Here is a 53,712-nt window from a genome sequence, read left to right on the forward strand (position 1 = left end):
GGTGTTGCTTGGCTTCGCGTAAATGGCTTTCGGATTCGTAAATCTCCTGCCCCAGAATGCGGGTGGCGTTGGCATCTACCGCCGTTTCTAGCACTTCGCGAGTGCCGCCCCGTACCGCAGTGGCGAGTTTTTCGATTAAGTAAAACATGCGGATTGCCTCCCTTATTCGGCGTATTCTTTGAGGATTTTGTTGGTTTTGGCTTCGCTAATGCGATTCAGCAAACGTTGCGCTTCGTGCTCATCTCGCAGGGTTTTTGACAACATAATAGTGGAGCTGACAAGAAACAGGGAGTTTAGGGCGAGGTAACCTTTGGTGAGCAGATTGCCTTCGAGGAAGAAGATAAAAGCTGCCATCCCCGCTAGGGCAATGCCGAAGGTGAGTTTGACGAAGAATAACCAGCTACTGGAGTTGGGCAGGGTGATATTGTCGTTCATGGGGTGTTCCTCTGGTTGCGATTAACAGTTGTTATGCTCTGAGAGGAAGATTAGGGGATGGTTGCGCTTGGCGCAACGTGAACAGGAAAAGTTGAATTAGGTACGGCTCAGGGTATTGCCGGACAATACTCATTAGGTGTATTGATGTTTAATTACCCGCAACACATTCCCATAATACAAAGCCTTACCCGTGCGTGTCTGCATCCACAACTCACGCACCTCGCAATGTTGCGGTTTGAAATATTGATGCGCCAAGCGGGTGATTTCCGATAAGCCAATCGTGGGCGAATAAGTGTTGAGAATCAGAAACCCGCGTGATGTTAACAACCCTTGCACGCCTTCCAATAACGCTTCCAGCTTATTGTCGAGTTTCCATTTTTCGCCCTTTTTACCCAGACCCCACGCAGGCGGGTCCATAATAATGCCCTCGTAATGCCGCCCGCGTTTGAGTTCGCGCTCCACGAATTTGAGTGCATCTTCGCGCACCCACTTAATATCAGCGAGTTTGCTGCGCTCCATATTGGTATGCGCCCAAGTCAGCAATTGCTTGATGGAATCCACATGCAAGGTTTCCGCACCGGTTTGCCGTGCGATGCACGATGCCGCGCCGGTATACGCAAACAGGTTGAGAAAGCGCCCTTCAGCAGGCAAATGTTCTGCAATAAAATCCCAATTGCAGCGCTGTTCTGGGAACAGACCAAGGTGTTTGAAGCGGGTTAATTCAAGCTGGAAACGCAGCCGCTGGTAGCCGATTTCCCACGTTGTCGGTGCTGCATCACGCAAGGGATGCCAAGTACCACTGTGCTTGTCGGTTTCCATAAATTCCCAATGCGCTAGTGTGCGCCATTCGCGGTGGGGCTTGCCGGGTTTGAAATAGGCTTGCACTTCCGGGCGAATGGTGAGGATCTTGCCCCAGCGTTCCAGCTTTTTGCCGTCGCCCGCGTCGATCAGTTCGTAGTCATCCCAGCCGTGGGTGTAGAGGCGTTGGTTCATGTTTGGCTTCCTTGGCGTACTTTACGCTGATCACCGAATAGGCGTTCGTAATCCCAGTCGCGTATCGCCAGCAGCACGGTCGACCCTTTGCGTTCGCCAATGGGCAGGCTGGCATCATCCTTGCTTAGGGTGTCGAAATCTTTGGCTAATTGCGCCATTTTGCGCTGGAACAGGGCGTTACTGGCATCGCTCAACATGCCATTGAGTACCACCAGTTTTTCGCCGTCTTTGATGAAGCGTGCGCGGAAAAATTCGGTTTCGATTTTGGCGAGAAACAATTTCATGATTGGGCCATCATCGCGCCATTTGAAATTGGAGGCAACCAACAGCTTAATGCGATTCCCCGGCTGCAATTCGATAATGTGCAAGCGATCGAGGTGTGTGAGGTAGCGGATCACTTGCGCTTCGCTAAAATTATAACGGTTGGTAATATCTTGCCATGACCAGCGATTCAGCACCAGCACGGTGACGAGCAACAGGTGCAAATCGTCGGCAATTTCCTTTTCCTGTGAATGGCTTAACTCGCTGATCGGCTTAGCGTGTTCGGAGCGCATTTCGTGGACAAGATCGGAGATTTCCATGTCCAGTAAAGTACAGACTTTATCCAAGCGTTGTAGTGATAAATCTTGTTCAGAAAATAGGCGTTTGACGCTGGCTTCAGAGAGTTGCAGGCAAGTGGCGACGTCGGCATAGGTTTTATTGTGGCGCTTGAGGAGCTTCTTCAGGGTGGTGATAAGTTCAGTGGTCTGCGGCATGGGTACGTTGGTCGTGCGAGTTAGCAGTAAGGTATCGAATTATAACAGGATTTATAAACTGGCGGAGAGTTGGACTTCATCGAAAATGATTGGGCGATTGGTTTCTTACAACAACAGGAGGTGCGGGCAAGATCGACAATGCTCATCGCACCGTGTTCGTTCGCTCATGTGTTTACCCATTCCATATCCCAGCGCATTACCAATCACCAAAGCCGTTCGCCCGCAAGTCGGCTATGCGCACGATCATCGAACGGTTGGGGTCAAACGGGGTGTCTTCAAAACCCCAATGCCGGTAAAAGTCGCGGATGCTGTCATCCAACGGGTGGGTGATCATGCAGGCGCAACCGATTTGTTCGCTGATTTGCACCGCTGTCTTGAAGGCGAAGAACAGCAGCGACTTTGCCAGCCCTTGCCCTTGATAGTTCAAATCCACTGCCAGTTGCCCCAGTAGTACGGCGGGTACGGCTTCCGGGCGGTTACGCTGTTGGGCTTTGGGCAGGAATTCGCGGCGAATTTCCGCAGCCGTTAGCGCCACAAATCCAGCCACTTTACCCGTCTCGGTATCGCAAATGACATTGGTGCGTGAAATGCCGAATTGCTGGTTTTTCCATGCGTGGCGTTGAAACCACGTATTCAGTGACGGCTTGCCACAGTCAAAATCGTTACGCTCGTCGTCTTCCGCCAAGGGGCGGGGTTTGCTTATTTTTCCCATACGGGTGTGCTGGCGGCAAGGCGTTGCAGGGCAGGGATTTTCTTGGTGGGTGCATCCAGCCAGGCTTCAAACTGCTCCCAGAGAGCGATGGGAATTTCGACGATGCGCCGTTCCATGACTTCGAGTTCGGCGGATTCGACGGCTTTGCGGCGAATGAATTCGCTTAAGGTGGTGTGTGCCTGTTTGGCGGCGGTTTCCAGCAGGCTGCGTTCATTGTCGTTGACGCGGACGCTGAGTATGGAAGTGGACATGGTGTGATCCTCTATCGGCTTTTGTCATACAATAGCATACAAAAGACCATTTTGGTGGTGTCAACAAAATGGTTTGATCACCAACAATGACAAGTGAGCGGTTATGCCGCAATCTGGTCGTACAACTGCTGTGCTCCTTCCGCCACAATCCGCTGCGCCCAACTTGGCTTCATTTTCATATCCGCTGCCCGTTCCAGATACAGGGCAGGTCGCGCCAGCATATCTGCCAGTGATTTGAGCAATGCCTTGCGGGGAACACTGCCGTATTGTCGCTCGGCTTCTTGCCACGCAGCTTGCGGGATTTCACCCCATGCCAGATACATCGCCACCAAATCGAAGACATCCTTGAACGGTGGGGCAAGCGCACGGTCAGCATTCGCCAACAGCTTGGTCATGAAACAGGATTCGCGTGACAAGTAGGGCAGCGGAAACAAGTTCAAATCAGCACCCGCAACCAGTCGGTATTCATCGCAACTGACGATTTCGAGCTTGACCAGTGAATCATCCAGTTTCAGAAACGTTCTTACTGCGTAACGGTCAGCGCGAATTTCGCGTACATAATCAAACTCTTGCTTGACCAATCCGCCGAGAGAAAGATTCGATACTTGCTCACGCACAGCACGGTAGGCATCTTTGTTTGGACACAACAAATCAATATCAACCGATTCGCGGTATTCATCCAACTCCAAGGCAATGCGCGTCCCGCCACCGAAACAAATGGCATGTTGGGTAAAGAAATCAGCATCGAACTGCGCCAAAGCGGTCATGATCAGGCGGTGATGGGGCAGTTGATAATCAGGCATGATGCACCACCCCAAACGCTGGAATGAAAATGCCTTGCCCCACTGTGCGAGTAAGCTCATTGATTAGACCTTGCTCGTTGTCGCTTAGATTCTGTGCTTGCACGAAGCCCCAACGTTCTTCATACACGCGGAAAGCAAAGTCAGGATCGACGGTTTCGCAATGGACATCCCATAGCAGCTTGTCCAGTTCCGGGTAGAGCTTACGGTTGATGGTGGTTGGCATGGCGGTTTTCCTGCTTTGCTGGTGTTTTCATGAGAATAGCATGAAACCTTGTGTAGCCAATCCTACGCACTGTCACCAAATCCGTTTGCCACGCAAGTGGGTTATCCGTACCGACGTAAACATCCAAGTTTGCGAGTGCGGTTGGCGCGTGCCACAATGATCATGTACCTCGTTAGCGGAGAAATCTCATGCAATTGACGCTCGATATTCCAGAAAAATTCTTTGCTTATCAAACACCCAAAGAGCTGATACGCCTACTCAAACTGAATACGGCGATTGACCTTTATCGACGCGGCAAATTGTCTGCGGGTGCTGCGGCTGAATTCGTTGGCGACCTTGATCGCTACGAATTTCTGTATGAATGCCGCCAACACGGGATTGAGCCACAAACCTACGATAATGTTGAGGAACTGCAAGCTGAAATCGACAACATTCACGCCGCCCGCTGCTGAGGCAGATGCACATCGACCACGATTTCCGAATAAGGCGTAAACACCTTGCCCTGTGCGTCGCGCTCAATTGCCAGCCACTCCATCAAACGTTCCACATCGTTATGCACATTCTTGTAATCGCGCTGCAAGGTGCGGGCAAGTTCAGCAATGCTCATCGCGCCCTGTTCATGCAATGTTGCCAGCAAATCCCACCGCTTAGGCGTAAACACACTCAACATCTGGCTGACATTCTTGAAACCCACACCGAAGTAAGGCGTAGGCTCTTCACCAACGTCCAAACGCTCCATCATCTGTTGTGCCAAAGCCAAGGATGATTGGATGCCAGTACCCACTTTGATGGTTAGAATACATTCGCTCATGTGTTTACCCCTTCAATATCCTGCAAAAAATCAGCCACTAAACGCGCCGGACTTTGAAACAAAAGTTCAACACTATTCAATATTTAGATGTGAATACAAATGTTATTACATATATTGTGCAATAGTGATACGCGTTGTTTTTGCTCAAAAAATATGCGATACTATTAATGTTTAATGGCGTAAAAAATTTATATTAGGGTATGACATGAGAAATAGTATTCCAACATGGGTGGCATTAAGAAAAATTGGTAAATCAAAAATTGTTGGAATGACAATATTCATCCCTTTCTTTGGATACATGATCTTATTCAATGATCAATTTGTTCATCTTTTTAGTCTGTCAAAAGAATTATTTCTTGACGATTATAGCTCTAATACATCAGTGGCTCTTGACTTTGCTAAAGAAGGAAAAAATCGACTATTCTATTTTTATTTTGGTTTTACATTCCTTGGAATTGCATCATTGATATATAAGTTATCTTGTCCTAGCTTGATTAATGATTATGGTTCTGATCGTGATTTCATAAAAGAAGAACTTCCTTTGATAACAATTAAGAGAGGTGAAGAAATAATTCAATATTTAAGTGAAAAAAAAGCATCTTCTAGTCAGGAAATAGAGAATATTAAATGGAAATTAAAGAACTCAAATGAAATTAACAATAATATTGACTTGATGTCAATATATTGGGGGTATGAGAATACTACAAAAATATCAGCTAGAATGGCATCAGCACTACTATATTTATTTGGATTTTCGATATTGATGATTCCGGCAATTGCAATGTTTATTGACGTAAGTACTGTTTTTTTTAATTAAGTATAGGGTTGGGATTTTAATATGGACTTTAACGAATATGAATTGCAGAAAATGTTTGGTCACGAAGCGGCTGAGGATGAAGATACAGAAAGATTAAAGTCATATTACTTTAAAAGTAAAATTTATAATCAAATTGTTAATGATTTGCCGTTAAGAATATTAGTTGGTCATAAAGGTATTGGTAAGTCAGCACTTTTTAAAGTTGCTATTGATGAAGAAATGGTAAATAACAGATTGGCTTTGTCTATAAAGCCAGATGATGTAATAGGTGTTGGTGATAATGTAACGGATTTTCTAAAACTAATTAGGGAGTGGAAAATTGGAATAAATAAAATATTAACCAAGAAGGTTTTGTCTTTCTTCAACAAGCTTGATAAAAATTGGCAAGATGAGTTAGAAAACTTTGGAGGAGATACTTTAAATTTTATTCATTCAAAAATTTCTCATTCAGATTTAAAAGATGCGATCAATAAACCATTGCTTGATAAGTTTTTATCTGATAAGAAAATATCTGTTTACATTGATGATCTTGATCGTGGATGGGAGGGGAGAAAACATGATATTCAGAAAATATCTGCATTATTAAATGCAGTTAGAGATATTTCAAGTGAAAATAGAGGTATTTATTTTAGAATAAGTCTACGGTCTGACGTTTATTATCTTGCTAGAACATCTGATGAATCAACAGACAAGGTTGAAGGCTCTGTCATCTGGTACTCTTGGCAGCAACACGAAATTTTAGTATTACTTGTAAAACGTATAGAGAGTTATTTTGGTCGGCAAGTGGATGAAAATTTACTCATGGGCAAACATCAATCGGAGTTGATGAGGTATTTAAAAGAAATAATAGAAGAGAAGTTTACAGGGAAAGGACATTGGAGAGATACTCCCATGTATCGTGTTCTTATGTCATTAATAAGAAAAAGACCAAGAGATCTAGTGAAGCTTTTAACATTAGCAGGTCGTCAAGCAAAATCTAAAAACTCAAATATTATTAAAACCGTGCATCTTGAGGATATATTTGAAGAATACTCTCAAGGAAGACTTCAAGATACGATTAATGAATATCGCTCGGAATTACCAAGTATTGAGCGGTTAATCCTTGGAATGAAACCATCGAAAAAGGAAAAAACTGCATCATTAGGCTACAAGTATAATACTTCTGATTTGCTTAAAAAAATAGAAATGATTGAAGAGCAAGGCAAGTTTTATTGGACAAAAACTAAAGAAGAACCTAGTGCAGCGTCTACTAAAGAGCTTGCTGCCTTTCTTTATAAAATCAATTTTATTACAGCAAGAAAACAAACTTCATTAGGGATAGATAGAAAATATTTTGAAGAAAACAGGTATCTCTCTAATAAGTTCACGGAGTTCGGTTATGATTGGGAAATACATCCTGCATATCGCTGGGCATTACAACCTGATGATCCCTTGAATATATTTAACGAATTAGAGTTAAATGAATCATAATCTAAGAAAAGGCGAGTTTCTTCGCCTTTTCTTTTGGTGATCTATCCAATATGGTATTTTTTCTTCGATTTATCTAAAATTTGCTTGACGATGTTAAACATATTATTGTAACTGTGTTGCTTGCATTTTCACAGGAGCAGCAGGGAAACCCATGCCTCTACCCCTCACCCACAACAACTACAATTCCTCTTATACTTCTCCATCTTCCCAATCCCCGGATTAAACGTATTGGTCGGATCAAGCTTTTTGTAAAACTCCCGCAAGCCGCTTTCCGCCTCATACAAATGCCCCACATTATGCTCCGCCGGATACTTCGCCCCCCGCGCATCCAGCAACGCCAACATCGCCTTTTTCACCGCCTTGGCATCCGCACCCTTTTTCAAAATATAATCCTGATGGAAAACATGGCACATGAAATGCCCGTAATACAAGGTATGTTCAATCTGGCTGCGAATGTGTTCCGGCAACACTTCCACCCAATCCGCATCATTGCGCCGCAACGCAATATCCAACGCCAGCATTTCCTCGCCGACCTGATCGCTAAACAATGTCTGGTAACGAATCGCCGCGCCCGCCGCCGCAAACCGCTGCAAGAATGCCTTACTCGCCTCCTGCGGCGTACACTCAAAATACGCCCCCGCATTATCCGCATCCGCAAAGAATTCCGGCAAAAACGCCTGCGCTTCCGCAATCCCGCCCTCACTCATTTTCAAAATTAAGTGATGTTCATAACGGTCACGGAATTCCAACAAACGATCCGGTAAATGCTGCGGAAACAAACGGCTTGCCCCCTGCATCACCCGATCACTCAAATATTTGGGCAACACCGGCAACTTGTTCAAAGTCGCATCGGTACGCCCCTTAATCGCAAACAACTTCGGCATCACATCTGTCCCCAACTTCTCAATCGTCAGGAAGGTATCTTTGCCGTACTTTTCCGCAATATTGAAAATATCGCGGTGCATGTATTCGCCCACTTCCGGCACATTTTCAAACTGGCTGAGGATGTGGCGACGCAAACGTGTCAACACCTGCGGGTCATTCGTGCCGATGTAAAACGCTTGTTCCTGTTGTGCTACCGGAAACGTATCCAGCCGCACGGCAAACACCGCCAATTTCCCCGCGCACCCACTGGCTTCAAACAAACGGCTTTCATCGGCATTGAAACGCGCCGGTGTTGCCGCATCCACATCGCGCAACCGCGCCACGTAGTCGCGAGCCGATGCCAGCTTGCCGCCATCATCCACCCCGTCTTTCGCAAAATTGCCAGACTCCAGCCGTGCAATCATCTCCTCCGGCGAATCGCCCAACGCAATGCCCAAATGGTTAACCATTTCGAGCTTGCCCTGTTCATTCACCTGCGCAAACAACGCCATTTCGGTGTAAGCCGGGCCACGCTTAACCAAAGCTCCGCCCGAATTGTTCGCCACCCCGCCGACAATCGACGCGCCCAAACAGGACGAGCCGATCACCGAATGCGGCGCACGCTTCAACGGCTTGAGCAACTTTTCCAACTTGTGCAAGGTCGCACCGGGAAAACTCAACACCTGTTCACCACCGTTCAACAGCACCAAATCGTCCATCGCCAGTGTATTGATCACCACCACCTCACGGTCGTAATCGTCCCCGCTGGGGGTCGAGCCTTCCGTCAAGCCGGTTTTCGCTGCCTGCATAATGATAATGGTGTTCGCATCCACACAGGCTTGCAGCACGCGCCATAGTTGCATGAGGGTTTGCGGAAACACCACCGCCAATGCCGTGCCACTGCCCGAACGGAAACCAGTACGGTAATACTCAGTACGGCGTTGCCCGGTCGTCAGTTTATCCGCGCCCACAATGCCTTGCAGGGTGGTGATCAGGGGATGGTTCATGGCACTTGCCTCACATTAACGGGTCAGTCACGCCTAAGAAATGGATGGCAACCATGGTAATAATGCCCGCCATCACCAAGTAATACAGCGTCGGAATAATCGTCAAGCGAATGGTTTGCCCTTCACGCCCCAGCAAGCCCACTGTTGCCGATGCTGCCACCACGTTGTGAATCGCAATCATATTGCCTGCCGCCGCGCCCACCGCTTGTACCGCCACCAACATTGCACCCGATACCCCAATCAACCCGGCGGTATCAAACTGGAATTGCGCCAACATCAGGTTGGAAACCGTATTCGAGCCAGCAATAAACGCGCCCAATGCCCCAACCGCAGGCGCAAAGAACGGGTAAACATCACCCACACTGCTGGCAACCAATTGCGCCATTGCCCGTGGCATCGACGGCAAATCCGCCAGATTCACCCCAGAATTGATCAGAATCCGCACCATCGGAATGGTAAAGATCAACACAAAGCCCGCACCCAGCAAGGTCCGTGAAGACTCACCCACCGCCGCTTTCAACTCGGAAAATTTCATGCGATGCAGGAAGAACGTCGCCAACACCACCAACACCATAATGCCACCCGGCAAGTACAGGAACTCGATTTTGCCGGAAATGCCCTTTTCACCCAGAATATCCACCCACGGCAACACCAGCGTATTGCTCAGGAAGGTTTTCACCTCGGTACTAACCCGTGACAACACCAATAACGCCGCCAGCAACACATACGGCAACCACGCCATGCCAATCGACACGGGTGCTTTTGCAGTCAGGCTATCCAGTTTGATTTCGATGCTGCCCATCCATTCCGCCGCCCATTCGCTCGGTGGTGCAAAATCCCACGATTTTTTCGGCACCAAAAAACCGACACGCGCCGCAGGCACGACCAATGACAAACCCACCAATGCACCAATAATGGAAGGGAATTCCGGCCCCAAAAACACGCCAGCCAGCGCGTAAGGCACGACAAACGCCAAACCGGCAAAAATCGCAAACGGCGCAACCGCCAAACCTTCACTCCACGACTTGTTGCGCCCGAAGAAGCGGGTCAACATCACGCACATGAACAGCGGCATTAACACGCCAATAATCGCGTGGGTAATCGCCACTTCGGAGGTAATCAGCGCGTACAACACATCCCAGCTTGAGCCTTCGCTGAGTAATTTTTCGCTGATGCCTGCCTTATCCAAACCGCCGGAAACCCCGACGATAATCGGCGTACCCACTGCACCGAATGATACCGGCGTGGATTGCACCATCATCCCGACCATGACCGCTGCCATTGCCGGAAAACCCAAGGCTACCATCAACGGCGCAACCACCGCTGCGGGTGTACCAAAACCGGATGCACCCTCAATAAAGCAGCCAAACAACCACGCCACGATAATGACTTGAATACGTCGATCGGTACTGACATTCGAGAACCCCGCCCGAATCGCGGTAATTGCCCCCGAATGTTTCAGCGTATTCAGCAGCAAAATTGCCCCGAAAATAATCCACAGAATCGCCCCTGTCAGAATCAGCCCTTGCAGGGTAGAAGCCAGCACCCGATTAGCGGTCATTTCCCACGCGGTCAGCGCAATTGCCACCGTCACCACAAATACCACAGGCATCGCTCGCCGTGCAGGCCAGTTAAATCCCACCAGCAGCACGGCTGCCAGCACCAAGGGCAAAAATGCCAGTAACGAAAGTAGCGTTTGACTCATTGAGAACTCCTCCTCCTGAATATAATTGGTCTTACCAATATTGCTGGAATGGCTTACTGGTAAGACCATGAATTCTGGAGCTTTTGATAAGTCCTTGTCAATACACAATCTAATCCACTTGCAATAAAACTTTCAGGCTTTTATGATAGCCAAAATTGGTAAGACCAAAAGAGCGGAAGTCATGAAGAAATTACGCATTGCCGAACAACTCACTCAACAACTGGAACAAATGATCACCAGCGGGCATTTCACGCTAGGCGAACGTTTGCCTGCCGAACGCGCACTGGCGGAACAATTTGGCGTATCGCGCCCTTCCTTGCGCGAATCCATCCAAACTCTGATTAGCCGTGGCTTGTTGATTTCCAAACCGGGCGGCGGCACGTTTGTGGAAAACGATACCCCGCAAGCCACTGCACCGTGCAGCAGCCCCTTGGTCGAATTGTTCCGTGAAAACCCCGAATACCGTTTCGACGTGCTGGAAATTCGCCACGCCTTGGAAGGCAATGCCGCTTGGTACGCCGCCTTGCGTGCCACCGATGAGGACAAAGCCAATATCCGCGATTGTTTCGAGCGCATGATTCAACGTCACGGCAGTGCTGACCCGATGGACGAAGCCTGCGCCGATGCCGATTTTCATCTGGCGATTGTCGAAGCCTCGCACAATCTGGTGCTGCTGCACGTCATGAAAAACCTGTTTGAACTGCTGCAAAACAGCATTTCGCACAATCTGGATAAGCTCTACACCATCCCGCGTGTGTTTGATCCGCTCAGCGAACAGCACCGTGAACTGATGGAAGCCGTGGTTGCCAGTGACCCCGAACGCGCCCGTAAAGCCGCGCAAGAACATCTGGCTTTTGTGGAAGATTCCCTCAAATCCATCGACGCAGACGAAGCCCGCAAGGTGCGGTCGTTGCGCCACCTCACCCTGCTTGGAAGGTAAACCCATGCCCCCCATACCTGACACCATTTATTTTTTCGGCACTTGCCTCGTCGATTTGATGTACCCACAAGCGGGTGTGTCGGCGATGCAATTGCTGCAACGTGCGGGGGTGAAAGTGATTTTTCCACCTGCGCAAACCTGCTGCGGACAACCCGCGTGGAACTCCGGCTACCGCGACGAAGCGCGTTCTGTGGCACGGGCGCAAATCGCGTTATTCCCCAAACCCATTCCCATCGTGATTCCATCCGGTTCGTGTGCGGGGATGATGAAAGTGCATTACCCCGAACTCTTCGCGGGGCAACCGGATGAAGCGCAAGCCGTCGATGTTGCCAGCCGCGTGTACGAACTCACCGAGTTCCTCGTTGATGTGTTGCACATTGAGCTGCGAGATTTGGGCGAACCTCTGACCGTGGCAGTGCACACCTCCTGTTCCGCCCGCCGTGAAATGGGCGTTGCCGACAAGATCGAATCGCTGCTGGGGCAACTCAGCAATGTGCAACGGGTAGAACACGCTCGCAAGCCGGAATGTTGCGGTTTCGGCGGCACGTTCGCGGTGAAAGAACCGGAAATTTCGGCGGCAATGGTGCTGGATAAAGTGACCCATATCCGCAATGCCCAACCCGACCGCCTGATCAGTCAGGATTGCGGTTGCCTGCTGAATATTAGTGGGACGATGGCAAAGCAAGGCGATGCGATTCCGCACCAGCATATTGCTGAATTTTTGTGGGAGCGGATAACCCCCCATCCTAACCTTCCCCCGCAAGGGGGGAAGGGACAAGAGGCGCACCCTGCACAAGCTTCCTCTTCGCCCCCTTCACCCCTTGCGGGGGAAGGGTTGGGGATGGGGGGTAAGTTTGGAGGACAATCATCATGATTACTCAGTTCCGCCAAACCGTCCGCGCCAACCTCGCCAAGCCCGAAGTCCGCGCCAATTTCTACCGTGCGATGGATGGCTTGATGACGCGCCGCCTCGACCAATTCCCCGACAAAGCCGAACTGGAACGCTTGCGTACCCAAAGCATGGCAATCCGCGCCAATGCCTTAAGCAAGCTGCCGGAATTGCTGGAAACGCTCGAAGCCAACCTGATTCGTAATGGCATTCAAGTGCATTGGGCAGAAACGGCCGAACAGGGCAACCAGATCGTGCAAGCGATTTTGGAACGCCACAATGCCAAGTCGATCATCAAAGGCAAGTCGATGGTGTCGGAAGAAATGGGCATGAACCATTTCCTCGAAACCTTGGGCATTGAGTGTTTGGAGTCCGACCTTGGTGAATTCATTATCCAACTGGATGGTGAAACCCCGTCGCACATTATCATGCCTGCGATTCACAAAAACCGCATACAGATTGCTAAGTTGTTCCACGAAAAATTCCCCGATATTCCCTACACCGAAGACGTGGATGAATTGACGCAAATGGCGCGGCGGATTTTGCGCGACAAGTTTTACGCGACAACAGTGGGGCTTTCCGGCGTGAACTTCATGGTGGCAGAAACCGGCACGCTGTGTCTGGTGGAAAACGAAGGCAACGGACGCATGTCCACCACCGCGCCATCGGTGCATATCGCGGTCACGGGCATTGAAAAAGTGGTGGAAAGTCTGAGCGATGTGCCGCCGCTGTTGAGCATTTTGACGCGCTCGGCAACGGGGCAACCGATTACCACCTACTTCAATATGATTTCTGGCCCGCGCAAAGCGGGGGAAAAGGATGGCCCCGAAGAGGTGCATTTGGTGTTGCTGGATAATGGGCGTTCCAATATTTACAGTGACCCGGAATTGCTGGCGACCTTGCGTTGTATTCGTTGCGGGGCGTGCATTAACCATTGTCCTGTGTACGTGCGCATTGGCGGGCACAGTTACGGCACGGTGTATCCGGGGCCGATTGGCTCGATTTTAGAGCCGCAAAAAGCGGGGCTGGATGTGCATGGCGAATTGGCGCAAGCCTCAACTTTGTGCGGTGCGTGTAGCGAGGTTTGCCCAGTACGCATTCCAATTCCCAGTATTCTCAACCGCTTGCGTTATGATGGGGTGCGTAAGGATACCAGCAATACTCACACGGTTGGTTCGGGCAAACGTCGTACCTTGAGTGAAGCAGCAACCTGGAAAACCTGGGCGTGGGCGGCGACGCATCCGACGATTTACCACGCAGGTTCGACGCTGGCGACGCGCTTTAAAGGGATGTTGCCGACGAATTTAGGGGCGTGGACGACGGTACGTAGTGCACCGAAACTGGCGGAATCCACCTTGCACCAACAGGTAAAAAATCTGGGAGTCGACCATGAGTAATACGGCACGCGCTAATATTCTCGCTCGTTTGCGCGAACCGCAACGCCCAGAGTGTGGCTTTAGCGAACGCGATTACCTAAGCCGTTACGATTGGGATACGGCGGAACGGGTAAAGCGTTTCACCGAACGCATGGTCGCAGTACGAGCGGAAGTGCATCACACCACGGCGGATACGTGGCTGGATGTCGTCAGTCAGGTGTGTGCCGCCAAGGGCTTGAACAACCTGTTGGTTTCGCCAGCAACGGTGTTGGGCAAACAGATCCACGCGCAAGCCGACCGTTTCCCTGCCCTCAAAACCTACGACCAGCCGATTGAAAACTGGAAACAGGAGCTGTTTTACGGCGTGGATGCGGCTTTCACTGGCACGACTGGCGGGATTGCGGAAACAGGCACATTGATTGTGATGCCGAGTGCGGACGAACCCCGTTTGATGTCACTGGTTCCACCCGTGCATATTGCCGTGCTGGAAGTGGACAAGTTGTACACCACGTTTGCGGAAGCGGTGCAGGTGCAAGGCTGGGTGCAAGCGGGAATGCCGACCAATGCGCTGCTGATTTCCGGGCCGTCGAAGTCGGCGGATATTGAGCAGACGCTGGCGTATGGGGTGCATGGGCCGAAGGAGTTGGTAGTGGTGCTGGTTGAATAGGGGGCAAAAAACCTTTCGCCCCCCATCCACTTACTTCTTCTTGGCTTTTTTGACGGTTTTCTTCACTGTCTTTTTCGCCTTAGGTTTAGCTTTGGTGACTGCCTTGAACTCAGAGGCGGTGTAATACATTTCCTCATCAGCCATCTGCGTATTTTGGTCGATACTGATCGACAGCGGGCGACCGTTTTGTGCGTCATATTGCACATCAATACGCGCTGCTTTGGCGTCAATGGCTTTACGGATAATGTCGAATAACCCTTCGGTGGTTAGTGCATCGGCGCGGCGTTCCAAAGAAAGTGGCACGCCATCTACCGTCGATTTCGTTACCGTGCTGCCCGATACCTCAATCGCAATCGGTTTGCGAAATTCCGGCGTGCAGAAGCAGGAACGTTGTAAGGTGTAAGTATAATGCGCAGGTTTGTTTTGCCGCCACTTGGTTTCTGCTGCTAACAGATCGCGATTGGCAATGAAGTAGCTTTCCGCAGACGGCGTAGGGTGCTGTACCACTGTACTTGTATTACCTGTAAAAGCAGGTGTGGTTGCGACGCAGCCACTCAGCAAGCCTGCGCAGAGTGTGGTCAGCAAGATATATTTCATAGCGGTGTCCCCTTGGTATTTGCTGGTGTTGATACAGCACAAGACCGGTAGAATAGGGGAAAGTTCAGGAAGGTTATTATGGGCATAACAATATGACACATCGCATGTGGTTTCTCGGTTTGCTTGGGTTATTTCTGGTATTCGCCGTGGTGTTGGGAATTGCACCACTCTACCGTCATGACTGGATGTTGGAAAACATTCTCACCGTGTTAACCGTGATTTTACTGCTGAGTACCAGCAAAGCGTTTCCGCTCTCACGCCTTTCCTATGGCTTGATTTTCGTATTTCTAACCTTGCATGAAATCGGCTCGCACTATACCTACGCTGAAGTGCCGTATGACCAGTGGTGGCAAGCGGCCTTTGGTTATTCCCTAAACGAAGCACTGGGGTTTGAACGCAACCATTTCGACCGGCTGGTGCATTTCTTGTATGGCTTGCTATTGGCTTACCCCGTGCGGGAAATGTTTATTCGGGTGGCGGATGTGAAAGGTTTCTGGAGCTATTTCCTGCCGTTGGATTTAACCATGTCCACGTCGATGCTATACGAATTGGTGGAGTGGGCAGTGGCGGAGGTATTCGGCGGCGAACTCGGCATGGCTTACCTCGGTACACAAGGTGATGTGTGGGATGCACACAAGGACATGGCACTGGCAAGCGCTGGAGCATTAGTGGCAATGGGGCTGACGGCGGGGATAAATGTGTGGCTGCAACGCGATTTCGCCCGTGAATGGAATGACAGTTTGCGGGTCAAACATACTGAGCCGTTGGGTGAGGATGAGATTCGGCGCTTGTTGGCAGAAAATGAAGGTCAGCACGCCAATCGTTAGCGCGGCAATTTCAAACCGTATTGATGCGCTAACGTGAGCAACGCCTCTGCATTCCCCCGCGCATCATTCACCGGATGATGGTCATGTGCCGTTTTACGCAAATGCTTAAAGTTTTGGAACATATCCCGCACCACGCCTTTGTACAGTGACCCAAGATTGGTGGAACTGTAGCCAAACGGGTTGTCACCCAGAAAATGGTGGAAATACCAGTTGATAAACGACCAGTCGAAACCGTTGTTGTCGGCGATGAAATGCGGGCGACCTTTGGCTTCGTGCTTGAGCCAAGCGGCAAAGCGTTGCATCACCAGCGTTGGCTCGTCAAACGCAAGCGTTTCCTCTCGACTGTGACCGCTGACGGCAAGCGCTTCGGGAATCCAGCGTTCAGAAATCGGTTGGAGTTGCCCGTAGAAGGTACGGTTTAAGCCGGGTTCGACGATCACCGCGCCGAAACTGACCATGGAGTAATCGCCGGGGATCGGGCCATCGGCTTCGATATCGACCATGATGAAGGTCATCTGTGTTTCTCCCGATAAGGTAAAGGGCGAAACATTTTCCGCCCCTACCAATGTTACGCTGCTTTGGATTTGTCGGTTAGCTTGACCAGATCGTTCATGACGCCATCCAGACCGCCGTAGACGTTCAGCGTACTGATGCGTCCAGTGATCTTTTCCAAGATTTCCAGCTCTTTCAAGCGCAGTAATACAGGGTTGCCTTCCATGACCTTGGCGGTGTTGTGCAGGGAACGGGTTTCCTGCGTTTCTTCGCGGCGGCGGATCAGGTTGGCTTCGGCGCGTTTCTCGGCTTCAACGACTTGCGCCAGAATCGCCTTCATATCACCGGGTAATACGATGTCACGCGCCCCGACCGTTTTCAGGTCGATGCCGTAAGCCGCTGCCTTTTCCGCCACCGTTTGCTGGATGGATTGGTTGAGCAGATTTTTGTCTGCCAGCAATTCATCCAGCGTTTGGGTGGAAACCACGGCGCGTAACGCCAATTGCAGTTCGCGGTACAGGTAGTCTTTGTGGTCTGCCAGTGCCGTTTTGACTTGCTGCGGGTCAACAATCTGCCACATGGCGGAAAGGTTGATGCGCAAGCCTACGCGGTCTTTGGTGAGGATTTCCTGACCATTGACCTCCATGTTTTACAGGCGGCAATCGAGTTGCGTGACCTTGATCGTATGGTTGAATTGCCACCAAACGTGCGTACCCGCCGTCAGTATTTCGCGCTGTTCGCCGTCGACTTCCAGAAAGCCGGTGTGACCTTCGGGGATGGTCGCCATCACCAAAGCGTTTAACGCCGCCGCCCGCAAGGTGGCATCTTTTGCGGTCAGCAATTGGCTTGCCAAGGCTTTGGGCAGCTTGAAATCGGTGCTGATGTCGAGCTTGCGGACTTCGATGCTGCGTTGACCTTGCCAGCACGCACCACGTTGCGCAGGCGGCTTGATGTCTTTCAGCACATTGTCCTGGTACAGCAAACCGACTTCCTGTTCGCCGGTTTCCCAGCGTTGGAGGTGCGCAGCGAATTTGTCAGCGTGCAAGTCGGCAAGGCTGACAACATCCTCCGGCACAAAGGTTTGTGCACTGCCGGTGACGGCGAATTGCTGCACGCGGTATTGGTTTTTCCAGCCGTAAAAAGTGTGGACACCCGCAGGCAGGATTTCAACGAACTGTTCGTCTTTGAACAACAGCCCGCGATGTGTTTCTGGAACAATAATTTTGGTTTTGAATAACATGGCGTTGTCCTTTAAAAATTGGGTGGCATTCCCCCACACCCTTGCAGGCTTGGCGGTTTGTGTTGGATGGGAAAGCCGCGTGAGCCGAAGCCGTTGCGGTTTCGCATCCACCAAACCCACCGTCAAGGCGGCGCGGGTGCTGGTCGTTGCCGCCGGGTAATCCGTGCCGAAACACGTACTGCCGTCGGGCATTGACCTTGGTGGTTTGCCGTTGTTCGCCCTTGCGGGCCAAGCTACCGTAAAAGGGTAGTTCACTAGCCGGAGTTGAACCGGCGACAACCAGATACCAGATCCAGTGCTCTACCAGACTGAGCTATAGTGATGGAGCAGCCAGTTGGAGTTGAACCAACGACCGACCGAATCTCTCGGTTGCTCTACCAGACTGAGCTATGGCTGCATGATTGTGACCGTCGAAACAGATACGCGGGTACACCAGCGGTGGTCGCGTCAGGCAGGTATTTGAACCTGCTCCACGAGTAACGAAAGTCGCTAATGGTTTTGCAAAGTGTGTGCCAACTGCGCTGTTTTTCTTTAAATGATTGATAAAAAATGATTTTATGTGGAGGGTGACTGCTAGTGGGAAAACAAGGTTATCGAAATTGCTATCTATAAAAATACAAATCTATTTCTCGTGAAACCAACCTTTCTCCAACCTTGATGCCGTATGTTATGCCTTTACCATCACGGATAATGAGAGAGGAGAACAATCATGCAATACGCAAATCCCAATACCGACGGAGCGGTCATCCACTTCAAAGAACGCTATGAAAACTTCATTGGCGGTGCTTGGGTTGCCCCGGTCAACGGCGAATACTTCGACAATATTTCCCCGGTCAACGGCAAGCCGTTCTGCCAAATCCCGCGCTCCAGTGCGGAAGACATTGAACTGGCACTGGATGCCGCACACGCTGCTAAAGATGCGTGGGGCAGAACCTCTGTTACCGCTCGTTCCAATATCCTGCTGAAAATCGCTGATCGCATCGACGCGAATCTGGAAATTCTGGCAGTCGCGGAAACCTGGGACAACGGCAAAGCCGTGCGCGAAACCCTCAACGCTGACGTACCGCTTTCCTCCGACCATTTCCGCTATTTCGCAGGCTGCTTACGGGCGCAAGAAGGCACGATGGGCGAAATCGACGAAAATACCGTCGCCTACCATTTCCACGAACCCTTAGGTGTAGTTGGTCAAATCATCCCTTGGAACTTCCCGCTGCTGATGGCGTGCTGGAAACTGGCTCCGGCACTGGCAGCAGGCAACTGCGTAGTCTTGAAACCTGCCGAACAAACCCCCGCCTCCATCCTGATCATGATGGAACTGATTGCGGATTTATTGCCGCCGGGCGTACTGAACGTGGTTAACGGTTTCGGCGTAGAAGCAGGTAAAGCACTCGCCACCAGCACCCGCATTGCCAAAATCGCGTTTACCGGCTCCACCCCAGTCGGCTCGCTGATTATGAAATACGCGGCGGAAAACATTATTCCTTCCACCGTTGAACTCGGCGGCAAATCCCCGAATATCTTCTTCGCCGATGTGCTGGATCACGAAGATGCGTTTGTCAGCAAAGCGGTCGAAGGCGCGGTACTGGCATTCTTCAACCAAGGCGAAGTCTGCACCTGCCCGTCACGCCTGCTGATTCAGGAATCCATTTACGAGAAATTCATTGGCATGGTGATTGAGCGTTCTGCACAAATCAAACGCGGCAACCCGCTGGATACCGAAGTCATGGTCGGTGCGCAAGCCTCGCAAGAGCAGTACGACAAAATCCTCAGCTACATCCAAATCGGCAAAGACGAAGGCGCGGAAGTGATTACTGGCGGCGCGGTCGAAACGATGGAAGCGGCTTACTGCGAAGGCTATTACATCCAGCCGACCTTGTTGAAAGGCACCAACAATATGCGTGTGTTCCAGGAAGAAATCTTCGGGCCGGTGGTGTCTGTAGCGACATTCAAGGACGAAGCCGAAGCACTGGCGATTGCCAATGACACCGAATTCGGTCTGGGTGCGGGTGTGTGGACTCGTGACATGAACCGTTCTTACCGCATGGGTCGTGGCATCCAGGCTGGTCGGGTGTGGACAAACTGCTACCACCTGTATCCGGCGCACGCGGCCTTCGGCGGCTACAAAAAATCCGGCGTAGGCCGCGAAACCCACAAGATGATGCTTGATCATTACCAGCAGACCAAAAACCTGCTGGTAAGCTACGACATCAATCCGCTGGGCTTCTTCTAAGTTTCCTCCTCCTCGCGTGGTATGCGGGTCGGCTTAGTCTGGCCCGCGTTTAAACAACACCTGCTTTTGCCCAATCATTTCCTTATTCATCATAAAAGTACCCGGATGGATATTTTCCGCAAGGGTGGTGATAGCCTGATGGGGCGTTATTTCCATTACCGGATGCACCCCTTGAGTTTGCGCGAAATCAGTGCGCCTTTTGTCGCAGAGCAATTGCTGCAAGACCCGCACAAACCCGAACCCACTGCGCTGGAACAGTTACGCCGTTTTGGTGGTTTCCCTGAGCCATTTCTCAAAGCGGATACCCGTTTTTATAACCGTTGGCAGCAATTACGTCAGCAACAACTGATTCAGGAAGACATCCGCGACACCAATACCGTGCAAGACATCGCCCATCTGGATGTGCTCGCCACCCTGTTGCGGGAACAATGTGGGCAGGTGGTGCGTTACAGCTCGCTGGCAAACCAGATCAATGTCAGTGTGGATACCATCCGCCGCTGGGTGACGCTGCTGGAAAGTTTCTACTACGCTTTTCGGGTTACGCCTTGGTTTCAGAACCTTGCATCTGCCTTGCGCAAAGAGCCGAAAATTTATCTGTGGGATTGGTCACAGGTGAAAGACATCGGTGCGAAAAACGAAAATCTGATTGCCAGCCACTTGCTCAAAGCGGTGCATTGGTGGACAGACCACGGGCTAGGTGATTACCAACTGCATTATTTGCGCACTAAAGACCAGAAAGAAGTCGATTTCCTTGTTAGTCGCGACAACCAGCCTTGGTTGCTGGTGGAAGTGAAAAGCTCCGCCAGCCAGCCACTCAACAAGCATCTGGGCTGGTTTCAGGAACAACTGGGCGCGGAACACGCCTTGCAGGTGGTGATGGATATGCCGTATGTGGAAGCGGATTGCTTTGCGGTGGGGCGGCCAGTGAAAGTGCCGGTGGAGACGTTGTTGATGCGGTTGGTTTAATATGCCAAAATCTCACAACACATATAGCACATACATTCGGAGGCATACATGCCACAACTTCACTGTTACGTCGCGGAAGATGTCGCTGCCCAACTCCAGCACAAAGCTGAGCGGGCGCACCTGTCCATCTCCAAATACCTTGCCCTGCTGATCCAGAAAGACATCGGTACACAATGGCCGGAAGGCTATTTCGACCTGTTCGGCTCATGGGAAGGCGAAGCTCTGCAACGCCCGGAGCAGGGTGACTATGAACTGCGTGAGGTATTGTTCTGATGTACCTGCTGGACACCAATACCTGCATCCATTTCATGAACGGCACGTCGCAGGCCGTCAAGTACCACTTCCAGCAGTGTTCTCCCAGTGAGATTGCTGTATGCAGCGTAGTCAAAGCCGAATTGCTGTTTGGGGCACGGCATAGCCAACGGGTAGAAGCCAACCTGCAAAAACTGAAACTGTTTTTCGCCCCACTGCAAAGCCTGCTGTTTGATGACCGGTGCGCGGAAGAATACGCCCAAATCCGTGCTGACCTTGCCCGTCAGGGCAAACTGATCGGTCCCAACGACATGCTAATTGCCGCCATTGCACGGGCGCATGATGCGGTACTGGTGACAAATAACACCCATGAATTTGAACGGGTCGCCAATCTGCGGCTAACTGATTGGCAGGATTGATGCCATGTTAGCTATCCCCGGTCATACTCACCTCGAAGCCTGCCAGCAACTGCCTGACATCCAACTGTACCGACCCCGTGGTCGATTTTCGCATGAAAGAATGCTGGAGCGTACAACCCGGCAACAACAACGTGCCCTTGCTCTACCCATACCATTTCAATACTAGGATGCCCAAAAAGCAATTCAACGAACGCACCGCCATCACGTTGCTGGCATTGCTGAATTTACCTGCTGATGAGCGATGGCAACATGCCAGCGATCCTTCCCACCTGATCCATTTCAACGGGGTAAGGTTTCTTGGACCTTATGGATGAAACACTTAAGCGACCTCACCTTCTACAACCACTTCCATACTTTAGGCACACATTTCTACTGCGAATGCTCGCCACAAGGGTTGGAAAACCCCACCTTGGTATGCAGTAGTGCGGAAGTCTTGCAGCAGTTAGGTTTACACCCCGACGAGGCAAACACGGATTTATTCCTGCAAGTGTTCAGCGGCAATGCCTTGCTGCCCGGTATGCAACCACTGGCGCAAGATTACGCCGGACACCAGTTCGGCAACTTCAACCCGTTTTTAGGCGACGGTCGCGCCCTCTTGCTGGGGGAAGTGGCAACGCCTACGGGCATTTTGGATATTTACCTGAAAGGCTCAGGGCGCACGCCCTACGCCCGTAACGCTGATGGGCGTGCTGGCTTGCGCGAATGCCTGCATGAATTCCACATCACCGCACAACTCGCTGCCTTGAATGTGCCGACAGCGCGTTGCTTGTGCGTGGTTTCTGGCAGCCAGCAGGTGTATCGGGGTGGGTTTGAGCCGAGCGCCATATTGACACGCCTTGCCCCCAGCCATATCCGTTTCGGCACGTTCGAGAATTACTATTTCCAGAAAAACCGCGCAGCCTTGTGCCAACTGGCAGATCATGTAATTGCCTGCCATTACCCCGATTGTTTGGCAGCAGGGGAGCAGCGTTATGCGGCGTTTTTTGCTGAAGTGGTGTTGCGCACCGCACGGCTGATGGCGCATTGGCAAGCGGTGGGGTTTGTGCATGGGGTGATGAATACCGATAACCAGTCCATCCTTGGACTGACGCTGGATGTGGGCATGGGGGCTTTTACCCCGGAACGTGACCCCGCTTATGTCTGCCATCCAGAGGATGGGCATGGGCGTTACGCCTTCGGGCAGCAACCCGTGGTGGGTTTGTGGAATTGCAATGTATTGGCGCGGGCGCTTTCCCCGCTGATTGCTGCCCATGATTTGCGCACGGCGTTACAAGCGTATGAGCCGGAGTATTTACGCCATTACACGGCGCTGCTGTCAGAAAGCCCGCCGGGAGCGTGACACCAGTTCTTCCAACCGCTCGCGTACCAGTTCGCTGCCGGAGGTGCTGTGGCAGAGTTTTTCCATCAACACCGACGGGTCTTGGCAGGATTCCAGCGCCTTGCCCATCACCGCATCAATGCAATGCCGCCATTCTTCGACTTCGGGTGATTCTGATTGTGGCAAGAAACTGCCACGGTACAGCGAAAACGCTTCCTGGCTTTGCTGTTGGCGCAAGGCTTGCCAAACGTGGATAAAGTCTGCCCACACCGGAATCTGCAAACGGTACGGACGCGAGCCAATCTGCCCATCCAGCAAGCGCCGTAAATGCGACAGTTCCGCTTTCAGGGTGGTGGTCGATACCCGCGCATCACCGTAAAGTGCCGCGTGGAAACTTTCCAAGGTTAGCCCTTGCGGATTCAGTGCCAATAAGCAGAGGATTTCCACCTGCCGCATCGGCAAGTTCAGCGGTTTGCCCCGGAACAGGATACGCGGTTGCCCCAGTGCATGGATTTCGAGTTCGGCACGCGGCAAATTTTGCGGCAAGCACCGCCCAATCGAACGCGCCAATTCCGTCACCGCCGCCTGACCGAGCGGGGTATGGCGATTCCACGTCGTGGACATATCCAGAATACCCACGATTTCGCCGGATTGCGGGTGCATGATCGGCGCGGCATAGCACACCCAATCGTGTACAAACGGCAAATAATGTTCGCAGGAAAACACGGTCACGGAACGTTTGAGTTTCATGCACAAACCGACCGCATTGGTACCGACTGAATGCTCATCCCACAAACCACCCGCCGTAAAGTTGACGGATTCAGCACGCGGGCGCATGTGGCTGCTGGAAAATGTCCACAGTAACCGCCCGGTTGGGTCAGCAATGGCAGCGACCAGTTCGCCTTCTTTCGCCAGTTGCATCATCTGTTCCTGTTCGCGCTGGGCAGCCTGGCGCAACAGCGATTCCTGCCAACGGTGCGCGGCGCTGTACTCGTCTTCTGCCGGGGCATGGACTTGGCGGGGTTTGATGCATTGGGCACTGCGCTGCCACGAGGACATAATGTCTTCGCGTATATCCGTGCCTTGGATGGACGGGCTACCGGAAAGAAACCGGCTCCACTGGGTCTCGATGGCGCGTCTCCGCTGCGACAGGTTTGCTGCCGCCAGACTCACTTGCTCCATACGCCTCCTCCTGCGTTCAAGCTGTTGAACCGATGGGGAAACGGCCTCCCAACCTTTTCCCAACCTTAGTGATGTCAATATCGGCAAATAGCAGATGTTAACATGCGACCGGAGTATAAGATTATCATGCAAGTTTTAAGATGAAAAGGGATTAATTAATAAATAGGCCAAGATAAAAAACAGAAATTAATGGATTATCCGCGTTTGAAAATATTTTTCAAACGAAAAATAATCCATATTGCATTGATTATAATAGAATTAACTGCAATTAAATATCACCCACCTTATTTTAAAAAACTTATCTTTAAATAAATACCAAAGCATTATTAGGAAAAAGCTCCAACCTGCCGCGTTTTAGCATCTCAATAAAACCAAGCTGGGCGTGAACTACGCACAAAGTAAGCAAACTGTAATGGTCAAGCAAATTTCAGCTCCTGCTGCATTGGCATTCCCGCAGGCATTACTTCTTTTTCCCTGCAAAGCCGATTTAGAAAATCCACGAGTGACAAACCCAGTTCATACGCCATATTACTAGGCACGGCATTGCCAATCTGCTTGTATTGCGAAGTCAACGCCCCCTTGAATTGCCAATCATCCGGGAAGGTTTGAATGCGGGCATATTCGCGCACCGTAAACGGACGGGTTTCTTCGGGGTGGCAACGTTCAGTCTGTTTTTGAGCAGGAGCGCAGGTGAGGGTTAGGCAAGGTTCATCCCAGTGCATCCGCCGTGCCATGCCGGTTTTGCCGCCGCCAAGGTAATAACTTTGCATCATATAAGCTTTTTGCACGTCTTCCGGCAAATCACGCCAGTAACCACCGGGGGGAACTTGTGCCATTACTGCGGCTTTTTTTGCAGGGTAGCCTTGCCCAGCGGAAGTAGGAACATTGCAAGGGAACAGTTCACCCGCTTTCAACGCATCTTTGAGTGTGTAGATTTTCTGGTAAGGGCGGGGCCAGTGGAATTTGACTAAGCCTGCAAGATCATTGCGGATACCAACCAGCAACAAGCGTTCACGTTTTTGTGGGACACGGTAGAAAATGGCTTTCATAATGTGTGGTTCAAGCAGTGTGTAGCCCAGTTCGCTGATAACGGAACGGATATTTTCCAGCGTTTTGCCACCGTCATGGTTGAGCAAACCGCGCACATTTTCCGCCATGAACAGCTTGGGGTTGGTTTCTTTGATGGCGCGGGCGAACTCGAAAAACAGTGTGCCACGGGCATCTTCAAAGCCCATTTTTTTGCCTGCATAACTAAAGGCTTGGCAGGGGAAACCACCCGTTACCACGTCAATTTGGTTGTGGTAAGGCGTGAAATCTAACTTGCCAATGTCACCACATTGTACGTTCCAGCGAGGGCGGTTGGCTTTGAGGGTATCGCAGGCATTTTTGTCGATTTCATTCAGCAGCACGGTGTCTAGCCCGGCTTTTTCCAGCCCAATCGCTAAACCACCTGCCCCCGCGAACAGTTCAATGGTTTTATAGGCGTGGTCTGGGGTGATTACCGGGCGCTTGGAATCATCAAAGATGAAGCGTAATTCCTCGAATTGCCGCAATTGGTCTTTGTCGTAAAAACGGTAATTATTCATAGGGTTGCGCGTAGAGGGTAGCTTCCCGCTGTTATCCCAGCGGCGTAGCGTTTCCTTTGAGACACCCAACATATCGGCAACTTGTGCGACAGAGTACATAATTAACCTTCCACAACCTTATACATGGTTACTATTATAGGTTACATAGGGCGAACTTGGCTATAAGACAGGTAAGAAGCGTTGATTTAAGCTGATCAATGGAAAGATTGTACCGAATCAATCATGAGTGTTTAAAAGCAGATCAATCGAACTTTCCAGTTCACCCGATGCCCGCAAGTCAGTGAAGGATGTTGTAATGATTTCATAAGCATTCTCCAAACCCGAACAGAAATCCCAGAATTGGTTTTCTACCCACGCTTCATTGTCGGCCTCAAGTGGTCTGCCACCACCAATCACACCTTGCCAGAATGATTTTCCTGAATTTGGATTGTAAGGAAACACAATTCTTGCAGTGGCTGAACCCGTCGGATATTTGGAATAAAAATAGGCATACCAGTACAATACTTGCTCCATGCAACCCGTCAGTGTGGGCAAGTTAGGTTGAACCGTTTTAATATCAAAAAAGTAGTCAATTCCGTCTTTAGATAACCAGATGTCAACACCCTTGCCTCTTGGGGGAGCCTCGAAAGTTTCAATAGGTCGGTTAATGAAGTGTTGGCAAACTCTTTTGATTTCATCATGGCTGATTTTTGCATCGTACAAGCCATTGCCCCGTTTGCGATCATCAATAATGGATTGAAGCGCGTTGTTCAGGTTAGAAGGCATATTCGCAGGGCTTTGCAGGTTTGATTCAACGACCGTGAAACCATTTTCCCGCGCTAACGCTTTGGCTAAAGGTTCCCACAATGTTGTGCCTAACGATGTTTCAAGTCCACCAACAATTGAGCGGATTTTGCGCTCTTTGGGGATGATGAGATCCAAAATCTGAAATTTTGCTTTTTTCTTGAGGGATTTGGCGGCAAATTCCGTAATGCTGCTTTTAATGGTACTTTTTACTACAGTTTTTGCATTTTCTCGCGTCAACATTAATTTTCACTGCCTATCTGATCAAGTCTAACGTTACGGAATGCTAACACGCTCGCAAGCAAAATCACCACGAATAGTTCCTTTGGTTCGTACACTTCATAAGCTAATGTTAGTATGCGCACGCCCCTCCACCGCAACACAATAAACAAGGTTCACCGTGGCAATCAAACCAACCATCTACAAAGCCAGAATTGCGTTATCGGATATGGAACGCAATTACTACGATTCCCTGAATCTGACCATCGCCCAGCACCCATCCGAAACGCTGGAGCGCATGATGGTGCGTATTCTCGCCTATTGCCTCAATGCTCAGGAAGGAATTGAACTGACCAAAGGGCTGGAGGACGTGGAAGAACCGGCAGTCTGGGTTCGCACAATGGATGAGCAGATAGCCCTGTGGATTGATTTGGGTGAACCCACCCCGGAACGGGTCAAAAAGGCGACCCATCGGGCGCAAGCCGTGCGTGTTTACAGCTTTAACAGCAAGTCGGATGTCTGGTGGTCACAAAATGTGAAAAAGTTTAGCCAGTTGGATGCCGCATTTTACCGCTTCCCTGCGGAGGAGATTGAGGCACTGGCAGCATTGGTGAGCCGCACGATGGATTTGTCGATCACGATTACCGGCGATTCCGCCTATGTCGCGGGTGATAAGGGTGAGGTCGAGGTTCACTGGGATGTATTATTGCCCTTGTAACGCTGAATGCCGCAGTAGGCTAAATTTAACTGGCTCAGTGTTTTGGATAATGTTGCCTTCGGCATCATTTAATACCGCAAAGACACTGTGTTCACCGCGATCCACTTCGGTCAGTGCAAAGGAGAGTGCTGTGCCAGAGGCTACTTGCTTGGAGTCTAGGTAGAGCGACACCCCATCACCGGGTTTTAACTGTGGTTTCAGTGAGACCGTCACGTTGATATTGCCTTCATTGGCGCGGATGGCTTCATCAACGCCGGGAGAGGTGATTTTGAAGTCAGAATAGGCTTCCTCTGTTTCTTCAACGGGGGTTTCAGGCTTGGCGGTTGGTGCGGGCGTTGGGCTATCGGCTATGGTTAGCAAGGGCAAATCCACCGGTTTAGCGGCACTTTGTTTCGGTGGGGTATCGCCATACACTGTATTACCAGCAGCATCCACCCAGCGGTAAATATCAGCTTGAGCGGAAATGACGGATAAACCCAGTACTAAAAGCAGAGCAAGCAAACCTACGCGCATACAATTCCACGGTTTTGGGTGAACACTTATCTGATTCTACTGAAAATACTGCGTGGATTGGTAAGTGGTGGGATAAACGGTGGAAATGTGTGGATTGCCTTACCCCTTTGAGTTTTACCGTGGCTTCGCGTGTGCCGGACGAAAGGCTTTGCAGTGTTCCGGGTCAGATGTCAAGTAGGCAGCTTCGATCAAATCCAGGCAATACGGGATGGCAGGAAACACGGCTTGCAGGCAGTCATCAATCGCGGAGGGTTTGCCCGGTAGGTTGACGATCAGGCTACGCCCGCGAATACCGGCTGTTTGGCGTGATAGAATGGCGGTCGGTACAAACTGCAAGGAGGCAGTACGCATCAGTTCGCCAAAACCGGGCATCATTTTGCTACACACGGCTTCAGTGGCTTCCGGAGTTACATCACGTAAAGCAGGCCCTGTGCCGCCGGTGGTCACGATGAGGCTGCAACCTTCTTGATCACTGAGTTCACACAAAGCGGCTTCAATGGTGGGTTGTTCATCCGGGATTACGCGGGCAACAGCTTCCCAAGGGCTAGTGAGTACCCGGTTAAACCAAGCATGGATAGCAGGGCCACCTTTATCTTCGTATTCACCACGGCTGGCGCGATCAGAAATAGTTAAAATGCCAATGCGTGCAATGTTGGTTGTCATCGAGGAATCCTGTTTAGCGTAGAGGGAGTCATACTGAACAGGGCGTATTGTAAGGGTACGCCTGAGTGAATACGACTAGGTTTTGACGCTTTTAGCACGCTGCATGACATGGGCAACGGCTGTTTCTAACTGGGAGCGTAGCCACTGATGAGCGGAGTCGCTTTGATGGCGTGTGTGCCACAACATGAAGAGCTGCACGGGAGGGAGATTGAAAGGCGGTATTATGGCCGAAAATTCTGCTAATGCCTCGATACGCAACATGCTCGGCGCGATAGCCAGTAAATCACTGCCCCGCATAAAACTCGCCATATCCCACACATTGGGAACACGCACGGCAACTTGTTGTTCCAATTCCCGCAAGATTGGCGCTGTTATCGATCCGGCACGTTGTCCTTCTGGCAGATGCAAGCCGATATAACGTGCTTGACGAAAGTCGGCTAAGGTACGCGGCGTTTCTCGCACATTACCATCAAAAAAACAGCGGGATTGGTCGATAAATAAACGTTTGTAGAGAATATCTACCCCTTCTGGCGCGACGGGGGATAACAATACATCGGCTTTGCCTGTGCGCAATAACGCCAGCGATGGAACTTCGGCGGTGATGGTGTGCAAGGAAAACTCTTTTACCTCCGTTGCCACCTGTCTATACCATTCCGGCAACACGATGTCACGTAGGAAATGGTTCGTCCCCACCGTGAAATGCAGCACTGCCTGCTGAGGTTTGAAAACGGGCGTAGCGGTCAACTGCTGCATTTCTGACAGCACCACCCGCATTCGTTCTCCCAAGTTTTCGGCGCGTGCCGTGGCAACAATTTCTTGCCCACCGGTACGCACGAATAACGGATCTTGAAATACTGACCGCAACTTGGTAAGGCACTGACCAATGACGGTTTTCGTAATTCCCAATTTATTGGCGGCACTCGCAATCGAACCCTGTTCCAGTACGGTCAGGAAAACATGCATCGAGTGACCATCTAAGGCAAGGTAATCGTGATCTTTCATGCTAATGATGTTAGCAGCATGTTTTTATTTATAAAAATATATAAAAAAGATTTCGTAATTAGTTTTTTTGTAGTCAATAACTAACAGTCGCCAAAAAACTACCGACTATCAGAAAAATGCCAGTATGAGTAACAAAAACCCCACCACACCTAACAATAAAACAAATAACAGCGATAGCACGCCGAGTATCAGAGAGAAGGGATTTACCAATGTCCCGATGCTCAAGTAGGAGCCAATCAGTTCACGGGCTTCACCCGCAAGTGAGCCGATGCTCCACAAACTTTTCGCAGAGCTGAGGAAACCCAATTTCTGCACCTGTCCTGCACGGATACCTTGTACGGTTTCGGTTATTTCACCTTGGGCATCATCCAGCATCCGCCCGGCGATAGTGGGTAAGTCTTTCAGTTCTTCTAATGCCCACCAGAAACGCAATAAGATCAATAGCGGCAGTAACACCACGCCCGCCACGATTAATGCACTGGTTAACGATGTACCTTTGAGAAAAAACAGCCAGATAAAAATCCACGCATCCAGCCCCAATCCCAATAAAACAGCAAAGCGCACCTTGTCGGAAACGCTATCGACCAAGGGCAATAAACGCTCAAAGACCACCAGCAAGCGATGGCGTTTGTCCGCCGCTTGCGATGCCGGATTCGGTGTTTCTGCTACCACGGGATAGTGCTGCCGTCGATGTCGATCAAACGCCCTGAATCGGCAAAGGTGACGTTGGCAAGATTGTGTTTCAAGGCGGCAACCGATTCTTCGACGGATAATTCACCGTTGGGGCCGCCCATGTCTGTTCTTACCCAGCCGGGGTGTAAGGCCACCACCGCAATTCCCTTGCGTGCCAAATCATGAGCAGCGCTCTTGTTGACCATATTCAATGCCGCTTTGCTGGAGCGGTACAAGTAACTGCCACCGGAGGTGTTATCCGTAATACTGCCCATTTTACTGCTCATGTTGGCAATGATTTTACGTTCGCTGAGGGCAACGTTTGCGGCGAAGTCTTGCATCATCAGCATCGGGGTAACAACATTGATATGCAGCACGTCTAACCATTCTTTTTCCTGACACTGCCCGAAGCCTTGGCTGCTCCAACTGCCTGATACGCCTGCGCTATTGAATAAGATGTCGATGGCTTGCCCCTTGAGTTGGGCAACGAGTGCGGCACGCTGAGCCGCTTGGGTAACGTCCAGCAGGTGTAAAGTGATTTGACCGTTGGAATGCTGGGCTAATTTATTCAGATCGTGAGCATTTTCGGGTGAACGGCAGCAAGCCAAGACATGCCAGCCGTCCGCCGCATACTGGCGAACCAATTCCAGACCGATACCGCGATTCGCACCAGTAATCAAAATAGTGGGCATGTAGACATTCCTCATTGTTTTCGGGTTGTACGCATTATAGCAGTGTCGTCAAGCTGATCTAGCTTAACAATGCATTTTACGTTAACGAGGGTGGAATGCTCATGGTTTTCGATTGCTCGTTATTGCTTAATGGTAAGGTTGGCTGCAAATTGTTTCAGCGGAGCTTTATCGGGTTCAAAACTTCGCTGATAACGTAATTTAAGCAGCATTTCACCGTGGGCAATGGCTTGGAAACGCCAGGTCATCATGCTGCCACTCCCTAATGCACCACTGTTAGGTTGGAACGTTGCCTGCCCTTGTTGGGCAAGCAACACCCCACTGTCGGGGGCGAGAGTCCACATATAGCCTGTTGACGGATTGCCTTCCAGTACAACCTCCAACAGATCCCCTACTGTAAGCTGTACAGTTGAACCATGATCCGCTGCACCTAATGTGATGAGAGCAGCCGCCTTATGTGTTTCTGTCATACTTTCCATACCCTTGTTTGATGACGCAACAGAATCAGAGACCGAATTTATCTGTATCGACCCATTCCATACTCAAGAGTGACCAAAAGTCGACAGCCAGACCATTGAGGACATACTCATACGGCAACCAGCCATAACCGGCATCACCCCAACCTTCCCCCCAAGAGTTACGGATTAGGAACGCCCCGGTAGTCTCTTGTCCACTTTGGGTATTCTTGATTTTCTTATCATCATCATAGCCAACGGCGGCAATCGCGTGTCCCCATTCTGCACTTTCTTCAGCGGAAGGGTAAGGAATACCGCCCGGTGTATCACTCATGCCGAAGGACGGAAAACCGAAAAAGCCGAACATAGAAGGGATGCCAGCAGCAAGAAACAGTTTAACGGTTGCCAGCACTTTTGTTGGCGGAATGTTTTTCCCCATTGGGTCATGACAGAAGTATTTGATGGCTTCGTAATTATCCGCAATGGCATACACAAATGCGCTTGGCTCACGGTCAAAACCGTCTGGTTCAGCACCTTGTTTGTCGGTATAAGGCCAGTACTTTTCATCTGGCACACCACACAAACATAGCGCTCCCATTGTATTTCTCAACCAAGACCCGGTATCCCCGGTCACGCCCATCAGATTACGGGTGGTTTTGTATAAAAAAAGACGCGAGCCGTCGTAATGTTTGCCAAAAGCCCGGCGCTGAAAATATTCAACGATGCCCATACCTGCCTGAGCGGTACAAGAACCCAGCCTTCCTTGATCTTCCACGGGGGAACACCACTTCCGCAAATCAACGGTTGGGGGAAGCTCCGCTTTGTTGCTCAGCTTTAGTTTCTTGGTCATCTTGTTGATTTCAGCATGACCCTGCGAATAGTCCCGTAAGTCAGGCATGGGGGGCAGCCAGCCGGTGCCGACAACTTTTTGTGTACCGCTTAGCAGTACTTTAGCGTTTAATTTGGACATAATGTTTGACCTTTTTTGCTGTTTTTCTTTACAAGCTAGTTAATACTTTTTTGCACATAATCTCATTGACTCCTTACTTCAGAATACAACCAGCCAACCCTCTTCCCGTGCCTGTATTTTGGTGTAGCTGACACCATGTACTTTGAGGTTCTTGCTATCCAACAGGGTAATCAGTCCACCGGAATTGCCCAGTTTTACCCCTGCCCCCAGTTGCACGCTGATTGTCCCGTGGGCAGGCAGTCTGCCCGACAATGGGCATTTGCGCTTTTGCTGGTCGGCAATCTGCCAGCCGCTCAGGTCAATGGCTTGCGGTGAGGGGTTGAGCAACAACACAGTTTCCACTTCCGGGTCTGGCCCGGCGGGGTTCACCATCGCCGCAATGATGCGTACCTGCTTGTCTGTGATTTGGTCGTCATCCTCCTCAATCGTATGACCGGTCTGGTCATCCGTATGCCAAGACTGTGACTGGAATGCGAGAAAGACGCCAACCCATTGCCGGGTGGAAGGGAAGTGGAACAGCAACCCGCCGTCCTGCCAGACCCCATCATCCTTGCGGTAAGCGGCGTCGTTGCCTTGGTTCATGTGGATGTCATGGACGCCATTGCCGGGCTTGAAACCAAAAATTTTGTCCTTCAGATCCTGTTCTGGCCCCCAGCGTTCACCAAAGGCGAACACCTGAGCATCCTGCTCACTGATGGCTCGTGCCACCAGATGTTCGATCCGGTCGTTCAGGTCATTGCTGGGGCCAGGCAGGTTGTGGGGCAGCGTGCGCATCCCATCTTTGTCGAACAAGTTGCCGCGTACAAAATCCAGTGCTACCCCGCCCGCTTGGGAGTGAATCAGCGTGAAACCCTCTGCCAGTTCTGCCAGCCGATTCAGGATAGGGTGTTCAAAAGGGTCGGCGATGAGGTAGAGCAATTCCGGCTTGTCGCCTTTGGATTTGACGTTGACCGCCAGACGGTAGTCCACGCCTGCGCTGCGCACTTGAACCTGATAGTGGGGAGTGTCCTCACCATCCTCACGTTTCCCGCCAGTGGCTTTGCCCACTAGCACCCCGTATTGTTTCAAAGACATTGTGTTGTACCTCGCTTGGTTAGTTGATATGTCATGCAAACGGATCATGGCTTGCCATAACCCGTTCATCCCGTTGAAGTTAAGGCGCACAGTGGATTCGGCGGCTTGTACCGTACCCACGGCCTTGTCTGGGTGCAGCCCGTGGGTACGGTAAAACCTGACGATGAAACTTTGCTCTTCCACTGGGCATTTCCCACCTGTCGGATGAAAACGAATAGGGTCAGGGTACAGGAGGGTGGGCGGAGGTATTGGTAGTTTGTTGCACGGGGCTGGTAGTTTTTTGCAGGCATTTTACGCCCTGCTTCTGTATTTGCATGACGCTGGCGTTTTGCTAGTAGGTAGGTTACAGCGGAAAATGGAGCAAGGTGCAAGAGCTATGTGATGAGGGTTTAGTGACAGTTTAATCCACAGAAGAGGGGCCACCACCGCATCCGCACTCTACCGTGTCCGTTGGCAGGTTGAGTGGTGATCAAACGCCTCAAAAGTTTGCTGAATGTCGATGAGCTACGGGCGCACAAAGGCTCAAAACTGGCTGAGCTGTATCTACACGGCAAATTATTGTACGCAGCCGTGCTGGAAAAGATGACGCAAAGTCGCTTTGCCAATGCCAAACGTAAACTCGATAACCCCCGCCGACTCACCGATTGGCGACTGTGGAAAACCGTCGCGGATGACCTCAACGCAGGCATCAAAGCCTGTTTCCCTGTTGATGCCCGCTTTGAGGATGACAACATCAAGAGTTTGAGCGAACGCCCCAGAAAGCGGACGTTGCAATGTTTGCCCAGTCCGCTGCTTGCCCTGTTGAGTCAATGCCGAGAAATGGGGATGAGTCGTGTTTAATCAATGGGATAGGGGCTTAAGTTGGCGCGTATGTCATCCGGGGCAGGTCATTGAGGATGTGTATATCCACCCGTTGGGTGTATTCACGGAAACCCTCCGAGGCAGTCCGGTTCAGGTATTCACGGAATGTTTTCAGCGCTTTTCTGGAGGTTGAACCCGGGTAGCTGTCGTTGCCGTTTACCGGGTCAATATGCCAAGTGCGCTGGTTTTTCCACCCTGTTGTCTGCTGAAGTGTAGGCATTGTAATCTTTCCTCGTCGTGTTTGAATCGCACCCTAAAGCTTATCGCCAGTATTGGCAGTTAAATTTTAATAACCGACCACTTTTTAACCTATGAACTTACCAGAGGTTTGGCGAAGATATTGCTCATGCAATCGGGTTTTACTAATAAATGTTTACTTCACCCGGATTGGCCTGCTTTGTTTGTACTTTACATACAGCATCCTCAATCAAGGATAGTAAAAAATTAGCTCGCCCTAAATGCCACGACTGAAGTGTAGAAAGTGCCTTAAATCGAGCAATCAAATCATCAAGACTGGAGGATGTTGCCCCAATATCCAAGAAATTTACTTTTATTTTATCCATGCTATTTTTAACCAGATTGGTAATCTTTATGTTTCCTAGCTGCATAATTTCCGTATGTGATAAAGAAATTATGTTTTCCAAATCAGGCTGGGACTTGTTGAGATCCTGGAGAACCTTATTTATTTTTTTAGTGGCTCTTAATTCTGTTTCATTATAATCCATATAATTTTCCATGCTATCTGCCCGAGGGATAGTTAAGCTTGTTGATCGTAGCTCTGCTATATTAAACATTCTTCTTGAGCTAACCAATCCATCTATTTCCCACAAAATATCTTTTTGTTTTTGATAACACTCTCTTATTATAAGGATGTGCGTAATCATTTCTTTTCGCATATAATCGAATCCAATCTTTCCCTGATAAGGGCTTGTAGATATTCCATGCAATTTATCGGTATATTTATTAGGCTCAGTCTCTGGATTCCAGGAATAATCACCTGCTAACGTTTGCCAGCATGTTGCAAAATAACTCACATATACATTGGCGGAATTTGCCATCAAATTATCGTTATCAAGAGTAGATATTAACTTGTCAACAAACGTTTCTTGGGGGCTAACCGCACTTTGGATTCTAGATATAAAACTTTCCGTGTTATTGGTGAACTTCTTTTTTTCCGTATCGGTCAGTTTATTATATTCATCCGCATATATAAAACGATACAGGTAACAATACGAATCCTTGAGATACCAACCACCGCTGTCTAGTGTGGCAAGAACATTGACTGCTGGCCTGATAAAGAACATTAACTTGGAAAATTCAGTTCTGTCATTCCTGTATAGCCGTTGAGAAAAGCGCAGTGGAATACTGGAAATAATAACACCATTTGCCCAACTTGCAGCTAAGCGAGGTTTCGCCCACCATAATGCGAAAGCACTTGGCTTTCCTTCTTTTTTGATTATATTGGAGAAATCTGGGAAATTAGTTAATCCAGGTGTATATAGGCTGGTAGTGGCAACTGCACAATATCGCTCGCCAATAGCATTATAGGCTGTTTCCCCTCCACTACAACTTCCATCTATAACTGTCAGGTCAGCCCCCATGTTTCCCATGTTCTGAAACAAGGGCGATAATTGGGATAACAATAATTCCCCTTTATTGAATTGAATATTATGTTTCAGACTTGGGGTTTTGCTCATATCCCCAAGCTGACGCGCATTTCCTCCATGACCGGCAAGGTAAACAATAACGTTATCACCAGATTTTGCAGTCAATGATAACACCCTTAGTTTAGTAAGCCCAATATTTGCATCATCCGTGGAATGGATCATATAGCCGCGTTGTTGCAAAGTATTTTTGGTATTTAAAACAGCAGCATTCCAATCTTTATGATAAATAATTACAGCATTTGATTCACCAACTCCAAGCTCCATATCATTATCGGCAGTGTTCAATAACCAACCACCAAAACGAGTGCCATTTGGAGCCATCATTGAGGTAACAAGTGAATTTCCTGATAGATTAAGGATTCCAAGCCCCCAAGGGCTGGTAACGAGTATTTCCGTCCTTCCATCTTTATCAAAGTCAGCGGCTTTGTTGAAGCGATTGTCCTCTGTATTTATGCGCCAGCCATTAATACTAGTGCCATTAGAAACCATGACCGGTGCAGTAAAGGTATTCCCTGATAATTTCAGAATGCCAATTCCCCAAGGGCTTGCCACAAAAAGTTCAGTCTTACCATCGCCATCAAAGTCACCAGATAGACCGAAACGATTATCTGTGGTATTCAACCGCCAATTACCAAATTTCTTGCCATTCTCCGCCATTACTGGAGATTGAAGTACGCCGCTGGATAATTTTAGAATCCCAATTCCCCAGCCACTTGTAATCAAGATTTCTGCTTTACCATCGCCATCAAAATCACCAACAACCGGTATTCGATTATCCAATGAATTAAAAAGCCAACCGCCAAAGCGGGTTCCATTGGGAGCCATCATGGGGGCGCTAAGGGTGTTGCCAGACAGCTTTAGGATTCCAATTCCCCATCCGCTTGTAATCAGGATTTCATCCTTGCCGTCCCCATCGAAGTCACCGACAGCACGAATTTGATTATCTGCCGAATTAAAAAGCCAACCACCGAACCGAGTTCCATTGGGAGCCATCATGGGGGCGCTAAGGGTGTTGCCAGACAGCTTTAGGATTCCAATTCCCCAACCACTTGTTACCAGAATTTCTGCTTTACCATCTCCATCAAAATCACCGATGGCACAAATTTGATTGTCTACGGAATTGAAAAGCCACCCTCCGAACCGGGTTCCATTGGGAGCCATCATTGGCGCACTGAGGGTGTTACCAGACTGCTTTAGGATCCCAATTCCCCAGGGACTAGTAACCAACAATTCAGTTTTTCCGTCACCATCAAAATCACCCAATTTGGTAAAGTTATTATCATGAGTATTAAGTAGCCACTCACCAAAGCGGGTTCCATTGGGAGCCATCATTGGTGCGGTAAGGGTGTTGCCAGTCTGCTTCAGGAGCCCGATGCCCCAGGGACTGGATACAGGAATTTCAGCGAATCCATCGCCATCAAAATCACTTTGGTGTTTCATTGTTAACTCCTTACATATCAGTGTTGACTAGCACCCGCAGGTTGGCGGGGCGCGGAAGGTGTTGTCGTCAAGCAAAGTCCAGCCCGCGCAGTCCTCGCGCACGTAAGCATCGACTTTGGTTTCCGGCTCCCATAATTCTCCGAAAATGTAGAAGCGGTAGCCGGGCTGGTCGGTATGGAGGAAACAGGATATGGCGGAGTAACACACCTCTTGGCCGGGTTAAGTTCCCTGTATTTCTGATAGTCCATTACCTTTCTCCATTTCTGATTTTATGCTTAAATTTCAATAACATCGGTGTATACCGTGCGTATTGGAGGGCGGTTTATAGCGAGTAATGCCCCTACCTCCGCCGTCCGCAGGTCTTCCTCAAGGACTTCTTCCTCTTGTATGAGCAGGCGGAAACGCTGGCTGCCCCGTGCGGAGGGCAAACGGATTTCACCCATCCACACGCTCGCCGCCAGCGTCACATGGCTGGGGATAAGTTGGGTTGGTGTTCCGGTGGGGAGCCATGTTTGCCCCTGTGTATCTGTCAGGTCGAGCATTTCAGTTCGCACCATGACAATAGAAGCAAATGCCAGTTTCTCCGAGATGCGCCATCGGGTCGGGGCAATCGGGAATGCCCCCGATACGCTCAGATGCACCACGCAAGGGTCACGCGCATCACTCACCACGGTGGCGCTACGGTCGGGCGCAAGCTGGATAAAGTCAGCCAGTGTCACCCGTGAAAGTTCCACGCCCTGCACCGAACAGGGTTGGTAACGTGCCAGCGCCAGCCGTACAAACGGGAAATAGGTCGGGCCGGTATCCATCGGGATGTCGCAATACCACAGTTGGCGTTCCTGATCGAAACTCACCGGATGGGCAGCAACCGCGACCCTAGCGGTACTGTTGGCAAGCTCCTCCAGCGCCAAACCGCTTTCCCGCACCTTGGCGGCAGGGAAATGGTGCAAACTGGGGACAGCATAAGTCCCGTGCGCAATCCAGATCGGGTCATAGCCCCATTGGGTGACTAGCGCCGCCAAGCCATTGGGCAAAGCCAGACTCTCAGTCATATGGTTGTGGTCCAAGCGCAACGCTGGTACTGGTGCAATCACCACGCCTAGCATTTCACCATCGCCGGATGAAAACCATGGGCGGCGCAAATAGACCCGCACACTCCCACCCCGGCGCTGGCTTTTGACCACGGTGTTTGCCTCTGGAGGTTGGCTGGCAGTACCCGGCGGCGGTTTGCCATGCCAATCGGGTTCATGTGCCAGTTCCCAACCAAAAGTGGGGATAATGTAATCAACATCCGGGGCAGCAGGACGCGCCGAACTGGGGATGTCGAGGGTGACAGGCTCCAGCCCTTTTACCACCCCATCAGATACCTCATCCACAAAGCAGTCAGCAAACAAGGTGGTGGCAGTGGCGTGGTATGTCACCCGGCGGTGGCGGCTATCCCCAAACTCTTGGGTCTTGCCTGCACAAGACAGTAGGGTTTGCAGTGGTGCAGTGTTGGTCAGATAAAACGGGTTGGCAACAAATGGGTCAGCAACAAACGGGTTGGCAGCCTGCTGCCCGCTCCAATCATTGCCCGTGCCTTTGGGCATATCATCCACCCGGTCGAACCACGATGCGCCTACCTCAACCTTGCCGGTACTCGCAGCGTGGACTTGTACCTGCCCACTAAACACAACGCGGGTTTCACCGGGCATTCTGGGGGCAGGGGCAAATTGCTGGAAGCGGGGTGGTTCCAAGGGGCGTTGCACCGCATGGCTCAACACCAGTTCCCGCCAGGGGGTAAGCAGCCAATGCCCGCCACTGAGCGCCAGTTCCTGAAGTTTTGTTAGTTCCTGAGGTTTCGTTGCCTGCTCTGGGGCGGCAGCTTCCGCCAGCCAAGCCCAGATGCCCAGCAATGCCAGTGCTTGCGGCGACTCCAGCGCACTGCTGACCCGCAGCCGCAATACCGCCGCCTTGGGCAGGGAAACCGTGAGTACCCGTGTGGTTTCATCCCACGCATACGCCAGTTTGCCTTCACGCAAGGCCAGCCGGAACGGTGCTGCATGAGGCCAAACTGCCGCAGAGGATTTGATCAGCAGAGGATCCGTACTCCCCGGCAAGCCCCGGATGGCAGTAAACCGGGCTAACGGGTCAGGCAAGTACGGTACATCTGGCAACACAGGCAAATACGGCGGCTCCTGCAACTGTAACGGTGTTGGTGTTGCCCATTCGGGTAACTGCCCCTTGTCACCGCTACGCTTCTCAATCAGCTCATACCAGCTTTGACCATCCGGGGGCGTTGCCTCAAACATCCCATGCCGTTCCGCCATTTCCTGCGCCACACGCGGCGGCACAAACCAGCGGGCTGTCGTATCCGCCGTCGGCTTCAAATTATCCTCTGGCATGTGGTTATGCGAGCGGATCACCAGATGCTCCAGCGATTCCCCCGCGACATACCCCTTCAGTGGTCGGGTCGGGCTAATGACAGCCGCCATCACCGGAGCGGCAACTGGCTCATAACGACGGAACGTGATTTCTGGGAAAGCGCCTGTCAAGCTGGTTTCACCGTTGCCGCATTTCTTGCCATTTCCCGCAAGGTCAACTGCCCGCGCCCGCAACGCATACTTCCGCCCAAAACGCAGCTTTGGCAGGGAACCCCCAACCACCTCAAAACGGGTTGACAGGCGGCTTTCCAAGGGAACCTCCGGGTTGCTGTCAGTCGGTTGATGACCACCATCCTCAATCTTCTTGCCGGGTCTGCGCACTGCCAGGCTCCAGCCATCCCAGGCAAACAGGGACTCATGCAAGCGCAATTCCCCGCCTGTCTGCCCCTTTATCTCGCTGGGGCTGGTAATAGCCGCCGTGAGGGTTCCCTCCCCAATCTGGCCGGTGAGGTCTTTGTCAAAGGTGTCACTCCCTATTGGGCGCACGTCGTAAAACTCCTTGCGCTGGCAAAGCGAACGCCACGGCCCGGAACGTGGGTCTTGCGGCCCTGCCCGTAATACCCGCACATCCACTGTCACCCCTTTGGTCAGGTCTTCGGCATACAGGCACAAATCAGGGCTGGTCATCGTGTCATTCAACTGACCGTTATTCTTGATGGTTTGGGCAAAGGTTTCGGCACGCCCGGTCTGGATGACGCTGATACCGCCAGTGCGCAAAGCAGGCAAACCCATGGTTTCAAGCGTCTGCATGGCATTGCCTGATGTGTGGATTTGACCCTGCAAACGTCGGGCAGTGTCAATCAGGTTGGTGTATTTGAAACTTGCCCCGTCCACATCCACATCCGTCACGCTGAAATGGGCTTTGGACAAGTCCAGCAAGCCATCTGTGTAGGTATCTGGCGTCTTGTTGGCGGCACGGAAGTCGGCCTCAAACGCTGTCCACGGGCAAACATCGGTACTGCCAGCCCAAGCCAGCTTGAGCCTGCGTTTGGGCTGGGGGATGGAGGCAAAACCGGCAGGCAGGTCACACACCAGATCCAACACCAGCCCCAGACGCCGCAGCAAGTAAGGGTAATCATCCAGCATACTCAGCAGTTCGTGGAAATCCGGCACTGGCTTGTCTGGCTTGTCAGCGTATTTGTCGTTTTGGGGTGAAAACCGGAAAAATTCCCGCGCTTGCGCCAGATCACGGCAGATGTGTGGCGGTTTACCGGCCTTGACGAAACCCCGCGCCAGCAATTCCTCACGGATACCGTTACGCCAGCGGGGATGCTTAAAAGTATCCAAAACATCAGGATCCCCCAGATAGCCCGGTGTTTTCCACTCCAGCGTGTCACCATCACCCACTATGCTGCCACTACGCTTGCCAATGATGGCGGCAACCGCAGGCAAACGGTTGGGGCTTTCCAAACCCGCCGCTTGGACGGCTGTTTTCACATGCCCCAGAACATTGCTGACCGGGTAAGACAGGATGGGGCGGTTCCTGAAATCAGATTCCCTGAAGTCATAGCTATGGATGTTGGTGTTGGGCGGGAACAGCTTGGCCCACAAGGTGCTGTCCAGCGGTACTTTAGGGTCAAGCCGAGCCATCAATGGGGCAGCATTATCAGGAAGGTGGGCAAACCGGACAGGGAACGTTGCGGGTATATTGTCAGGCCAGCGGGTAAAACGCCCCAGCCCCGTACCCCGCCCATCTGCTGTCAGGCGTGGGGAAACCTTGATGGAAAACCGTAACTGTTGCCTTCCCCTTGGCAGGCCGTGGATACCGTCCGGCAATACAGTCCAGATGACGGTTTCTTTCATGGTTATAACTCCTCGCAGAATGCTTGCTGGTAAGAAGACCAGTCTTGTGGGGACATCAGGGCCGCAAAGCTCAAGTCCTCGGAGCCACGGGCAAATTCACGCCGCACACTCACTGTCACACTCTTGCTGAAAAAGGCGACTTCCACTTTGAGGCTGGCGCTGGCTTCACCCCAGGCAACCTTACGGTTGGTCTCATAGTTCAGGGCAAGGTAATAGCTGACACTCACGCAGGCGATGCCCAACACCTCCATCGCCCCGTTGATGCGCAGGTAGCCGCTCAATAGACTGGCCTTATCCTTGTCACTGTATTCGATATAAATACCGCCCATGATGCTGACGCCACCACTGGCGACCCCTAGGTTAAGTTGGATACTGCCCCCAAACCCCAAGGAAACTTCCACCGTTTCGATACCGTCAGGCCCCACGGCAAGTGCCACAAACCCTTCACCCGCAAACAGTGAGACTGTCACCATAAAGGGGGCGTGGCGTTCAGACAGGGCAAACCGCGCCCGCATGGCTTCGCCGGTGAACGGTAAGGTGATGCCCGCCGATAATGCAAGGTTTTGCAAGGCAAACGCGCCAACCGCAATATTGGGGATGGGCAGGCTGTAACCGGCAGTAATGCCATCCGTGTTGACATTGATGTAGGGTGGGTCAGTGAAATGACCCAAACTCGAACTGAGACACTCTTCAATTTTATTGATGAATTCCAATGCCCCCCCAAATGTGATGCCACCCTTTTCTTTCAGTGCGAGATGGATCAGGGGTTTGGAACCGGGTACGACCTGATAAATGAACTTTTCGAAGTTGATGATTAAGACACCGGCAAGGCTAATGCCAAAATGTTGTAATTCGGCAGTCATTTTGGAACTGATGTCGCTACCTGACTTAACACGGTTTTCTACCACCAAATCAAGGCGGCATTCGCCGAGGGCGGGTGGGTCGGGTAGGTTGTGAATGAAAATGCCCTTTTCTTGCAGTAGTGTATTCCATTGCAAACGATAAACGGTGTCTTGGCCTTCCTGACTTGTCACCCATTGTGGTGCAGTACCCAAATCACCGACAGTGGTTTTCAGTATATCTTTCAGCTTTACCCCACCCAGCAATTTGGCCTTCAGAACATCACTGAAATAACTGGCTGGATCAAATGTACCCACCCTTATTGTCTCTAATGAATTACTAACCGCCTCATTGATACCGACTGGGCCGATTTTGCGGGAAATGCCACCGATTTTGATATTGGGCGTTGCCAGTGCGCCGATTTTGTCTGGCTTATTGTCTTTGCCGAATGCCAAATCAAAAGCAGCGTCTGCCCTGAAAAACAACTCGCCCTTGTTATTCCCGCCAAACCCGTACTCGCTATAAGCTGCGGCATAACAAAATGGCTGGGGAGCTGTAACGCCTCCCAATTGACGCAGTACAGGCAGAACGACAGAGGCCGGGGTAAAAGCCAGTTTGCCGCTATTCAGGTAGGCCATACTGGGGTTGAATGACCGTTTGGGGTCAGTATCCCCTGTCACCGGCATATCCCCTGCATAGGCAGCCGATACCGTCAGGTGGCTCACTTCAAGCTTAGAACTGCCGGGGGCAAATGCCAATGTTTGGTTTAGGAGCGCATAGCTGTTGCGCTTTTTATCCTGATTGAATGCACCAATAATGGCGTTGACAGCACTTTTGGCAGGGCAGCTCCCCACAAAACACAGGGGAGCCATGAATTCAACGGTTTGTCCTTCCCGGTCTGTCGCCCGGATAGGAAACCGGTAGTCACTGTTGCTGAGGGTTGGCCAGAATAACTTTTCATCGCCTGGTGGGTCTATCCAAGGTGTTTGCTCTATCAGGATTTCCACCTGTTCAAACGGGAAACTGCGCCTTAATTGTTCTGCATGAGGTGCTGGAGGGCTGTTAGGGGCCGGAACCATCAGGGGTAAGGGAAATGAGCGCTTCCTTTCCCGCACCACGATGAACGTTCGTTGTATCAAGCGGGCTTCACGGTAGCCCATGGGTTTGTTGATAAACTTCCGCTCAGTGATTTTGATATAGGCGGCCTTATGCCCAAAAGGAAAGAGGTAGCCTCTGCGCACTATTTTGACAAAATGGTCACGCCCTAAGGTGGCGATGTGGTGCCATGATTCCAGATTGCTGTCGTTGGGATCGCACGTGTTCAGTCCCTCCTTCCATTCCCCTTTTAAATCCAGCCATGCTCCTAGGCTCGATAGCATTAGCTTGTTGCTATTGATTGGTAGGTCTTTCGTCGATTTTTCAACAATATCGTGCCTGTCTACTTTATTCAGGGCGGCACATGTTAGGGGCAATTCTACCGAATGGTCGGGATAGTCTTCAGCCCAGATGGCTTTGACAACAGGCGTTACGCCACGCTTGTCACGCAGACGCACATGCCACAGTTCTGTCTGGTGGGTATGTTCAATGGGGGTACGGCTACCTTCCCATATCCCATTCTGATCAGGTGACAGGAACAGGCGCACGGGTGCTTCAATTGCCGTTTCCTGTGCTGTCGGCGGCTCGAGAAGCGTTGGCGGTGCAAGGGCGGATGCTGCCAAACTGGGTGATAAACTGACAAGCGCTACCCCATGGCTGTTGGGGTCTGTCAGCCACCCCAGCAATAGTTGGGCATTCAGTGTGCAATTGCGTGTCAACCGCCATGCCAAACGGCTTGGTTCCGCTGCAACAGACGCGAGAGGCAAAGACTGGCTATCATCCATACCATCGGCATTTTCCCTCGAACACGCTTCTGCGATGCTTTGTGGTGGAAATTTGATGACGACTATCGGTTGTTGTATCGGTGCTAACTGGAGGCGTTCCAACCTTGGCAAGTCAGTACCTTGCGCCACCAGCCGGATACGACTGAAATGGAATTCCAGCCACAGCAAATCCTGATGGCGCTGGAATTTTGCAGACCAGTTGGAGGGAAATACGATTTTGGCAGGTTCTGCCCCTGTTAGCCGCACGAGGGCTATATCCTGTTCCGTCAATGTTGGCTCATGGCTGCCTAGCGCCACAATAGCGTTCGCACTGGCAGGATAGCCCATCGGTTCTGCCGTCAAATTGTCTGCCCTGACCATACTGAATTGAAGCTGATAGCGCAGCCCGTATTCCTTATTCAGCAGTAGGGCGGGATGCCCACAGCGGGTTCGGCTATCGTCCCAGCTTAGTGATAGCAGCGGATAACGTGGTTCACCTAAGCGCAGGCTGACATGGTTGCTGTGCAGCCATTGTTCATCAGTACGCAAGGTAGCCAGCATAGTATGTTCCAACACCTTGCCATCCCGGTGATAAACGGCAAAATAACCGGGGCGTAACAACGGAATTGCCCAAGGCTCGGCATTTTCTCCTTTTAAACCGCCCCCGGCTTGCAGTTCTAGGGTCGGGGCAGGTTCGTATTGGCTGATAGCGGCAACAATCCGTCCTGCATCGGCAAAGGTTGGTTCAACTGCCACATCACGGGGTGGCGCAGGTTCCCATGCTGTCACTTGCAATGCCGAGTAGACCGGATCAGAGGAGCGGGTGCGCCAACTGGCTTGCCCAATACCCTGCAAGCTCAGGTTGAACCAAGGAATCTCATAAGCATTTCCCAAGGACAATAATGTCATATGCCCATCAGTACCCTTATCCAAGGGCAGTACTTGTGGGGGCAACAGACCGAGTGTTAGGGTTTCTGCCTCCAGATGCGTTCCTAACCCGACAAAGGTTGCCGCCCCTTGCAAAGAGAATACCCAAGCAGGTGAAAAGGTTGCTTCGTTGTTATCCACCACAGACACGCCGCCAGCACCAACAGCGCATACCATCCCTGCCAGCAGCAGGTTTGATGCGGCAACCTCCTGATAGGAAAGCCATCTCTCCAGATCAACCTCTGCCTGAAATCCACCCCATAGGAAACTCAGCCACATCCGCCAGCGCCCTGCCTCCTCACTGATGGCAAGCGTCAAATTAGCGGGGATTAATGTGCCGGGGAAGCGGGCATTTTCTAGCTGGATGACTTTGCCGTCATTACTGACTGTTAAGGTTGGCGTGCCAGCAAAGCGTCCGGTATCAATATCCCATAACAGTTGATCACCTTTAAAAAACAGCAAGCGCCGCCGGTATTGCCTCAATTCAATTGCGCCAAATTTGATGATTTTGGGTCTTTCTGGGAGGGGGGTGATGTATCTGAGTGGATGGAGTACTTTCCATTCCTTCAGGCTACCGTCCGTTTGGCGCGAAACTAGGAAGTGACCTTGCCGTTCGACACTGACCGACCACTGGCTGGCAATGGAATCCATCCTGAAAGCGTGATCTGACACTGTATGCCCCCTTGCCGTGAATAAAACATTGTCTTCACGGTAAACCACCCAAGGGGGCAGCCATTAGGATTTTGTTGCACGGGGTTGGTAGTTTTTTGCAGGCATTTTCAGGGGGTGGTTTCAGCACGCGTCCGGATGTCCTTATACAACTTCACGGTTTCCGCACCGGGCATAACATTCAAGCCTTCGCCCAGCACCTTGCGGCAACGTCCATAGGCAGCAAGGGCTTCGGATGGTCTGCCTAGGCTTTCGTAACAGCGCATCAGTCCTTGGTAAAAGCTTTCGACGAGCGGGTCGATTTCCAGCCCCTTGCGGTAGACCTGAATCGCCTGCTCCCAGCCGGAGGCTTTTTCCCAATACTCACCCACCGCTAAAGTGAAGCGTAACATCCGGCTACGCAGGCGTTCCGCCATATCCAGCGCCCAGCTTTTTTGCGCCCCCTTGCCAAGGAATGACCCCGCGTAAAGCGTACTCAGGGTTTGCCAGAGCCGTCTGACGGTTTCGCTGTGGGGGTGTGGGCTATCCAGTTGCTGCCGGAACTGTTCCAAGGTGCGCTCAAATGCCCACACATCCAGCCACACCTGTCGCGGGTCGAGGGATACCACCCGGTCTTTGAGGGTAATGGCCTGTTCAGTCCCCAGCAGTTTGCGCAGACGGTGCAACGTGGTGTGCAGGGAACGGGCGGCGGCATCACCACCCGCATCAGGCCACAAAATATCCATCAGCCGTTCGTCAGCAACATCACGCCCGCCCAAGGCAATCAGGGCTTTGAGCAGTTCCAGCGGGCGGTTTTGGGAAGGGGTTTCCAGCGTCAGCAGCTTGCCGCCCACTTCCACCACAAACGTGCCCAGAGCTTTAACTCTGACCGGCAGTGGCCAGTTGGCAGGGATACCGCCATTGGCTTCGTGTGGCAGCAACCCAGCTTGCCGGATCAGTTCCTGCACACGAGCGGTTTCGATCCCCCATTCCAGCGCAAAGCGCAGCAGCGGTTCGATCCAGTCCGGGAATGACCACAGCGGCAAACCCCAGCCCTGTTCCCTGCCCTGTTGCAGGGCGGCGGCGAGCAGGCGGGCAGCAGTGGCCTCCTCACCCATGCGCAAGCGCAACCAAGCTTCGGACAAACCGCAGTCATGCTCCATTTGCTGAAGGTAGGCTGCCCCCCAGCGGATTCTGGCCTGATCGAGTAGTGCCAATGCTTCCTGCGGCTGGTCGTGGGCAATCAAGGCCAGCGCCAGCCCGTGGCGGCAACGTGCCAGCGGGTAGACCGCGCCGTTTTCCAGCGCCAGTGCCAGTGCTGCCCGCCCGTGATCCACCGCATCGGCAAATTGCCCCGCCACCAGCGCCCGCCAGTTGAGCAGCAGCCGGTAATGGACGGTGTGGAAATTGGGTGGCTGGGAAGCCAGGATCAGGCGCATCTCCTCCAGATGACGGTCGGCTTCCGCCAGCCGTGCCTGCATCAGGCCGTTATAAGCGCCCACTGCCAGCAGGAACAGGTCGTACACATGCACGCCGGTCTCCTGCCCCAACGCCAGACCCTGGCGGACATAGGCACGGCTGGCGTCGTACTGCCCAGCAAAGCAGTCAACGAAGGCCAGTGACAGCAACAGGTGCAGGTGTTCCAGCGGCGATACCAGCTTGTCATGCCCAGCCGCTTCGTACAGGCGCAGGGTTTTGGCCCACGGGAACAGTTCCGCACTCCCCCCCAGATAAAAACCGATGGCGGAACCCAGTTGCCAGCGCAGGTTGGCTTCCAGTGGTAATGCCCACAACTGGCGGGCGCGTGCCAGCAAGGTTTCCGCTTGCGGATGGTCGGGACGGCGGTAGGACATGCCCATCAACACAGCGGACACCACCCTCGCTTCGCTGGCGGGTTCCCCCATAGCCGGGTGCTGGGCGTACACATGGTCAAAGCGTTGCAGCCACTGGTCGATGCCTTGGTGATTCTGCTGGGTCATCCACGACACCAACAGGGCACTGGCAAGCGTTTGGTACATACCGCTGGCGTCCCCTGCCTGCTCAAATAGCGGGTAGGCAGTGCTGAAACAGCGTCCGGCTGCCAACGGGTCATGCCCGTCAAAAGCAGCACCTTGCCAATAGAGCAACCAAGGTTGGGGGGCAAGCAGCGTTTCCGGCAGGCGTTGCAGCCAGCCCAGCAGGGTCTGGTGGCGGCCTTGCGCCAGTAGGTGCGGTGCTTGGGTGGCAATCATGCTGGCGGCGGTAAGCCAGTCACCGCCTGCCAACGCCAACTCAATGGCAACTTCCGGCTGCCCTGCGTCCCGCAAGATGTGGGCGGCTTGCTGGCGTAAGGCGTCAAGCTGCGAGCGCTCCCAGCGTTCCTGCCCCTGTTTCAGCAGGAAGGCGCGGAACAGCGGGTGGTAGCTGTAGACCGGCTCCGCCCCGTTGCTGCGGGTGAGGAAAAAATTGCGGTCATACAGGTTTTGCAGGATGCGTTCCGCCTGCGGGTGGGCAGTAAGCTGGCTGACTTGCGCCACCGGCATGGTGGGTAGCAGGGCGGACTGGAGCAGGAAGGTCTGGGTGGTGGCGGGCAGGCGTTCCAATAATTCACTGGCGAAATAGTCGAACACCAGTTCGGGGTTGTCGCCATCCTCCGGCGGTGGCAGGTCGGGATCTTTCTGCCATGCCCGGTACATCAGGATCAGTCCCGCCGCCCAGCCATCCACCGCCTGATGGATGCGGCGGATGTCAGCCTCACTGCGCCGGGTGGCAAGGCCATTTCCCAGCAGGCGGACAATGCCGATGGCCTCCACCTCCGTCAGGCGCAGGTCGTCACGGTCGAGCAGGCAGGCCGCATGGCGGGCAGCAAACCCCGCCACCCACGCAGGCGGCTTGTCGCGGCTGAGGAAAAATGCCTGAAAACCAGCGGGCAAGGCGGCGGTGAATTCGCGGAACAGCGGCTGCAAGGGTGAGTCGTGCGGCAATTCCTGAAAGTTGTCGAACACGAACACCACCGGGGGGATGAGGTCAGCGCACAGGCGTTCGGCGAAGCTGCGGGTGAAAATGGCGAGGTTGCCGTGGTATTCGGGGGTGAGGCTGGGCAGTGGCAGGTCTGGCTTGCACAGGTGATAGGAAGCTTGCGCGAGGTAGTGGAAAAAGGTAGCGGGGTCGGTGTCGCCTGCGTCGAGTTGGTACCAGAGGGCGGGGATCGTTTGGCTGGCGAGGTAGTCAACCACCAGCGTGGTTTTGCCAGCGCCTGCGGGGGCGGAAATCCATACCAACGGTTGCTGGCGGGCGGCTTGCAGTTGCCCGACCAAGGCAGCGCGGGAATAGAGGCTGCCGGTGCGGGGTGGGTTGATTTTGACGGCGGATTTTCCTGTGGTCATTGCAAGCCCCTGTTGACACTTCTGCATAAGTGTAGCGTCAAGCGTGCTAACTAATCTTGATAAAGGTGCAGAAAAGTTCAAGTAGTGTGCAAAAAAGTTATAACGGTTATGCGCCGGTATTTGGTTCACTGGGGGTATCCCGTGTGAGCAAAGCATCCCCACCATGACATAGGAGGGCGGTAGCGTGTTTGGACGAGTACATCTTGTGATTTGATATTTCACCGAAGGAGCGCAGCAATGCGGGCAAGGCCAATAGTCGGTGGCTGGGAGATTCCACGTATTACAGAGATACGCGCACAGGAATCGCGGCGGCTAGTGCGGCTACCGATACCGGGGCTTTCAGGGGATCTGCATCAGGATCTGGGGCGTAGTGCGCTGGTCGTGGAAATTGATGGTTCCCTCTATGGTGATGAGCCACGTGATGCATTCCTCAAAGAATTGCGGCAAAAGTTTCTCCTCGGTGAGCCTGTGGATTTTGTGGCAGATATTGTCAGCGAGTCCGAGCTGGAAGAAGTGCTGATTGAGGCATTGCAACTTGAGGAATCCACTGAAACACCAGACCAATTCCATTACCGTATCCGCCTGAGGGAATACACCGAACCTCCCGAACCGCCTGATATGGGGCTGGGCTTGGATCTGCAAGCCCCTGATCTGGATCTGGATATTGACTTGGGGCTGGATTTGCTGGATTTGCCCAGCCTGTTGGCTCCCTTGCCTGAGATTGGTGATCTTCTGCAACCGTTGAAACCTGCCGCACAGGGTTTGCATGATGCACTCAGCGGCGTTGGCGGCATCCTGGCTAAGCTTAATGACTTGTTTGATAATCCAGCGGGTGGAGGGGGAACATGACACTGAATGCAACCTTGAGTTTGCGTTTGGATGCCAGTGCCAGCATCAACGGTTTGCACGTTAGTGTCGGTACGGCATTAAGTGAAATGGATGCCATCTCCATGCCAGACCTGAAGGGGGATTTCATCCGTGTGCAGGAGTATGCTGGCAACAGTGATTTTTCTTCCATTGTCAGCACCTTACAGCAGGCGTTAGCTGAACTTACTCCGGTGTTGGCTAACCTGCCCGCCGCTAATGACACCTTGGCCTCCATCAATCAGGTGGTCGGGCTGGCTGACCGCCTTGGTACGCTGGATTTGCCAAATAGCATCCCTGAACTCGCGGCGGTTATTGACGGACAACTGTCTTATCAAGGGGATTTTCTCGGCAAGTTAAGCCGCTTGACTGAATTACTGGCGGGTAATGCCACAGTACAAGATGCCCGTGAACTGTTGCTCAGTTTTGTCAGCCTGACGGGGGGCAAGTTGGATGCTGATGACCTGAAATTGCCAGAGTTGGTGCCAGCCGTATTAGCGTTGGCGCAGTCGCTCGGTGGTTTGATGAGTTTGCATACGCTGTTAGAAGCAGGTCAACAGTTAGCCGTGGTGGTCAACAGTCAACTGGATGCCGACCATATCGCAGCAGGTGTGGAGCAGGTCGAAAAGCAACTTGGCCTGAATACCAGCCTGCCACTGACAGATTTTTTAAGAAATCTCGACATCAATGACCCCAGTCAGATACAGGCTGCCAAGCAGGCCATTGAAAATGCTATTGTTCCCGTGCGGGCGCTGGTGACGGCAGTGGCGGAGGGGATGGCCTTTGGCGAAGCGACATTGGTACATCTGGATGCCGATGGGCTGAAACACGCAGTACAGGAAACCACCCTCCAGCTCGGTTCCCTTAATATGACGCCGCTTGAGAGTGGTATCCAGAAGCTGGCCAAGCGTATTGAACCCTTGTTTGCCATCGACCTCGGTGCAGCCCCTGCGATGTCTCTGGACGGTTGGCTCAACCAGTTGGAAAGCCGTCTTGCTACACTGACGGCGGGTATCGGGAGTTTTGATGCCGCGAACCTCAGCCGCCCGATTACAGAGGGTATCAATGCCATCATGGCACTCCCGTCCGAGTTGGCACGGGCCTTGCTGCAATTGCGGCTTACCATACAACAGGCACTGGCAAGCATCCACGCAGCGGTGCGGGCGATCCCGATGGATGTGGTCGCCGATGCCACCCGGCAGGTACTGGCTCCGATTGCGGAGGCTCTGAGTTTTATTGGTGAGCTTGTCGGGCGTCTTCAGACAATCCTGGACACTACGGTCAGTACACTACAGACAGCCTTGGAAACCACAGAGGATGCTGTTGATGAGGTTACGGAGGCACTGCAAACCCTGTTTCAGGATGCCAAAAACTATATTGACCAGCTCAACCTCCAAGACGTCATCGGCGGGGTCGCGGAGGAGATCGAAACTTTCGCACAAAAACTGGCGCAAGCGGATATGAGTCCTTACTTTGGCACGGTGGTTGAGGCCATTAATACCACCACCAATGTGGTTGACAAAGTGCCATTTGAGTTGCTGCCAGATTCAATGGAGCAAGAGGTTGTTAATGTCGTGCGTCCCGTCAAGCAAACCAGTGTGGCTAATCTCCAACGCGAGATCGAAGCACTACTGCAAATCGGGCCGGATGGCAAGTTCCAGTTGCGCCCGGAACTGGAAAGTAGTTTGCAAGGGATTCAGGGAAAATACGATGAATTGTTGCAAACCATCCGCCAGCACGACCCGCACACGTTGTTGACCAGTATCAACGCTGAACTCGACAAGCTACAAACCCGCATTGAAACCCTGACGCCCACTGTTGCGCTGGAGCCAGTGCAACAAGCCATCAACGACATCAAAAGGGTAGTTGGCGGATTTGACCTCAATGCTGAATTGCAGCCGTTGCGTACCGGCTTTGACCAAGTGCTGGAAAAAGTGGACGAATTCCAGCCATCGGCACTGTTGCAGGAGACCGAAGCCCAGTTGAAGCAAGCCCGCGACAGCGTGTTTGGCAGCCTTGAACTGGATAGCTGGGCAGAAACGCTTACAAAATTGCGTGAACAGGCGCTGGCATTGATTGATCCGCTGGATCCGGCGCAGATCCAGCCGCAGCTTGAAGCCTTACTTGCCGACCTCCAGTCCCAAGCCGCCAATTTGCCCCGGCTGGAGCTGAGCTTTGCACTGGGTAGCCTGATCAGTGCGTTACTCGGTGGTGGGCGGCAACCCCGTGCAGACAGTTTTGTGGTGGTACTCGATTGGTTGCAAGGCGCATCCGCTATCCAAGCCCTTGCTACGCTGGCGCGTGATGCCGCCACCCTGATAGACACCGCCCGTCATGGGGTTGAGACAGTTGATCCTCAAGCCATTGTGATGCGTTTGCAACCGGCGTTGCGGGCAGTACGTGAGGCGGTCGCCCAGTTGCCGGACAGTGCTGCAAAAACCGAATTGAGTGCTTGCGCCAAGGCACTGGATATTGAAACCGCCTTGGCTGGTTTTAGCGTGCAGCGGCAACGCTATCTGGCAAGCTTGCGCCAAGCAAGTAACTGCTTTAACGAGCTGACCCACACTGGCCTGTCCGAGGTCGATATTGTTACCGGGCGCTTGCGGCTGGTCTTCTCCCCGCTGGATTTTGCACGCCATTTTATCCGTGACCTGCTCGCCGTACTCGGCATCACTGGTTTGGAATCAGGGCTGCATGATGTGGTTCAGCGTGTCTTTGCGGTAGCAACACCCGCACGTTTGGGGGGGATTTTGCAACCGATCTTCACCGCACTCAAAGGTCGTGTGCAGGATTTACTGGACAGTTTCCTCAATCCGATCATCAATGCCATCGGTGATTTGAAGGCACTAAAAGAGCAGTTTAGCTTGGTTGCGTTCATGCAAGAACTGGATGCCATACATGCCACGGCACGCGGTCAGATCGGGCAACTGTATCCCGATCAGCTACTCGGTGAAACCGTTGCGGCGTTTACCAATACCCAAGCGCAGGTGCTGGCCTTTGATCCGATGGAGCCATTGAACAATGCCTTGGAAGCCTTGCGTACCAATAATGCGCATGTACTCAGCAAGTTGGATGGGGAAGCCATTCTGGCTACTATACGCATCAACTTTAACCCGCGAAAGCGGTCTCCCTCTCTGGTAGGCTATTAGTTTTGCACACCGAATAGATCGACTTCGACAAGGAGACCGCGCATTGATACTGACAAAAGTAGCCACCGCATTGCAAGCCATCTTGTATGAAAAAGCGGACGCGTTAGCAAAAAAAGCGGCTTCATTCAACGCCAGCGCAAACTCAGCGGCTCGAACTTCATCCGCAGCTTGGTGTTTGGCTGGATGGGCAATCCTGCCAGCACATTGGATGGATTAAGTCGGACAGCCGCCTTCCAACAGCTCCCCATTAGTCCACAGGGACTGGACAAACGTTTTACCCA

The 53,712-nt window shown here is 51.8% G+C and carries 51 protein-coding genes and 2 tRNA genes (1 of these 53 running past the window's edge); 19 read left to right on the forward strand and 34 right to left on the reverse strand.

The annotated features are described in order from the left end of the window. The 9 genes from BLV87_RS05880 to BLV87_RS19255 all read right to left on the reverse strand — a co-directional run. Window positions 1-148 carry the 5' end (the start) of a PspA/IM30 family protein gene (locus BLV87_RS05880; RefSeq protein ID WP_093066372.1) on the reverse strand. The gene continues 527 nt to the left of window position 1, outside the view, so only the first 148 of its 675 coding nucleotides appear in the window; it begins with the start codon at window positions 146-148; its stop codon lies off the left edge, out of view. Window positions 149-162: 14 nt separating this feature from the next. Continuing rightward, window positions 163-435 (reverse strand): YiaA/YiaB family inner membrane protein, encoded by a 273-nt coding sequence (locus BLV87_RS05885; protein WP_093066375.1) that lies wholly within the window; start codon window positions 433-435, stop codon window positions 163-165. A gap of 132 nt (window positions 436-567) precedes the next feature. After that, the gene (locus BLV87_RS05890; RefSeq protein WP_093066376.1) at window positions 568-1,428 is read right to left on the reverse strand and encodes a class I SAM-dependent methyltransferase; all 861 of its coding nucleotides are present in this window, start codon (window positions 1,426-1,428) and stop codon (window positions 568-570) included. Further along, on the reverse strand, window positions 1,425-2,183 hold the full coding sequence (locus BLV87_RS05895) for a helix-turn-helix domain-containing protein (protein ID WP_093066378.1): 759 nt from the start codon (window positions 2,181-2,183) through the stop codon (window positions 1,425-1,427). The genes BLV87_RS05890 and BLV87_RS05895 overlap by 4 nt, the downstream gene beginning before the upstream one ends. A gap of 196 nt (window positions 2,184-2,379) precedes the next feature. Beyond that, window positions 2,380-2,895 (reverse strand): GNAT family N-acetyltransferase, encoded by a 516-nt coding sequence (locus tag BLV87_RS05900; RefSeq protein ID WP_093066380.1) that lies wholly within the window; start codon window positions 2,893-2,895, stop codon window positions 2,380-2,382. After that, the gene (locus BLV87_RS05905) at window positions 2,883-3,146 is read right to left on the reverse strand and encodes a type II toxin-antitoxin system TacA family antitoxin (protein WP_093066382.1); all 264 of its coding nucleotides are present in this window, start codon (window positions 3,144-3,146) and stop codon (window positions 2,883-2,885) included. The genes BLV87_RS05900 and BLV87_RS05905 overlap by 13 nt, the downstream gene beginning before the upstream one ends. Window positions 3,147-3,247: 101 nt before the next feature. Beyond that, window positions 3,248-3,949: a nucleotidyl transferase AbiEii/AbiGii toxin family protein gene (locus BLV87_RS05910; protein ID WP_093066384.1), complete on the reverse strand. Its 702-nt coding sequence runs from the start codon at window positions 3,947-3,949 to the stop codon at window positions 3,248-3,250. Next, the gene (locus BLV87_RS05915; protein WP_093066386.1) at window positions 3,942-4,172 is read right to left on the reverse strand and encodes a hypothetical protein; all 231 of its coding nucleotides are present in this window, start codon (window positions 4,170-4,172) and stop codon (window positions 3,942-3,944) included. The genes BLV87_RS05910 and BLV87_RS05915 overlap by 8 nt, the downstream gene beginning before the upstream one ends. Beyond that, the gene (locus BLV87_RS19255) at window positions 4,150-4,329 is read right to left on the reverse strand and encodes a hypothetical protein (RefSeq protein ID WP_175517851.1); all 180 of its coding nucleotides are present in this window, start codon (window positions 4,327-4,329) and stop codon (window positions 4,150-4,152) included. Before BLV87_RS19255 ends, BLV87_RS05915 begins: the two co-directional genes overlap by 23 nt. A gap of 31 nt (window positions 4,330-4,360) precedes the next feature. Here BLV87_RS19255 and BLV87_RS05920 point away from each other — a divergent pair, with 31 nt between their 5' ends. Continuing rightward, window positions 4,361-4,624, forward strand: a complete 264-nt coding sequence (locus BLV87_RS05920; RefSeq protein WP_093066388.1) for a UPF0175 family protein — start codon at window positions 4,361-4,363, stop codon at window positions 4,622-4,624. Here BLV87_RS05920 and BLV87_RS05925 read toward each other — a convergent pair. After that, window positions 4,606-4,983, reverse strand: coding sequence for an HVO_A0114 family putative DNA-binding protein (locus BLV87_RS05925; protein ID WP_093066390.1), 378 nt, complete (start codon window positions 4,981-4,983; stop codon window positions 4,606-4,608). The genes BLV87_RS05920 and BLV87_RS05925 overlap by 19 nt on opposite strands. A 205-nt stretch (window positions 4,984-5,188) precedes the next feature. Here BLV87_RS05925 and BLV87_RS05930 point away from each other — a divergent pair, with 205 nt between their 5' ends. Beyond that, window positions 5,189-5,800 (forward strand): hypothetical protein, encoded by a 612-nt coding sequence (locus tag BLV87_RS05930; RefSeq protein WP_093066392.1) that lies wholly within the window; start codon window positions 5,189-5,191, stop codon window positions 5,798-5,800. Window positions 5,801-5,821: 21 nt separating this feature from the next. Then, entirely contained in the window at window positions 5,822-7,270 is a 1,449-nt protein-coding gene (locus BLV87_RS05935) for a P-loop ATPase, Sll1717 family (RefSeq protein WP_093066394.1), read from the forward strand. Between the two features lie 164 nt (window positions 7,271-7,434). Here BLV87_RS05935 and dld read toward each other — a convergent pair whose 3' ends face one another. Both dld and BLV87_RS05945 read right to left on the reverse strand, forming a co-directional pair. Beyond that, on the reverse strand, window positions 7,435-9,141 hold the full coding sequence (gene dld / locus BLV87_RS05940) for a D-lactate dehydrogenase (RefSeq protein ID WP_093066396.1): 1,707 nt from the start codon (window positions 9,139-9,141) through the stop codon (window positions 7,435-7,437). A gap of 10 nt (window positions 9,142-9,151) precedes the next feature. Further along, entirely contained in the window at window positions 9,152-10,846 is a 1,695-nt protein-coding gene (locus BLV87_RS05945; protein WP_093066398.1) for an L-lactate permease, read from the reverse strand. A 181-nt stretch (window positions 10,847-11,027) separates the two neighbouring features. On the opposite strand from BLV87_RS05945, the gene BLV87_RS05950 reads away from it, so the two are divergent. Genes BLV87_RS05950 through BLV87_RS05965 form a run of 4 tightly spaced genes read left to right on the forward strand, consistent with a single transcriptional unit; the run spans window position 11,028 to window position 14,718 of the window. Continuing rightward, entirely contained in the window at window positions 11,028-11,786 is a 759-nt protein-coding gene (locus BLV87_RS05950) for an FCD domain-containing protein (protein ID WP_093066400.1), read from the forward strand. Window positions 11,787-11,790: 4 nt separating this feature from the next. Continuing rightward, window positions 11,791-12,660, forward strand: coding sequence for a (Fe-S)-binding protein (locus BLV87_RS05955; RefSeq protein WP_093066402.1), 870 nt, complete (start codon window positions 11,791-11,793; stop codon window positions 12,658-12,660). Further along, entirely contained in the window at window positions 12,657-14,072 is a 1,416-nt protein-coding gene (locus BLV87_RS05960) for a LutB/LldF family L-lactate oxidation iron-sulfur protein (protein ID WP_093066404.1), read from the forward strand. Before BLV87_RS05955 ends, BLV87_RS05960 begins: the two co-directional genes overlap by 4 nt. Further along, window positions 14,065-14,718 (forward strand): LutC/YkgG family protein, encoded by a 654-nt coding sequence (locus BLV87_RS05965; RefSeq protein WP_093066406.1) that lies wholly within the window; start codon window positions 14,065-14,067, stop codon window positions 14,716-14,718. Before BLV87_RS05960 ends, BLV87_RS05965 begins: the two co-directional genes overlap by 8 nt. A 30-nt stretch (window positions 14,719-14,748) precedes the next feature. Here BLV87_RS05965 and BLV87_RS05970 read toward each other — a convergent pair whose 3' ends face one another. Continuing rightward, on the reverse strand, window positions 14,749-15,315 hold the full coding sequence (locus BLV87_RS05970; protein WP_093066408.1) for a DUF6174 domain-containing protein: 567 nt from the start codon (window positions 15,313-15,315) through the stop codon (window positions 14,749-14,751). A gap of 92 nt (window positions 15,316-15,407) precedes the next feature. On the opposite strand from BLV87_RS05970, the gene BLV87_RS05975 reads away from it, so the two are divergent. After that, on the forward strand, window positions 15,408-16,142 hold the full coding sequence (locus BLV87_RS05975) for a DUF2238 domain-containing protein (protein ID WP_093066410.1): 735 nt from the start codon (window positions 15,408-15,410) through the stop codon (window positions 16,140-16,142). Here BLV87_RS05975 and BLV87_RS05980 read toward each other — a convergent pair. From BLV87_RS05980 to BLV87_RS06000, 5 genes are all read right to left on the reverse strand, one after another. Then, the gene (locus BLV87_RS05980; protein ID WP_093066412.1) at window positions 16,139-16,657 is read right to left on the reverse strand and encodes a 3'-5' exonuclease; all 519 of its coding nucleotides are present in this window, start codon (window positions 16,655-16,657) and stop codon (window positions 16,139-16,141) included. The genes BLV87_RS05975 and BLV87_RS05980 overlap by 4 nt on opposite strands. A 53-nt stretch (window positions 16,658-16,710) precedes the next feature. Further along, complete coding sequence (locus tag BLV87_RS05985; RefSeq protein ID WP_093066414.1) at window positions 16,711-17,280, reverse strand: slipin family protein; 570 nt, start codon at window positions 17,278-17,280, stop codon at window positions 16,711-16,713. A 3-nt stretch (window positions 17,281-17,283) separates the two neighbouring features. Next, window positions 17,284-18,066 (reverse strand): hypothetical protein, encoded by a 783-nt coding sequence (locus tag BLV87_RS05990; RefSeq protein WP_093066416.1) that lies wholly within the window; start codon window positions 18,064-18,066, stop codon window positions 17,284-17,286. A gap of 60 nt (window positions 18,067-18,126) precedes the next feature. Beyond that, window positions 18,127-18,197: transfer RNA gene (locus tag BLV87_RS05995), tRNA-Pro, on the reverse strand. Further along, window positions 18,197-18,271, reverse strand: a tRNA-Ser gene (locus BLV87_RS06000). Before BLV87_RS06000 ends, BLV87_RS05995 begins: the two co-directional genes overlap by 1 nt. A gap of 312 nt (window positions 18,272-18,583) precedes the next feature. Here BLV87_RS06000 and exaC point away from each other — a divergent pair. The 6 genes from exaC (at window position 18,584) to BLV87_RS06025 (ending at window position 23,080) form a co-directional block, all read left to right on the forward strand. After that, window positions 18,584-20,104, forward strand: coding sequence for an acetaldehyde dehydrogenase ExaC (exaC, locus tag BLV87_RS06005; RefSeq protein WP_093066418.1), 1,521 nt, complete (start codon window positions 18,584-18,586; stop codon window positions 20,102-20,104). 105 nt (window positions 20,105-20,209) lie between these two features. Beyond that, the gene (locus BLV87_RS06010; protein ID WP_245706930.1) at window positions 20,210-21,070 is read left to right on the forward strand and encodes an ATP-binding protein; all 861 of its coding nucleotides are present in this window, start codon (window positions 20,210-20,212) and stop codon (window positions 21,068-21,070) included. Between the two features lie 48 nt (window positions 21,071-21,118). Beyond that, complete coding sequence (locus tag BLV87_RS06015) at window positions 21,119-21,343, forward strand: hypothetical protein (protein ID WP_093066420.1); 225 nt, start codon at window positions 21,119-21,121, stop codon at window positions 21,341-21,343. Beyond that, window positions 21,343-21,741 (forward strand): type II toxin-antitoxin system tRNA(fMet)-specific endonuclease VapC, encoded by a 399-nt coding sequence (gene vapC, locus BLV87_RS06020; RefSeq protein WP_093066422.1) that lies wholly within the window; start codon window positions 21,343-21,345, stop codon window positions 21,739-21,741. Before BLV87_RS06015 ends, vapC begins: the two co-directional genes overlap by 1 nt. A gap of 92 nt (window positions 21,742-21,833) precedes the next feature. Then, on the forward strand, window positions 21,834-22,055 hold the full coding sequence (locus BLV87_RS19260) for a hypothetical protein (protein WP_175517852.1): 222 nt from the start codon (window positions 21,834-21,836) through the stop codon (window positions 22,053-22,055). Further along, a complete protein-coding gene (locus BLV87_RS06025) occupies window positions 22,052-23,080 on the forward strand; it encodes a protein adenylyltransferase SelO family protein (protein ID WP_175517853.1) in 1,029 nt (342 codons plus the stop codon). Before BLV87_RS19260 ends, BLV87_RS06025 begins: the two co-directional genes overlap by 4 nt. On the opposite strand, the gene BLV87_RS06030 is transcribed toward BLV87_RS06025, so the two are convergent. The 3 genes from BLV87_RS06030 to BLV87_RS06040 all read right to left on the reverse strand — a co-directional run bounded on the left by BLV87_RS06030 (window position 23,057) and on the right by BLV87_RS06040 (window position 26,853). Beyond that, window positions 23,057-24,241 (reverse strand): helix-turn-helix domain-containing protein, encoded by a 1,185-nt coding sequence (locus BLV87_RS06030; protein WP_093066426.1) that lies wholly within the window; start codon window positions 24,239-24,241, stop codon window positions 23,057-23,059. The two genes, BLV87_RS06025 and BLV87_RS06030, sit on opposite strands and share 24 nt — an antisense overlap. A gap of 416 nt (window positions 24,242-24,657) precedes the next feature. Then, a complete protein-coding gene (gene dcm / locus BLV87_RS06035; protein ID WP_093066428.1) occupies window positions 24,658-25,926 on the reverse strand; it encodes a DNA (cytosine-5-)-methyltransferase in 1,269 nt (422 codons plus the stop codon). Window positions 25,927-26,043: 117 nt separating this feature from the next. Then, complete coding sequence (locus tag BLV87_RS06040) at window positions 26,044-26,853, reverse strand: TdeIII family type II restriction endonuclease (RefSeq protein ID WP_093066430.1); 810 nt, start codon at window positions 26,851-26,853, stop codon at window positions 26,044-26,046. Between the two features lie 157 nt (window positions 26,854-27,010). On the opposite strand from BLV87_RS06040, the gene BLV87_RS06045 reads away from it, so the two are divergent. Next, the gene (locus tag BLV87_RS06045) at window positions 27,011-27,547 is read left to right on the forward strand and encodes a YaeQ family protein (protein ID WP_093066432.1); all 537 of its coding nucleotides are present in this window, start codon (window positions 27,011-27,013) and stop codon (window positions 27,545-27,547) included. Here BLV87_RS06045 and BLV87_RS06050 read toward each other — a convergent pair. The 8 genes from BLV87_RS06050 to BLV87_RS06085 all read right to left on the reverse strand — a co-directional run bounded on the left by BLV87_RS06050 (window position 27,533) and on the right by BLV87_RS06085 (window position 33,768). Further along, window positions 27,533-28,060 carry a DUF4124 domain-containing protein gene (locus tag BLV87_RS06050; protein ID WP_093066434.1) on the reverse strand — a complete coding sequence of 176 codons (528 nt, stop codon included), beginning with the start codon at window positions 28,058-28,060 and terminating at the stop codon, window positions 27,533-27,535. The genes BLV87_RS06045 and BLV87_RS06050 overlap by 15 nt on opposite strands. Window positions 28,061-28,174: 114 nt before the next feature. Further along, complete coding sequence (gene mog, locus BLV87_RS06055; RefSeq protein ID WP_093066436.1) at window positions 28,175-28,723, reverse strand: molybdopterin adenylyltransferase; 549 nt, start codon at window positions 28,721-28,723, stop codon at window positions 28,175-28,177. 75 nt (window positions 28,724-28,798) lie between these two features. Further along, window positions 28,799-29,725 (reverse strand): LysR family transcriptional regulator, encoded by a 927-nt coding sequence (locus BLV87_RS06060; protein ID WP_093066438.1) that lies wholly within the window; start codon window positions 29,723-29,725, stop codon window positions 28,799-28,801. Between the two features lie 108 nt (window positions 29,726-29,833). Further along, complete coding sequence (locus BLV87_RS06065; RefSeq protein WP_093066440.1) at window positions 29,834-30,397, reverse strand: hypothetical protein; 564 nt, start codon at window positions 30,395-30,397, stop codon at window positions 29,834-29,836. Then, the gene (locus tag BLV87_RS06070; protein WP_093066442.1) at window positions 30,391-31,089 is read right to left on the reverse strand and encodes an SDR family oxidoreductase; all 699 of its coding nucleotides are present in this window, start codon (window positions 31,087-31,089) and stop codon (window positions 30,391-30,393) included. Before BLV87_RS06070 ends, BLV87_RS06065 begins: the two co-directional genes overlap by 7 nt. Before the next feature lie 119 nt (window positions 31,090-31,208). Next, on the reverse strand, window positions 31,209-31,556 hold the full coding sequence (locus BLV87_RS06075) for a protease inhibitor I42 family protein (RefSeq protein WP_175517854.1): 348 nt from the start codon (window positions 31,554-31,556) through the stop codon (window positions 31,209-31,211). 34 nt (window positions 31,557-31,590) lie between these two features. Continuing rightward, window positions 31,591-32,511: a C1 family peptidase gene (locus BLV87_RS06080; RefSeq protein ID WP_093066446.1), complete on the reverse strand. Its 921-nt coding sequence runs from the start codon at window positions 32,509-32,511 to the stop codon at window positions 31,591-31,593. Between the two features lie 78 nt (window positions 32,512-32,589). Next, on the reverse strand, window positions 32,590-33,768 hold the full coding sequence (locus tag BLV87_RS06085) for a DUF2278 family protein (RefSeq protein WP_217629944.1): 1,179 nt from the start codon (window positions 33,766-33,768) through the stop codon (window positions 32,590-32,592). Between the two features lie 282 nt (window positions 33,769-34,050). On the opposite strand from BLV87_RS06085, the gene BLV87_RS06090 reads away from it, so the two are divergent. Further along, on the forward strand, window positions 34,051-34,425 hold the full coding sequence (locus BLV87_RS06090) for a hypothetical protein (protein ID WP_139282127.1): 375 nt from the start codon (window positions 34,051-34,053) through the stop codon (window positions 34,423-34,425). A gap of 16 nt (window positions 34,426-34,441) precedes the next feature. On the opposite strand, the gene BLV87_RS06095 is transcribed toward BLV87_RS06090, so the two are convergent. The 5 genes from BLV87_RS06095 to BLV87_RS06115 all read right to left on the reverse strand — a co-directional run bounded on the left by BLV87_RS06095 (window position 34,442) and on the right by BLV87_RS06115 (window position 49,418). Beyond that, complete coding sequence (locus BLV87_RS06095; RefSeq protein WP_093066450.1) at window positions 34,442-34,666, reverse strand: hypothetical protein; 225 nt, start codon at window positions 34,664-34,666, stop codon at window positions 34,442-34,444. A 142-nt stretch (window positions 34,667-34,808) separates the two neighbouring features. Next, entirely contained in the window at window positions 34,809-37,553 is a 2,745-nt protein-coding gene (locus tag BLV87_RS06100; protein WP_093066452.1) for an FG-GAP repeat domain-containing protein, read from the reverse strand. Between the two features lie 275 nt (window positions 37,554-37,828). Next, window positions 37,829-41,779, reverse strand: a complete 3,951-nt coding sequence (locus BLV87_RS06105) for a hypothetical protein (protein ID WP_093066454.1) — start codon at window positions 41,777-41,779, stop codon at window positions 37,829-37,831. Window positions 41,780-41,781: 2 nt separating this feature from the next. Further along, complete coding sequence (locus BLV87_RS06110) at window positions 41,782-46,077, reverse strand: hypothetical protein (RefSeq protein ID WP_139282128.1); 4,296 nt, start codon at window positions 46,075-46,077, stop codon at window positions 41,782-41,784. 107 nt (window positions 46,078-46,184) lie between these two features. Beyond that, window positions 46,185-49,418 (reverse strand): AfsR/SARP family transcriptional regulator, encoded by a 3,234-nt coding sequence (locus tag BLV87_RS06115; protein WP_139282129.1) that lies wholly within the window; start codon window positions 49,416-49,418, stop codon window positions 46,185-46,187. A 237-nt stretch (window positions 49,419-49,655) separates the two neighbouring features. Between BLV87_RS06115 and BLV87_RS06120 the strand changes: the two genes are divergently transcribed. From BLV87_RS06120 to BLV87_RS19265, 3 genes are read left to right on the forward strand one after another with little or no spacing between them, the layout of a single operon-like run. Next, the gene (locus BLV87_RS06120) at window positions 49,656-50,267 is read left to right on the forward strand and encodes a hypothetical protein (protein WP_139282130.1); all 612 of its coding nucleotides are present in this window, start codon (window positions 49,656-49,658) and stop codon (window positions 50,265-50,267) included. After that, entirely contained in the window at window positions 50,264-53,431 is a 3,168-nt protein-coding gene (locus BLV87_RS06125) for an AAA family ATPase (protein ID WP_093066462.1), read from the forward strand. The genes BLV87_RS06120 and BLV87_RS06125 overlap by 4 nt, the downstream gene beginning before the upstream one ends. Window positions 53,432-53,474: 43 nt before the next feature. Then, the gene (locus BLV87_RS19265) at window positions 53,475-53,648 is read left to right on the forward strand and encodes a hypothetical protein (RefSeq protein ID WP_175517799.1); all 174 of its coding nucleotides are present in this window, start codon (window positions 53,475-53,477) and stop codon (window positions 53,646-53,648) included. Window positions 53,649-53,712 lie beyond the last annotated feature (64 nt).

It is taken from the genome of Thiothrix caldifontis (genome assembly GCF_900107695.1).
Lineage (GTDB): Bacteria > Pseudomonadota > Gammaproteobacteria > Thiotrichales > Thiotrichaceae > Thiothrix > Thiothrix caldifontis.

Excerpts from the sequence above, each read along its gene's own strand:
- BLV87_RS05885 (WP_093066375.1), bottom strand. The coding sequence starts at position 435 with ATGAACGACAATATCACCCTGCCCAACTCCAGTAGCTGGTTATTCTTC.
- BLV87_RS05890 (WP_093066376.1), bottom strand. The coding sequence starts at position 1,428 with ATGAACCAACGCCTCTACACCCACGGCTGGGATGACTACGAACTGATC.
- BLV87_RS05895 (WP_093066378.1), bottom strand. The coding sequence starts at position 2,183 with ATGCCGCAGACCACTGAACTTATCACCACCCTGAAGAAGCTCCTCAAG.
- BLV87_RS05900 (WP_093066380.1), bottom strand. The coding sequence starts at position 2,895 with ATGGGAAAAATAAGCAAACCCCGCCCCTTGGCGGAAGACGACGAGCGT.
- BLV87_RS05905 (WP_093066382.1), bottom strand. The coding sequence starts at position 3,146 with ATGTCCACTTCCATACTCAGCGTCCGCGTCAACGACAATGAACGCAGC.
- BLV87_RS05910 (WP_093066384.1), bottom strand. The coding sequence starts at position 3,949 with ATGCCTGATTATCAACTGCCCCATCACCGCCTGATCATGACCGCTTTG.
- BLV87_RS05915 (WP_093066386.1), bottom strand. The coding sequence starts at position 4,172 with ATGCCAACCACCATCAACCGTAAGCTCTACCCGGAACTGGACAAGCTG.
- BLV87_RS05920 (WP_093066388.1), top strand. The coding sequence starts at position 4,361 with ATGCAATTGACGCTCGATATTCCAGAAAAATTCTTTGCTTATCAAACA.
- BLV87_RS05925 (WP_093066390.1), bottom strand. The coding sequence starts at position 4,983 with ATGAGCGAATGTATTCTAACCATCAAAGTGGGTACTGGCATCCAATCA.
- BLV87_RS05930 (WP_093066392.1), top strand. The coding sequence starts at position 5,189 with ATGAGAAATAGTATTCCAACATGGGTGGCATTAAGAAAAATTGGTAAA.
- BLV87_RS05935 (WP_093066394.1), top strand. The coding sequence starts at position 5,822 with ATGGACTTTAACGAATATGAATTGCAGAAAATGTTTGGTCACGAAGCG.
- dld (WP_093066396.1), bottom strand. The coding sequence starts at position 9,141 with ATGAACCATCCCCTGATCACCACCCTGCAAGGCATTGTGGGCGCGGAT.
- BLV87_RS05945 (WP_093066398.1), bottom strand. The coding sequence starts at position 10,846 with ATGAGTCAAACGCTACTTTCGTTACTGGCATTTTTGCCCTTGGTGCTG.
- BLV87_RS05950 (WP_093066400.1), top strand. The coding sequence starts at position 11,028 with ATGAAGAAATTACGCATTGCCGAACAACTCACTCAACAACTGGAACAA.
- BLV87_RS05955 (WP_093066402.1), top strand. The coding sequence starts at position 11,791 with ATGCCCCCCATACCTGACACCATTTATTTTTTCGGCACTTGCCTCGTC.
- BLV87_RS05960 (WP_093066404.1), top strand. The coding sequence starts at position 12,657 with ATGATTACTCAGTTCCGCCAAACCGTCCGCGCCAACCTCGCCAAGCCC.
- BLV87_RS05965 (WP_093066406.1), top strand. The coding sequence starts at position 14,065 with ATGAGTAATACGGCACGCGCTAATATTCTCGCTCGTTTGCGCGAACCG.
- BLV87_RS05970 (WP_093066408.1), bottom strand. The coding sequence starts at position 15,315 with ATGAAATATATCTTGCTGACCACACTCTGCGCAGGCTTGCTGAGTGGC.
- BLV87_RS05975 (WP_093066410.1), top strand. The coding sequence starts at position 15,408 with ATGACACATCGCATGTGGTTTCTCGGTTTGCTTGGGTTATTTCTGGTA.
- BLV87_RS05980 (WP_093066412.1), bottom strand. The coding sequence starts at position 16,657 with ATGACCTTCATCATGGTCGATATCGAAGCCGATGGCCCGATCCCCGGC.
- BLV87_RS05985 (WP_093066414.1), bottom strand. The coding sequence starts at position 17,280 with ATGGAGGTCAATGGTCAGGAAATCCTCACCAAAGACCGCGTAGGCTTG.
- BLV87_RS05990 (WP_093066416.1), bottom strand. The coding sequence starts at position 18,066 with ATGCCCGACGGCAGTACGTGTTTCGGCACGGATTACCCGGCGGCAACG.
- exaC (WP_093066418.1), top strand. The coding sequence starts at position 18,584 with ATGCAATACGCAAATCCCAATACCGACGGAGCGGTCATCCACTTCAAA.
- BLV87_RS06010 (WP_245706930.1), top strand. The coding sequence starts at position 20,210 with ATGGATATTTTCCGCAAGGGTGGTGATAGCCTGATGGGGCGTTATTTC.
- BLV87_RS06015 (WP_093066420.1), top strand. The coding sequence starts at position 21,119 with ATGCCACAACTTCACTGTTACGTCGCGGAAGATGTCGCTGCCCAACTC.
- vapC (WP_093066422.1), top strand. The coding sequence starts at position 21,343 with ATGTACCTGCTGGACACCAATACCTGCATCCATTTCATGAACGGCACG.
- BLV87_RS19260 (WP_175517852.1), top strand. The coding sequence starts at position 21,834 with ATGAAAGAATGCTGGAGCGTACAACCCGGCAACAACAACGTGCCCTTG.
- BLV87_RS06025 (WP_175517853.1), top strand. The coding sequence starts at position 22,052 with ATGAAACACTTAAGCGACCTCACCTTCTACAACCACTTCCATACTTTA.
- BLV87_RS06030 (WP_093066426.1), bottom strand. The coding sequence starts at position 24,241 with ATGGAGCAAGTGAGTCTGGCGGCAGCAAACCTGTCGCAGCGGAGACGC.
- dcm (WP_093066428.1), bottom strand. The coding sequence starts at position 25,926 with ATGTACTCTGTCGCACAAGTTGCCGATATGTTGGGTGTCTCAAAGGAA.
- BLV87_RS06040 (WP_093066430.1), bottom strand. The coding sequence starts at position 26,853 with ATGTTGACGCGAGAAAATGCAAAAACTGTAGTAAAAAGTACCATTAAA.
- BLV87_RS06050 (WP_093066434.1), bottom strand. The coding sequence starts at position 28,060 with ATGCGCGTAGGTTTGCTTGCTCTGCTTTTAGTACTGGGTTTATCCGTC.
- mog (WP_093066436.1), bottom strand. The coding sequence starts at position 28,723 with ATGACAACCAACATTGCACGCATTGGCATTTTAACTATTTCTGATCGC.
- BLV87_RS06060 (WP_093066438.1), bottom strand. The coding sequence starts at position 29,725 with ATGAAAGATCACGATTACCTTGCCTTAGATGGTCACTCGATGCATGTT.
- BLV87_RS06070 (WP_093066442.1), bottom strand. The coding sequence starts at position 31,089 with ATGCCCACTATTTTGATTACTGGTGCGAATCGCGGTATCGGTCTGGAA.
- BLV87_RS06075 (WP_175517854.1), bottom strand. The coding sequence starts at position 31,556 with ATGACAGAAACACATAAGGCGGCTGCTCTCATCACATTAGGTGCAGCG.
- BLV87_RS06080 (WP_093066446.1), bottom strand. The coding sequence starts at position 32,511 with ATGTCCAAATTAAACGCTAAAGTACTGCTAAGCGGTACACAAAAAGTT.
- BLV87_RS06095 (WP_093066450.1), bottom strand. The coding sequence starts at position 34,666 with ATGCCTACACTTCAGCAGACAACAGGGTGGAAAAACCAGCGCACTTGG.
- BLV87_RS06100 (WP_093066452.1), bottom strand. The coding sequence starts at position 37,553 with ATGAAACACCAAAGTGATTTTGATGGCGATGGATTCGCTGAAATTCCT.
- BLV87_RS06105 (WP_093066454.1), bottom strand. The coding sequence starts at position 41,779 with ATGAAAGAAACCGTCATCTGGACTGTATTGCCGGACGGTATCCACGGC.
- BLV87_RS06115 (WP_139282129.1), bottom strand. The coding sequence starts at position 49,418 with ATGACCACAGGAAAATCCGCCGTCAAAATCAACCCACCCCGCACCGGC.
- BLV87_RS06120 (WP_139282130.1), top strand. The coding sequence starts at position 49,656 with ATGCGGGCAAGGCCAATAGTCGGTGGCTGGGAGATTCCACGTATTACA.
- BLV87_RS06125 (WP_093066462.1), top strand. The coding sequence starts at position 50,264 with ATGACACTGAATGCAACCTTGAGTTTGCGTTTGGATGCCAGTGCCAGC.